The organism is Streptomyces sp. NPDC020681 (assembly GCF_044334895.1).
Classification (GTDB): Bacteria; Actinomycetota; Actinomycetes; order Streptomycetales; family Streptomycetaceae; genus Streptomyces.
In genome coordinates this window covers 57,672-114,607 of sequence record NZ_JBIRTX010000020.1, presented here as the reverse complement: position 1 = coordinate 114,607, position 56,936 = coordinate 57,672, and the positions used below count along the sequence as shown (strand labels likewise).

At 70.3% G+C, this 56,936-nt stretch carries 51 protein-coding genes, 1 tRNA gene and 1 pseudogene (2 of these 53 cut by a window edge); 27 read left to right on the top strand and 26 right to left on the bottom strand.

Annotation, left to right across the window (positions count from 1 at the left end):
• The 5 genes from ACH4YL_RS33525 to ACH4YL_RS33505 form a co-directional block, all read right to left on the bottom strand.
• Positions 1-1,023: the 5' portion of a branched-chain amino acid ABC transporter substrate-binding protein gene (locus ACH4YL_RS33525; RefSeq protein ID WP_398511272.1), read on the bottom strand. The gene continues 207 nt to the left of window position 1, outside the view; only the first 1,023 of its 1,230 coding nucleotides appear in the window; its start codon is at positions 1,021-1,023; the stop codon falls past the left edge of the window.
• A gap of 267 nt (positions 1,024-1,290) precedes the next feature.
• The gene (locus ACH4YL_RS33520) at positions 1,291-1,968 is read right to left on the bottom strand and encodes a hypothetical protein (protein WP_398511271.1); all 678 of its coding nucleotides are present in this window, start codon (positions 1,966-1,968) and stop codon (positions 1,291-1,293) included.
• Positions 1,893-2,324, bottom strand: a complete 432-nt coding sequence (locus ACH4YL_RS33515; protein WP_398511270.1) for a hypothetical protein — start codon at positions 2,322-2,324, stop codon at positions 1,893-1,895. The genes ACH4YL_RS33520 and ACH4YL_RS33515 overlap by 76 nt, the downstream gene beginning before the upstream one ends.
• A 50-nt stretch (positions 2,325-2,374) precedes the next feature.
• On the bottom strand, positions 2,375-2,842 hold the full coding sequence (locus tag ACH4YL_RS33510) for a PaaI family thioesterase (RefSeq protein ID WP_398511269.1): 468 nt from the start codon (positions 2,840-2,842) through the stop codon (positions 2,375-2,377).
• Positions 2,843-2,960: 118 nt separating this feature from the next.
• Positions 2,961-5,234, bottom strand: a complete 2,274-nt coding sequence (locus ACH4YL_RS33505) for an FdhF/YdeP family oxidoreductase (protein ID WP_398511268.1) — start codon at positions 5,232-5,234, stop codon at positions 2,961-2,963.
• Positions 5,235-5,381: 147 nt separating this feature from the next.
• On the opposite strand from ACH4YL_RS33505, the gene polA reads away from it, so the two are divergent.
• Entirely contained in the window at positions 5,382-8,093 is a 2,712-nt protein-coding gene (gene polA, locus ACH4YL_RS33500) for a DNA polymerase I (protein WP_398511267.1), read from the top strand.
• 124 nt (positions 8,094-8,217) lie between these two features.
• On the opposite strand, the gene ACH4YL_RS33495 is transcribed toward polA, so the two are convergent.
• A complete protein-coding gene (locus ACH4YL_RS33495; RefSeq protein ID WP_398511266.1) occupies positions 8,218-9,039 on the bottom strand; it encodes a DUF4184 family protein in 822 nt (273 codons plus the stop codon).
• Between the two features lie 212 nt (positions 9,040-9,251).
• Between ACH4YL_RS33495 and ACH4YL_RS33490 the strand changes: the two genes are divergently transcribed.
• The 3 genes from ACH4YL_RS33490 to ACH4YL_RS33480 all read left to right on the top strand — a co-directional run bounded on the left by ACH4YL_RS33490 (position 9,252) and on the right by ACH4YL_RS33480 (position 12,214).
• The gene (locus ACH4YL_RS33490; RefSeq protein ID WP_398511265.1) at positions 9,252-10,916 is read left to right on the top strand and encodes a lytic murein transglycosylase; all 1,665 of its coding nucleotides are present in this window, start codon (positions 9,252-9,254) and stop codon (positions 10,914-10,916) included.
• A gap of 159 nt (positions 10,917-11,075) precedes the next feature.
• Complete coding sequence (locus ACH4YL_RS33485) at positions 11,076-11,213, top strand: SPW_0924 family protein (RefSeq protein ID WP_398511264.1); 138 nt, start codon at positions 11,076-11,078, stop codon at positions 11,211-11,213.
• An 11-nt stretch (positions 11,214-11,224) separates the two neighbouring features.
• Complete coding sequence (locus tag ACH4YL_RS33480) at positions 11,225-12,214, top strand: DUF3068 domain-containing protein (protein WP_398511263.1); 990 nt, start codon at positions 11,225-11,227, stop codon at positions 12,212-12,214.
• Here the strand turns inward: ACH4YL_RS33480 and hrpB are convergent.
• Positions 12,204-14,663 (bottom strand): ATP-dependent helicase HrpB, encoded by a 2,460-nt coding sequence (gene hrpB / locus ACH4YL_RS33475; RefSeq protein WP_398511289.1) that lies wholly within the window; start codon positions 14,661-14,663, stop codon positions 12,204-12,206. The two genes, ACH4YL_RS33480 and hrpB, sit on opposite strands and share 11 nt — an antisense overlap.
• Before the next feature lie 22 nt (positions 14,664-14,685).
• Positions 14,686-15,504 carry a class I SAM-dependent methyltransferase gene (locus ACH4YL_RS33470; RefSeq protein ID WP_398511288.1) on the bottom strand — a complete coding sequence of 273 codons (819 nt, stop codon included), beginning with the start codon at positions 15,502-15,504 and terminating at the stop codon, positions 14,686-14,688.
• 361 nt (positions 15,505-15,865) lie between these two features.
• Between ACH4YL_RS33470 and rpsA the strand changes: the two genes are divergently transcribed.
• The gene (rpsA, locus tag ACH4YL_RS33465; protein ID WP_398511262.1) at positions 15,866-17,368 is read left to right on the top strand and encodes a 30S ribosomal protein S1; all 1,503 of its coding nucleotides are present in this window, start codon (positions 15,866-15,868) and stop codon (positions 17,366-17,368) included.
• Positions 17,369-17,455: 87 nt separating this feature from the next.
• Here rpsA and ACH4YL_RS33460 read toward each other — a convergent pair whose 3' ends face one another.
• Positions 17,456-18,415 carry a right-handed parallel beta-helix repeat-containing protein gene (locus tag ACH4YL_RS33460; RefSeq protein WP_398511261.1) on the bottom strand — a complete coding sequence of 320 codons (960 nt, stop codon included), beginning with the start codon at positions 18,413-18,415 and terminating at the stop codon, positions 17,456-17,458.
• A gap of 259 nt (positions 18,416-18,674) precedes the next feature.
• Between ACH4YL_RS33460 and ACH4YL_RS33455 the strand changes: the two genes are divergently transcribed.
• The 3 genes from ACH4YL_RS33455 to ACH4YL_RS33445 all read left to right on the top strand — a co-directional run bounded on the left by ACH4YL_RS33455 (position 18,675) and on the right by ACH4YL_RS33445 (position 20,763).
• Positions 18,675-19,613 carry a PAC2 family protein gene (locus tag ACH4YL_RS33455; RefSeq protein WP_398511260.1) on the top strand — a complete coding sequence of 313 codons (939 nt, stop codon included), beginning with the start codon at positions 18,675-18,677 and terminating at the stop codon, positions 19,611-19,613.
• A 31-nt stretch (positions 19,614-19,644) separates the two neighbouring features.
• Positions 19,645-20,253, top strand: a complete 609-nt coding sequence (coaE, locus tag ACH4YL_RS33450) for a dephospho-CoA kinase (RefSeq protein ID WP_398511259.1) — start codon at positions 19,645-19,647, stop codon at positions 20,251-20,253.
• A gap of 141 nt (positions 20,254-20,394) precedes the next feature.
• On the top strand, positions 20,395-20,763 hold the full coding sequence (locus ACH4YL_RS33445; RefSeq protein WP_398511258.1) for a tetratricopeptide repeat protein: 369 nt from the start codon (positions 20,395-20,397) through the stop codon (positions 20,761-20,763).
• Positions 20,764-20,784: 21 nt separating this feature from the next.
• Here ACH4YL_RS33445 and ACH4YL_RS33440 read toward each other — a convergent pair whose 3' ends face one another.
• Complete coding sequence (locus ACH4YL_RS33440; RefSeq protein ID WP_398511257.1) at positions 20,785-21,054, bottom strand: DUF6343 family protein; 270 nt, start codon at positions 21,052-21,054, stop codon at positions 20,785-20,787.
• Positions 21,055-21,112: 58 nt separating this feature from the next.
• On the opposite strand from ACH4YL_RS33440, the gene ACH4YL_RS33435 reads away from it, so the two are divergent.
• From ACH4YL_RS33435 to ACH4YL_RS33405, 7 genes are all read left to right on the top strand, one after another.
• A complete protein-coding gene (locus ACH4YL_RS33435) occupies positions 21,113-22,246 on the top strand; it encodes an ADP-ribosylglycohydrolase family protein (protein ID WP_398511256.1) in 1,134 nt (377 codons plus the stop codon).
• 19 nt (positions 22,247-22,265) lie between these two features.
• The gene (locus ACH4YL_RS33430) at positions 22,266-23,183 is read left to right on the top strand and encodes an acyltransferase domain-containing protein (RefSeq protein ID WP_398511255.1); all 918 of its coding nucleotides are present in this window, start codon (positions 22,266-22,268) and stop codon (positions 23,181-23,183) included.
• A gap of 159 nt (positions 23,184-23,342) precedes the next feature.
• The gene (locus ACH4YL_RS33425; protein ID WP_398511254.1) at positions 23,343-23,792 is read left to right on the top strand and encodes a DoxX family protein; all 450 of its coding nucleotides are present in this window, start codon (positions 23,343-23,345) and stop codon (positions 23,790-23,792) included.
• 126 nt (positions 23,793-23,918) lie between these two features.
• On the top strand, positions 23,919-24,854 hold the full coding sequence (locus tag ACH4YL_RS33420) for a slipin family protein (protein ID WP_398511253.1): 936 nt from the start codon (positions 23,919-23,921) through the stop codon (positions 24,852-24,854).
• 169 nt (positions 24,855-25,023) lie between these two features.
• Positions 25,024-27,918 (top strand): DEAD/DEAH box helicase, encoded by a 2,895-nt coding sequence (locus ACH4YL_RS33415; protein WP_398511252.1) that lies wholly within the window; start codon positions 25,024-25,026, stop codon positions 27,916-27,918.
• A complete protein-coding gene (locus tag ACH4YL_RS33410) occupies positions 27,915-29,180 on the top strand; it encodes an SWIM zinc finger family protein (RefSeq protein WP_398511251.1) in 1,266 nt (421 codons plus the stop codon). The genes ACH4YL_RS33415 and ACH4YL_RS33410 overlap by 4 nt, the downstream gene beginning before the upstream one ends.
• A gap of 46 nt (positions 29,181-29,226) precedes the next feature.
• The gene (locus tag ACH4YL_RS33405) at positions 29,227-29,655 is read left to right on the top strand and encodes a hypothetical protein (RefSeq protein WP_398511250.1); all 429 of its coding nucleotides are present in this window, start codon (positions 29,227-29,229) and stop codon (positions 29,653-29,655) included.
• A gap of 56 nt (positions 29,656-29,711) precedes the next feature.
• Here the strand turns inward: ACH4YL_RS33405 and ACH4YL_RS33400 are convergent, their stop codons facing one another.
• Positions 29,712-30,245 (bottom strand): hypothetical protein, encoded by a 534-nt coding sequence (locus ACH4YL_RS33400; RefSeq protein ID WP_398511249.1) that lies wholly within the window; start codon positions 30,243-30,245, stop codon positions 29,712-29,714.
• A 78-nt stretch (positions 30,246-30,323) separates the two neighbouring features.
• Entirely contained in the window at positions 30,324-30,827 is a 504-nt protein-coding gene (locus ACH4YL_RS33395) for a DUF3574 domain-containing protein (protein ID WP_398511248.1), read from the bottom strand.
• A gap of 202 nt (positions 30,828-31,029) precedes the next feature.
• Here ACH4YL_RS33395 and ACH4YL_RS33390 point away from each other — a divergent pair, with 202 nt between their 5' ends.
• Positions 31,030-32,370, top strand: coding sequence for an amidohydrolase (locus ACH4YL_RS33390; RefSeq protein WP_398511247.1), 1,341 nt, complete (start codon positions 31,030-31,032; stop codon positions 32,368-32,370).
• Positions 32,371-32,560: 190 nt separating this feature from the next.
• Positions 32,561-33,205 (top strand): chaplin, encoded by a 645-nt coding sequence (locus ACH4YL_RS33385; RefSeq protein ID WP_398511246.1) that lies wholly within the window; start codon positions 32,561-32,563, stop codon positions 33,203-33,205.
• Here the strand turns inward: ACH4YL_RS33385 and ACH4YL_RS33380 are convergent.
• Positions 33,175-33,864: a DUF2293 domain-containing protein gene (locus ACH4YL_RS33380; RefSeq protein ID WP_398511245.1), complete on the bottom strand. Its 690-nt coding sequence runs from the start codon at positions 33,862-33,864 to the stop codon at positions 33,175-33,177. The genes ACH4YL_RS33385 and ACH4YL_RS33380 overlap by 31 nt on opposite strands.
• Before the next feature lie 35 nt (positions 33,865-33,899).
• Here ACH4YL_RS33380 and ACH4YL_RS33375 point away from each other — a divergent pair, with 35 nt between their 5' ends.
• Entirely contained in the window at positions 33,900-34,868 is a 969-nt protein-coding gene (locus tag ACH4YL_RS33375; RefSeq protein ID WP_398511244.1) for a D-2-hydroxyacid dehydrogenase family protein, read from the top strand.
• A 64-nt stretch (positions 34,869-34,932) separates the two neighbouring features.
• Here the strand turns inward: ACH4YL_RS33375 and ACH4YL_RS33370 are convergent, their stop codons facing one another.
• Positions 34,933-35,391: a hypothetical protein gene (locus tag ACH4YL_RS33370; protein WP_398511243.1), complete on the bottom strand. Its 459-nt coding sequence runs from the start codon at positions 35,389-35,391 to the stop codon at positions 34,933-34,935.
• Between the two features lie 71 nt (positions 35,392-35,462).
• Here ACH4YL_RS33370 and ACH4YL_RS33365 point away from each other — a divergent pair, with 71 nt between their 5' ends.
• The 4 genes from ACH4YL_RS33365 (at position 35,463) to ACH4YL_RS33350 (ending at position 37,865) form a co-directional block, all read left to right on the top strand.
• A complete protein-coding gene (locus ACH4YL_RS33365) occupies positions 35,463-36,194 on the top strand; it encodes a hypothetical protein (protein WP_398511242.1) in 732 nt (243 codons plus the stop codon).
• 166 nt (positions 36,195-36,360) lie between these two features.
• Positions 36,361-36,503: transfer RNA gene (locus tag ACH4YL_RS33360), tRNA-Thr, on the top strand.
• A gap of 281 nt (positions 36,504-36,784) precedes the next feature.
• Positions 36,785-37,219 (top strand): cupin domain-containing protein, encoded by a 435-nt coding sequence (locus tag ACH4YL_RS33355; RefSeq protein ID WP_398511287.1) that lies wholly within the window; start codon positions 36,785-36,787, stop codon positions 37,217-37,219.
• Between the two features lie 7 nt (positions 37,220-37,226).
• Positions 37,227-37,865 (top strand): uridine kinase, encoded by a 639-nt coding sequence (locus ACH4YL_RS33350; RefSeq protein ID WP_398511241.1) that lies wholly within the window; start codon positions 37,227-37,229, stop codon positions 37,863-37,865.
• On the opposite strand, the gene ACH4YL_RS33345 is transcribed toward ACH4YL_RS33350, so the two are convergent.
• From ACH4YL_RS33345 to ACH4YL_RS33335, 3 genes are read right to left on the bottom strand one after another with little or no spacing between them, the layout of a single operon-like run.
• Entirely contained in the window at positions 37,838-38,749 is a 912-nt protein-coding gene (locus ACH4YL_RS33345) for a carbohydrate kinase family protein (protein WP_398511240.1), read from the bottom strand. The genes ACH4YL_RS33350 and ACH4YL_RS33345 overlap by 28 nt on opposite strands.
• Complete coding sequence (locus tag ACH4YL_RS33340; protein WP_398511239.1) at positions 38,746-39,648, bottom strand: pseudouridine-5'-phosphate glycosidase; 903 nt, start codon at positions 39,646-39,648, stop codon at positions 38,746-38,748. Before ACH4YL_RS33340 ends, ACH4YL_RS33345 begins: the two co-directional genes overlap by 4 nt.
• 55 nt (positions 39,649-39,703) lie before the next feature.
• Entirely contained in the window at positions 39,704-41,155 is a 1,452-nt protein-coding gene (locus ACH4YL_RS33335) for a nucleobase:cation symporter-2 family protein (RefSeq protein ID WP_398511238.1), read from the bottom strand.
• Between the two features lie 458 nt (positions 41,156-41,613).
• On the opposite strand from ACH4YL_RS33335, the gene ACH4YL_RS33330 reads away from it, so the two are divergent.
• Together ACH4YL_RS33330 and ACH4YL_RS33325 are read left to right on the top strand one after the other, a co-directional pair.
• Positions 41,614-42,249: a helix-turn-helix domain-containing protein gene (locus tag ACH4YL_RS33330; RefSeq protein WP_398511237.1), complete on the top strand. Its 636-nt coding sequence runs from the start codon at positions 41,614-41,616 to the stop codon at positions 42,247-42,249.
• 334 nt (positions 42,250-42,583) lie between these two features.
• Complete coding sequence (locus ACH4YL_RS33325; RefSeq protein ID WP_398511236.1) at positions 42,584-44,035, top strand: nucleobase:cation symporter-2 family protein; 1,452 nt, start codon at positions 42,584-42,586, stop codon at positions 44,033-44,035.
• 162 nt (positions 44,036-44,197) lie between these two features.
• Here the strand turns inward: ACH4YL_RS33325 and ACH4YL_RS33320 are convergent, their stop codons facing one another.
• The 6 genes and pseudogenes from ACH4YL_RS33320 to ACH4YL_RS33295 form a co-directional block, all read right to left on the bottom strand.
• Positions 44,198-44,764, bottom strand: coding sequence for a hypothetical protein (locus ACH4YL_RS33320; protein ID WP_398511235.1), 567 nt, complete (start codon positions 44,762-44,764; stop codon positions 44,198-44,200).
• Positions 44,765-44,846: 82 nt separating this feature from the next.
• A pseudogene (locus tag ACH4YL_RS33315) lies at positions 44,847-44,945 on the bottom strand (pseudouridine-5'-phosphate glycosidase); the annotation flags it as partial.
• 48 nt (positions 44,946-44,993) lie between these two features.
• Positions 44,994-45,467: a barstar family protein gene (locus ACH4YL_RS33310; protein ID WP_398511234.1), complete on the bottom strand. Its 474-nt coding sequence runs from the start codon at positions 45,465-45,467 to the stop codon at positions 44,994-44,996.
• A 5-nt stretch (positions 45,468-45,472) separates the two neighbouring features.
• Positions 45,473-50,182 (bottom strand): putative T7SS-secreted protein, encoded by a 4,710-nt coding sequence (locus ACH4YL_RS33305; protein WP_398511233.1) that lies wholly within the window; start codon positions 50,180-50,182, stop codon positions 45,473-45,475.
• 3 nt (positions 50,183-50,185) lie between these two features.
• Positions 50,186-50,848, bottom strand: a complete 663-nt coding sequence (locus ACH4YL_RS33300) for a hypothetical protein (RefSeq protein ID WP_398511232.1) — start codon at positions 50,846-50,848, stop codon at positions 50,186-50,188.
• Positions 50,848-51,273 carry a hypothetical protein gene (locus ACH4YL_RS33295; RefSeq protein ID WP_398511231.1) on the bottom strand — a complete coding sequence of 142 codons (426 nt, stop codon included), beginning with the start codon at positions 51,271-51,273 and terminating at the stop codon, positions 50,848-50,850. The genes ACH4YL_RS33300 and ACH4YL_RS33295 overlap by 1 nt, the downstream gene beginning before the upstream one ends.
• 109 nt (positions 51,274-51,382) lie before the next feature.
• On the opposite strand from ACH4YL_RS33295, the gene ACH4YL_RS33290 reads away from it, so the two are divergent.
• Positions 51,383-52,192 carry a class I SAM-dependent methyltransferase gene (locus ACH4YL_RS33290; protein ID WP_398511230.1) on the top strand — a complete coding sequence of 270 codons (810 nt, stop codon included), beginning with the start codon at positions 51,383-51,385 and terminating at the stop codon, positions 52,190-52,192.
• Between the two features lie 69 nt (positions 52,193-52,261).
• Here the strand turns inward: ACH4YL_RS33290 and ACH4YL_RS33285 are convergent, their stop codons facing one another.
• From ACH4YL_RS33285 to ACH4YL_RS33275, 3 genes are all read right to left on the bottom strand, one after another.
• Positions 52,262-53,485, bottom strand: a complete 1,224-nt coding sequence (locus ACH4YL_RS33285) for an MFS transporter (RefSeq protein WP_398511229.1) — start codon at positions 53,483-53,485, stop codon at positions 52,262-52,264.
• A gap of 268 nt (positions 53,486-53,753) precedes the next feature.
• Positions 53,754-54,284 (bottom strand): methylated-DNA--[protein]-cysteine S-methyltransferase, encoded by a 531-nt coding sequence (locus tag ACH4YL_RS33280; protein WP_398511228.1) that lies wholly within the window; start codon positions 54,282-54,284, stop codon positions 53,754-53,756.
• A gap of 81 nt (positions 54,285-54,365) precedes the next feature.
• Positions 54,366-55,259 carry a glycerophosphodiester phosphodiesterase gene (locus tag ACH4YL_RS33275; protein ID WP_398511227.1) on the bottom strand — a complete coding sequence of 298 codons (894 nt, stop codon included), beginning with the start codon at positions 55,257-55,259 and terminating at the stop codon, positions 54,366-54,368.
• Between the two features lie 255 nt (positions 55,260-55,514).
• Between ACH4YL_RS33275 and ACH4YL_RS33270 the strand changes: the two genes are divergently transcribed.
• Positions 55,515-56,396 (top strand): MHYT domain-containing protein, encoded by an 882-nt coding sequence (locus ACH4YL_RS33270; protein ID WP_398511226.1) that lies wholly within the window; start codon positions 55,515-55,517, stop codon positions 56,394-56,396.
• 112 nt (positions 56,397-56,508) lie between these two features.
• Positions 56,509-56,936 carry the start of an excinuclease ABC subunit UvrB gene (uvrB, locus tag ACH4YL_RS33265; RefSeq protein ID WP_398511225.1) on the top strand. It continues 1,693 nt past the right edge of the window, so the window shows 428 of its 2,121 coding nt (coding positions 1-428); it begins with the start codon at positions 56,509-56,511; the stop codon falls past the right edge of the window.

The window sequence follows — 56,936 nt, the reverse complement described above, 5'->3', positions numbered from 1 at the left end:
GACGGCCTGGATGATCGCCCAGCCGGCGTCGTACGAGTAGCCGCCGTACGCCGCGTAAGCGTCCTTGTAGCCGGCCGCCTTGTAGTCGTCGATGAACTTCTTGGCGGTCGGGAGCTTCTCCACCGGGTAACCGATGGAGGTCGCGAGGTCGCCGTCGTTCGCCTCACCGGAGGCCTTGATGAACGCCGGGTCGTAGATTCCGTCGCCACCCATGGTGGGGATCTTCGCTCCGGCCTTCTTGACCTGGTCGGAGAGGAGACCGCCCTCGGGGTACTGGCCACCGAAGTAGACCGAGTCGGCGCCGGAGGCCTTGACCTTGTCGGCGGTGGAGGAGAAGTCGGTCTCCTTCACGGTGACGTGGTCGGTGCCGGCGATGGTGCCGCCGAGGCGCTTGAACTCCGCGGAGAAGATCGCGGCGAGGCCGGCGCCGTAGGTCTGCTTGTCGTCAACGACGTAGACCTTCTTCTTCTTGGCGTCGTTGTACAGGTACTGGGCGGCGAACTTGCCCTGGATGACGTCCGTGGTGGCGGTACGGAAGTACGTCTTGAACGCACGCTTCTTCTCGCCGGTGCCCCACTTGTCGCCCTGGGTCAGCGCGGGGTTGGTGTTGGCCGGGGAGACCTGGGTGAGGTTCGCCGCGCCGAAGACGCCCTGCATCGACTGGGAGACGCCGGAGTTCAGCGGGCCGACGACGCCGAGAACGTCCTTGTTGCCTACGAGTTTGGTGGCATTGGCCTGGCCAGAGGCAGGAACTGCCTGGTCGTCATAGGATTCGACCTTGAATTCAACGCCCGGGACCTCGTTGTTCTTGTTCGCGGTCTTCGCCGCGAGGTCCACGGAGTTCTTGATCCCCTGCCCCAGCGCGGACAGCGAGCCCGTCAGCGGTGCGTCGACACCGATCACGACGGTGGTCTTGCTCCCGCTGTCAGTGCTCTTGTCTTCGTCGCGCGAGCCGCAGGCGGTCAGAGTGAGTGCTCCCGTTGTGATCACGGTAGTGAGAAGGAGCAAGGAACGGTTGCGCACGATAAGTCCTTTCCCTGGCGCGGCCCCTCCTCTGAGGTGCCGTTTGGTCGCCGGGCCGTACTGGGGGTACACGGCCGTGCTTGTGATGCGCCCGGCGGCGCGGTGACTGGCCGTGACTCTAAGCGCAGCGGACGGGGTCGGGCAGTCGGGACGGCAGGATGTGACGCTCTTGTTATGCCAAGGCCAAGACTTGGTGGGGGAGCGGGGGCGGATTCGGCACAAGTTGCGCCGAGGTTTCTGCTCACATCGTGAGAACGCCCAGTTCCGCTAAGGGGCCCCAGTGGATCTTGTGGCCGGCTGCGGGCAGATCGTGCGAAGGGCCTCGGCGAGATCGTCCGAGTAGGCGCGGCTGAGCACGAAGCCCGTATTCTCGACCGCTCCCCTGCTACGCAGAGTCACATCGAGGAAGGGAAGCTCCATGTCGCGCGGGATCCCCGCGCAGCTTCGCACCGCGACCCGAAGTGTGATGTACCGGGTCGTACCAGGGCGTACGTCGAACGGTGGTTCCGGACGCACGCTGGTCCGCATCATGGCATACGGCTGCCGGATCGACTGCACCGTGACAGGTGATCCACGGACGACGGTGATGCCCACGCCGAGGGTGAAGACGTGGGCCCGGACGTCGGGTTGGCCGGCCATGCCCTGGTAGGCGATGCGGGTGACCAGCCCGGGAGCGGGTTCCGGCGCAGGTGCGGGGCGCTCTGCGAAGAGCTGGGCCGCGGCCAGGGCCAGAGCGGCGGCGACCGCGCCCACCAGCGCCGGCCGGTGCCAACGGGACGCCGGACGGCCGGAGTTGGCATCGCCGATGATTTCGGCCGGTTCAGCGGGCCATCCGCCGCCCGCCGGCTCGACCGGGCCGATGCCGCCGCTCATGTCGACGGACTCGGCGACTTCGGCGGACGCCAGTTCTCCGAGCTGCCGGTTGCGCCGTTTTGTTCCGTGCACTTCTGCCGGGCCCGGACGTCGATCAACGTCAGTGCCGCGGCACGGCCTTGGCGCTTCTCCTCGGCACGGGCCGCGGCGACGATCTCCTCGTGGATCGCGTACTGCTCGTTGGACAGCCCCTTCTGCTCCCAGTCGATTCCGGACCACTTGCTGCCCTTGAGGGCCTCTTTGGCCCAGTAAGAGACCAGACTTGTGCATATATCCGCAGGTGAGGACTTTTGCGGTACGGGGGTTGACGTGGCGGGCCGCGAGGACGGCTGGGCGGACGGGGAGGACTCCGTGCAGCCCGCGACGGCGAGCGTGAGAAGAAGAGCGCAGGTGGCGTACCCGACCGAGGCGTGCGGCTTGGTCCCCATACGGGAACGCTAAGCCGTCACGATCGGTGACACAACAAGCCCGCGGGCAGTCAGCTGCCCGCGCCGCCGGCGTCCCGCAGCAGGCAGGTCAGCCGGGCCGTGCAGACCCTCTTGTCCCGCTCGTCGGTGATCACGATCTCGTACGTCGCCGTGGAGCGGCCCCGGTGCACGGGCGTCGCGACCCCGGTGACCAGGCCGGACCGTACGCCTCGGTGGTGGGTGCAGTTCAGGTCGACGCCCACCGCGATCTTGCTCGATCCGCCGTGCAGCATCGAGCCGATCGAGCCCAGCGTCTCGGCCAGCACGGCCGAGGCGCCGCCGTGCAGCAGTCCGTAGGGCTGGGTGTTGCCCTCGACCGGCATGGTGCCGACGACGCGGTCCGCCGACGCCTCGACGATCTGCACGCCCATGCGATTGCCCAGGTGCCCGGCAGAGAAGAGCGCGGGCAGGTCGACGCCGAGCGCGGCGTATTCGTCGATGACCTCTTGCGGGAACTTCACAGTTGTCTGCTCGCCCATGGGGCCCGGCTCCGATCTCAGCTCAGTACATTGCATGCCGACGTTGCGTGTCGTGTGCACCGTCTTATCAGATGCCTGAGCAACCGCTTAGACCGGTGGTCTCATTCCCCGAGCCCGGTCACCGGCCGTGCTCGAACCGCACGACCACCGACTTGCTCACCGGTGTGTTGCTGGTGTCGGCGGTGGAGTCCAGCGGCACGAGCACATTCGTCTCCGGGTAATAGGCGGCCGCGCAGCCCCGGGCGGTCGGGTAGTGCACCACACGGAAACCGGGCGCCCGCCGCTCCACCCCGTCCTTCCACTCACTGACCAGATCGGTGTACGAGCCGTCCGCCAGGCCCAGCTCCCGGGCGTCGTCGGGGTGCACCAGAACGACCCGGCGGCCGCCCTTGATGCCGCGGTAGCGGTCGTCGAGGCCGTAGATCGTGGTGTTGTACTGATCGTGCGAGCGCAGGGTCTGCAGCAGCAGCCGGCCCTCGGGCACCTTCGGGTACTCGACCGGCGCCGCCGTGAAATTCGCCTTGCCGGTGGCGGTCGGGAAGCGTCGCTCGTCGCGCGGCGCGTGCGGCAGGGTGAAACCGCCGGGACGCGCGATCTTCGCGTTGAAATCCTCGAAGCCGGGCACCACGCGCGCGATGCGGTCGCGGATCGACCCGTAGTCCTTCTCGAACTCCTCCCACGGCGTCGTCGACGCCGGGCCCAGCACCGCCCGCGCCAGCCGGGCGACGATCGCCGGCTCGGACAGCAGATGAGGGCTCGCCGGGGTGAGGTTGCCGCGGGAGGCGTGCACCATGCCCATCGAGTCCTCGACGGTGACCACCTGCCGGCCGCCCGCCTGCACATCCTTGTCGGTGCGACCGAGGGTGGGCAGGATCAGCGCCCGCGTGCCGGTGACGGCGTGCGAGCGGTTCAGCTTGGTCGACACATGGACGGTGAGACGGGCCTTGCGCATGGCCGCCTCGGTGACCTCGGTGTCCGGCGTCGCGGCGACGAAGTTGCCGCCCATCGCGAAGAAGACCTTCGCTTCACCGTCGCGCAGCGCCTGGATGGACCGTACGACGTCGAAGCCGTGGTGGCGCGGCGGAGCGAAGCCGAACTCCTTCTCCAGCGCGTCCAGGAATCCCTGCGCGGGCCGCTCGAAGATGCCCATCGTGCGGTCGCCCTGGACATTGGAGTGCCCGCGCACCGGACAGACGCCGGCACCGGGACGGCCGATGTTGCCGCGCAGCAGAAGGAAGTTGACCACTTCGCGGATGGTCGCCACCGCGTGCTTGTGCTGGGTCAGGCCCATCGCCCAGCACACGATGGTGCGCTCGGACGCCAGCACCATCTTCAGCGTCTGCTCGATCTCCGCCCGGTCGAGGCCGGTCGCGGCGAGCGTCTCGTCCCAGTCGGCGGCCCGCGCGGCGGAGGCGAACTCCTCGTACCCGTGGGTGTGTTCGCCCACGAACTCCTCGTCGACGGCGCCTTCCGTCTCGACGATCAGCTTGTTCAGCAGCCGGAACAGGGCCTGGTCGCCGCCGATGCGGATCTGCAGGAAGAGATCGTTGAGCGCGACGCCCTTGAACATGCCCTGCGGAGTCTGCGGGTTCTTGAACCGCTCAAGTCCCGCTTCCGGCAGCGGATTCACCGAAATGATCTTCGCGCCCGCGGCCTTCGCCTTCTCCAGCGAGCTGAGCATCCGCGGATGGTTGGTGCCCGGATTCTGCCCCGCGACGATGATCAGATCCGCCTGGTGCATGTCCTCCAGCGAGACGCTGCCCTTGCCGATGCCGATCGTCTCGTTCAGCGCCGAGCCGGACGACTCGTGGCACATGTTCGAGCAGTCGGGAAGGTTGTTGGTGCCGAACTCGCGGGCGAAGAGCTGGAGCAGGAACGCCGCTTCGTTGCTGGTACGGCCCGAGGTGTAGAAGAGCGCCTCGTCCGGTGACTCCAGCGCCGTGAGCTCCTCGGCGATGATCGCGAAGGCCCGCTCCCAGGTCACCGCCTCGTACTGGTCCGCGCCCTCCGGCAGATACATCGGCTGTGTGATCCGGCCCTGCTGGCCCAGCCAGTAACCACTGCGCGAGGCGAGGTCGGCCAGCGGGTGCGCCGCGAAGAACTCGGGCGTGACCCGGCGCAGCGTGGCCTCCTCGGCGACCGCCTTCGCCCCGTTCTCACAGAACTCCGCCGTGTGCCGGTGGTCGCCCTCCGGCCAGGCGCAGCCAGGACAGTCGAAGCCGTTCTTCTGGTTGACCTTGAGCAGGGTCTGAGCGGTACGGCGCACGCCCATCTGCTGCTGGGCAATGCGCAGCGTGTGGCCGATCGCGGGAAGCCCGGCAGCCGCGTGCTGAGGTGCCGCGACCTGCGGTGCGTCCTGGACCGGGTCACCTGTGGGCGGCTTGCTGGCCATCGCGCTCTCCCTCGAGCCTGCGGTTCTGCTTCTGCATTCCTGGTACATCTCCGATCCTGTCACGCGCCACCGACAACCGGGCCCGTGAGGTGCGGGGAAGGTGCACGGCGGTCAGGAATGTCAGTGGTCCGTGGCAGGATCGGACCCGTGGCTGAGACAGCATCGAAGAATCCCGCAGACAACCGACCGCGCCTGCTCCTCATGGACGGGCACTCCCTGGCGTACCGGGCGTTCTTCGCGCTGCCCGCGGAGAATTTCACGACCGCGACCGGCCAGCCGACGAACGCGATCTACGGCTTCGCGTCGATGCTGGCGAACACGCTGCGCGACGAGGCGCCCACGCACTTCGCCGTCGCGTTCGACGTGTCCCGCAAGACGTGGCGCTCGCAGGACTTTCCCGAGTACAAGGCGAACCGCTCCAGCACGCCGGACGAGTTCAAGGGCCAGGTCGAGCTGATCGGCGAGCTCCTGGACACCATGAACGCGGTGCGGTTCGCGGTGGACGGCTTCGAGGCGGACGACATCATCGCCACACTCGCCACCCAGGCCGAGGCGGCCGGCTTCGACGTGCTGATCGTCACCGGCGACCGCGACTCCTTCCAGCTGGTCAGCGAGCACACCACGGTGCTCTACCCGACCAAGGGCGTCTCCGAGCTGACCCGCTTCACACCGGAGAAGGTCCAGGAGAAGTACGGACTGACCCCGCAGCAGTACCCGGACTTCGCCGCCCTGCGCGGCGACCCGTCGGACAACCTGCCGGGCATTCCCGGCGTCGGCGAGAAGACCGCCACGAAGTGGATCAGTCAGTTCGGCTCGTTCGCTGAGCTGGTGGAGCGCGCCGACGAGGTCAAGGGCAAGGTGGGCCAGGCCCTGCGGGACCACCTTGAGGCCGTCAAGCTCAACCGCCATCTCACCGAGCTGGTACGGGACGTCGAGCTCCCGAAGGCCGTCGCGGAGCTGGAGCGCGCGCCGTACGACAGGGCCGGGCTGAAGGGGTTCCTGGACGTTCTGGAGATCCGTAACCCGAGCCTGCGCGAGCGGCTGCTCGCCGTCGACCCCGGTGCGGAGGAGGACCAGCCGCCGGCCCCGGCCGCCGGCGTCGAGCTGGACGGCTCGGTCCTCGGCACCGGCGAGCTCGCCCCCTGGCTCCAGGAGCACGGCACGCAGCCGCTCGGCGTCGCGATCGTCGACACCTGGGGTCTGGGCACCGGCAGCGTCACCGAGATCGCGCTCGCCACCGCCGCGGGCCCGGCCGCCTGGTTCGACCCCACCCAGCTGAACGAGGACGACGAGCAGGCCTTCGCAGGCTGGATCGCCGACCCGGACCGGCCGAAGGTCCTGCACAACGCCAAGGGCGTGATGCGGGTCTTCCCCGAGCACGGCTGGAGCGTCGACGGCGTCACCATGGACACCGCGCTCGCCGCCTATCTGGTCAAGCCCGGCCGCCGCTCCTTCGCGCTGGACGCGCTCGCCATCGAGTACCTCGGCCGCGAGCTCGCCCCGGCCGTGAGCGCCGACGGCCAGCTCGCCTTCGGCACGGACGAACAGGCCGAGGCCGAGGCCCTGATGACGCAGGCCCGCGCGGTCCTCGACCTCGGCGAGGCGTTCACGGCCCGGCTGATCGAGGTCGGCGCCGCCGATCTGCTGCACGATGTGGAGCTGCCGGTCTCCGAGCTGCTGGCCCGCATGGAGCGCCACGGCATCGCCGCCGACCGGGCCCATCTGGAGGCCATGGAGGTCCAGTTCGCGGGCGCCGTGCAGCAGGCGGTGAAGGAGGCGCACGCCGCCGTCGGGCACGAGTTCAACCTCGGCTCGCCCAAGCAGCTCCAGGAAGTCTTCTTCGGCGAGCTGAACCTTCCGAAGACCAAGAAGACCAAGACCGGCTACACCACGGACGCGGACGCCCTGGCCTGGCTGGCGGCCCAGACCGAGCACGAGCTGCCGGTCATCATGCTGCGCCACCGTGAGCAGGCCCGGCTGCGCTCCACGGTCGAGGGCCTGATCAAGACGATCGCCTCGGACGACCGGATCCACACGACCTTCAGCCAGACGGTCGCGGCGACCGGCCGCCTCTCCTCCACCGACCCGAACCTGCAGAACGTGCCGGTGCGCACCGACGAGGGCCGCGCCATCCGCCGCGGCTTCGTCGTCGGCGAGGGCTTCGAGTCGCTGATGACCGCCGACTACAGCCAGATCGAGCTCCGGGTGATGGCGCATCTCTCCGAGGACGAGGGCCTGATCGAGGCCTTCACCTCCGGCGAGGACCTGCACACCACCGTCGCGTCCCAGGTGTTCTCGGTGGAGCGGTCCGCCGTCGACGCCGAGATGCGCCGCAAGATCAAGGCCATGTCGTACGGACTGGCGTACGGCCTCTCGGCGTTCGGCCTCTCGCAGCAGCTGAACATCGATGCGGGCGAGGCCCGTGGCCTGATGGACACCTACTTCGAGCGGTTCGGCGGGGTCCGCGACTATCTGCGCCGCGTTGTGGACGAGGCCCGCGCCACCGGCTACACGGCGACGATGCTGGGCCGCCGCCGCTATCTGCCGGACCTGAACAGCGACAACAGGCAGCGTCGTGAGGCGGCCGAGCGGATGGCGCTGAACGCCCCGATCCAGGGCACCGCGGCGGACATCGTCAAGGTCGCCATGCTCAATGTGGACAAGGCGCTGCGGGAGGCGAAGCTCTCCTCACGGCTGCTGCTCCAGGTCCACGACGAAATCGTGCTGGAGATCTCGCCGGGCGAGCGCGAGCAGGCGGAGCAGCTGGTGCGCCGGGAGATGTCCGCGGCGGTGTCGCTGCGGGCGCCGCTGGATGTGTCGGTGGGCGTCGGCACGGACTGGCAGTCCGCGGCGCACTGAGCCGGCTGAGCCCTGGGCTCGCCCTGACCGGACCGTACGGCAGGCGAGCCCAGGGCTCAGGAATCTGGGCCCAGGATCTGGGCTCAGGGTCGGTTCTCGCCTGCGCTCTCAACTCCGCGACGGCTCAGACCCGTTCCACCGCGCGCCCACGCAGCCGCATTCCGGCTCCGTACACCATCAGACCCACCGCGAGTCCCGCGCCCGCCCCGAAGCAGGCCGTCGGGATGATGTCGAGCGGCGAGTCCGCCTGGCCGTAGTACGCGTACCAGCGCGCACACCGCTGTACGACGCCGAGGAGTACGCACCCTCCCAGCAGCCACACTGCGAGCAGCCGCCCTCGCCGGTCGAGCACCGGGACCGCCGCGGGTGGCGCGGTCGGCGCGGTCCGAGTTCGGCGGCGCAGCCCGGAGGCGGTGAACCAGCCGAGCGCCACCAGGGCGAGCGCCGAACTGCCGTACTGCGCGTACTGATAGAGCCGTAGCCCCGCCATCGACTCGTTGAGCACGGGCAACAGCCGTGTACCCCAACGGTCGTGGTGGGTGAAGGCGTCCCAGACGACATGCGTGAGCGCGCCCAGCACCGCCGAGACATAGAAACGCAGCACGAGCGCGGGCCTTGCGTCCGTGGGCCGGCCGCCGCCGCGCAGCCAGGCGTGCACCCGGCCCTGCCATGCGACGGGCAGCAGCGCCACCAGCGGCTCGCGCACCATCAGCCACAGGGCCAGCAGCGCCGCCGTGATGGCCACATCCACGGTCAGCACGCCGACCGGGGCATGAGTGAACTTTCCGAACTCCATGGCTCCCGGCACCGCGGTGGCCGCAAAGTACGTCATGTCCGGCGCGAACGACCCCATGACAAGCGCCGAGGCGAGCAACGGGCCGCGCGCTGTTCCGTCTCTGCGGATGCCCGGCAGGACCGCGGCGGCGTGGCTCAGCGTGAACGGCATACGTCGTGCCCCTAGGTCGTGTCCCACAGTGTTGCTGTTGATCAACAGCGCCCAGTATGCGGGACAGCGCCATTCCGGAATCTGGGCGTCCTGGAGGTGGCGAACTAGTGAAAACCGGTCAGGAGCTGGTGTCCTGGGGCTCGTAGTTGTCGTAGGGTCGCCTGAGTCATCGCGCTGGGGAGCGCGGGTCGCTCCGGGGAGGGAACAGACGTATGGCAGCGCAATTCGGCCGCCGGCTTCGCAGGGGAGCCATCACGACCGCCGCGGCAGCGGCCGCCGTGGCCGCCCTCTCCGCCTCCCAGGCCCCCGGCGCCCCGCCGGCGCCCGCCCCCTCGGGCGGCAGCCAGGAGGCTTCGGACGCGGCTCCGCCGCCCGGCACCGCGGTCACCGGCAACTCCCCGTACTACACGGACCTTCCACCGCTGAACACTCCGGACAAGCCGGCCACTTCCATCAATCTGCCGTCAGGTGCTGCGGAAGCGGGCATACCGGCCACCGTCCTCGCCGCGTACAAGCGGGCCGAGTCCACCATCGCGGCCTCGAACCCCGGCTGCCATGTGCCGTGGCAACTGCTCGCCGCGATCGGCAAGGTGGAGTCCGGCCAGGCGCGCGGCGGAAAGGTCGACGACAACGGCACCACGTTCTCGCCGATCCTCGGCCCGGTACTCAACGGCGTCGGCTTCGCGAACATCTCGGACACCGACGGCGGCCTGTACGACGGCGACACGGCGCACGACCGCGCGGTCGGCCCGATGCAGTTCATCCCGTCCACCTGGGCCCGCTGGGGCCAGGACGGCAACGGCGACGGACGCAAGGACCCGAACAACATCTACGACGCCGCGCTCGCCGCCGGACGCTATCTTTGCGCCGACGGCCGCGACCTGTCGGTCAAGGCCGACCTGGACCGCGCCATCCTCGGCTACAACCACTCGCGGGAGTACCTGCGTACGGTCCTGTCGTGGTTCGAGTACTACAAGCGCGGCACCCACGAGGTCCCGGACGGCTCCGGCGTACTGCCGGTCTCGAACGTGCCGGACAGTTCCGGCTCCACCGGGTCCAGCTCGCCCACGCCCTCCCCGGACAACTCCGGCAGCCCCAGCCCCAAGCCGACTCCCAGCCCGCCCAACCCCGGTGGCTCGCCCACGCCGACTCCGACGCCGTCCCCCACACCGACGCCGACTCCGACGCTGCCCGCCACCCGGATCGAGGACGCCGGCACCGGCGAACTGACCGCTATGGCGGGACGCGACTTCACCGGCCGCGTCAGCGTGCGGGTGAAGAACGCCCTCGGGCAGTCCGTCGCCAAGCAGGACGTGCGCTTCGAGATCGTCGGCGACACCCAGGCCCGCTTCACCGGCGGCAAGGTGAGCGTGGTCCTCCCCTCCGGCGCCAATGGAACGGTCACCGCGCCCGCGCTGCAGGCGGGCGAGAAGACCGGCGCGTTCACGGTGCGGGCCACGGTCGTGGGGCGCTCGGTGCCGGCCGTCGACTTCACCGCGACCGTCACGCCCCGTGTGGCCGACGCGATCGCCAGGACCGACGAGAAGGCCCTGACGTGCGTTCCTAACGCGGAGTTCGCCGACATCGTCGAGGTCAAGGCCACTTACCAGGGCGCCATCGCCTCGGGTGTCGCGGTCACGGCCACGATGATCACCGCCGCGGACAACCCGGCCGCCAACGACAAGGGCCCGTACTTCAAGGACGCCGAGGGCAAGACGGTCCGCACGCTCACGGACCTCAAGACCGACGCCGACGGCCTGCTGAAGCTCCCGAAGATCTTCGCGGACGACCAGACGGGCACGTTCATCCTGCGTCTCACCGCAGAAGGCGGCAAGAGCGTGGACATTCAGCTCACGGTGGCCGCGCCGGCCGCCTGACCCTCAGTACTCCCGCACCGCCCCTGTGCCGCCGGCCGGCACAGGGGCGCTGTCGTGTGTGGTGAAACGTGTTCTCATCTCGCGGCCGGATTGCTACGGTGCCCCCGCCCTGACGCCGTATCAGATCCCAACGGATCCGAGCTCCCCGGGAGGCCGAGCATGCGTGCTCTCGTCGCCGCCGCCATCGGGCTGGCCGCCGCCCTCGCTCTCGTGCTCACGATCTCGGCCGTCGGCGCGCCGCCCGGCGAGACCTCTCCCGAGCCGCTGCTGACCACCGTCCCCGGCCCCAAGAAGTAGGAGGCCAGCCCATGCGCCGCCGTGCGAGCCTCGTACTCCTCGCCCTCGCCGTCTTCTTCGCCGCGCTCTCACCGCTGCTGCGCTGGTACGCCTTCCCGCGGCTGGCGAAGATCCCGCCCGGCCAGTACCAGGAGATGGTGCTCGAGGCCAAGCCCGCGACCCTTCTCGACTACGGCACCCTTCAGGCGAAGGAGGTCGAGAAGGTCACCATCGTGCAGACGCTCAAGGGCAATGTGGAGGAGTCCGAGAAGATCGAGCGCAGCGCCGGCCGCGATGTCGTCGTCTGGGACGGGCTCTCCTACGTCCAGGGCCCTGACGGCAAGATGGTCTCCCAGATCCCGGAGCGCTACATCTTCGACGCCCACAGCCAGGCGCCGGTGCACGCCACCGGCGAAATGGTCGACGGCGACGCCGTCCGGCGCGAGGGCATCGAGTTCAAATGGCCCTTCCTCACGGAGAAGCGGGACTACGACTACTTCGACGCGCAGGCCCGTACGTCCGCCCCCATCCACTACAAGGGCACACAGAAGTTCCGCGGCCTCGACGTCTACTACTTCGAGCAGACGATCCCGTGGACGAAGGTGCCGTACCCGAAGAAGATGCCCATCCCCGGCGTCGACGCGACCACGCTGGAGAAGCAGACCGGCACCACCCGCTGGTACACGACGAAGCGCATGTTCTGGGTCGACCCGGTCACCGGAGCGCCGGTCAACGGCGAGGAAGTCCACAAGGAGGAGCTGCGCGGCGGCACTTTGCTCGGCGGCCGGGACAAGGTCACCGCGTTCGCCGGCCATGTGAAGATGCGCCCCGACTACATCGACTACACCGTCGACCTCGTCAAGTCCCAGCGGCAGCTGGTGCTGCTGATGACCTCGTACCTGCCCTGGAGCTTCCTGCTCCTGGGCGGCGGCTTCCTGGCGCTCGCCCTGGTCCTGGAGGCGCGCGGCCGACGACCGCAGGAGCCGGCGGCGGACCGCGAGCCGGAACCGGTCAGCGCTTGACCCCGCGTGTCGGCTCGGCCGTCGTCGGGTCCTCGGGCCAGGGGTGCTTGGGATAGCGGCCGCGCAGCTCCGCACGTACGGAGCGGTAGCCGGCCTTCCAGAAGGACGCCAGGTCCGCGGTGACGGCCGCGGGCCGGCCCGCCGGGGAGAGCAGATGGACCAGCACCGGCACGCCCGCGACCGTGGGCGTCTCGCGCAGGCCGAACAGCTCCTGGAGCTTCACCGCAAGTACGGGCTGCGCGCCGCCGTAGTCGACGCGGATACGGGAGCCGCTCGGCACCTCGATGCGTTCAGGTGCCAGTTGGTCGAGGCGGGCCGCGTCGCCGCCGGCCCACGGCAGCAGCCGCTGAAGGGCCTGGCCCGCCTGGACGCGGCCGAGATCGGACCGCTTGCGCGCCCGCGACAGCTCGGGCTCCAGCCACTCGTCCGGGTGCTCGAGCAGCGCCGCGTCCGACACGTCCGGCCACGGCGCGCCCAACTCCCGGTGCAGAAACGCCAGCCGCTCGCGCAGCCCCTCCGCGTCGCGGGTCCAGTGCAGCAGGCCGAGACCGTCGCGCCGCAGCCCGTCCAGCAGCGCGGCGCGGACGAGGGCGGGGTCCGGCGTTCTGAGAGGGCGTACGGAAAGCTCCACCGCACCCAGCCGCCGGACCTTCCGGGCGACGGCATCGCCGTCCTCCCAGTGCACCTCCTCGGCGTCGAGGAGCAGGTGGGCGGCGGCTGCGCGGGCCGTGTCCTCGTCGATGACGGCGGCGAGGCGGACCCGCGCGGATGCGGCGGTGGCGGGTCGGTCGGCGACGGCGACGGCAAGCCAGGGGGCGCTGCGCAGCCCTGAGCCGTCCGCAAGTTCGGCGCCTGTGCCGGAAGCCATGAGGAAGGCTCCTTCGCCGCGGGTGCGGGCCACCCGCTCGGGAAACGCGAGAGCGGTGACGAGTCCGGCGGCGTGGTCGTCGGAGGTGTTCGTCCGCGGCTGCTCCTCGGGCCCCGTACGGGCTCTGTCCAGCCGGGCCGCCTCCGCGCGCCAGCGAGCCGCATACGCGTCGCCGCCACGTCGGGCCGAGCGCCACGCCGCGGCCAAGTCGTCGCCGTAGTCCCGCGGTGGCTCCTCGCTCAGCAGTGCCACCACCTCCGCCGCCCGCCGTGCGCCCACCGCCGGTGCGCCGTCGACGAGTGCGCGAGCGAGGCGCGGGTGTACGCCCAACCGGGCCATCCGTGCGCCCCGTTCGGTCGCCCGGCCCTCCGCGTCGACCGCGCCGATCGCGAAGAGCACCGAGCGCGCCGCCGCAAGCGCGCCGGAAGGAGGCGCATCGAGCAGGGCGAGGTCCGTGGCCGACGGGTCGCCCCAGCACGCGGCCTGGAGCGCGAAGGCCGTCAGGTCCGCGACCTTGATCTCCGGTGCGGGGAACCGGACGAGGCGGCCGTCCTCCGCCTCGGACCAGCAGCGGTAGACCGTGCCCGGGGCCTCACGGCCGGCCCGGCCCGCGCGCTGGCGGGCCGCCGCCTGCGAGACCCGGACGGTGGTCAGCGCGCTCAGCCCTCGCGCGTGGTCCATCCGCGGCTCGCGCGCCAGGCCCGCGTCCACCACGATCCGTACGCCCGGCACGGTAAGCGACGACTCGGCCACCGACGTCGCCAGCACCACCCTCCGTACGCCCGTGGAGCCCGCGAGCACCGCGTCCTGCACCGCGGCCGGAGCGCGCCCGTGGACCTGGAGCACCTCGGCGCCGACGCCGCCCAACTGGCCCGCCACCCGGCCGATTTCACCCACTCCGGGCAGAAAACACAGCACATCGCCGGTACGCTCCGCGAGCGCCCGCCGGATCACCGAGGCCACATGGGTCAGCAGCGCAGGATCGACCCGCATGCCGTGCGGCGGCCGCACCGGCCTGGCCGGCGGCGCCCACACGGCCTCCACCGGGTGCGCGACGCCCTGCGCCTCGACCACCGGCGCATCGCCCAGCAGCCGCGCCCAGCCCGCGGCGTCAGTGGTCGCCGACGCCGCCACCAGCTTCAGCTCCGGCCGCAGTGCGGCACGTACATCCAGCAGAAACGCGGCCACGGTGTCCGCGTCGAGATGCCGCTCGTGGCACTCGTCGAGAATCACCACATCCACGCCGGCGAGCTCCTGGTCGCGCTGGAGCCGCTGCAACAGCACACCGGTGGTGACCACCTCGACGACCGTCTCGGCCGACACGGCACGCTCGCCGCGCACCGTGAAGCCGACGCGCCTGCCGACCTTCTCGCCGAGCAGCCACGCCATCCGCCGCGCGGCCGCCCGCGCCGCGATCCGGCGCGGCTCGGCGACCACGACCCGAGCGCCGCGCTCAGCCAGCACCAGCGGCACGAGGGTCGTCTTGCCGGTACCGGGCGGCGCGCACAGCACCGCGGCCCCGTGCTCGTCCAGCGCCCGCTCCAGCGCGGGCAGGGCGGTGCGTACGGGCAGCCGGTCCATGGCGTCTTCGCAGATCACTGCTTCAGTCTCGTACGCAGACGAAGATCGCCGTGCCCGGGATCAGATTCCCGCGCAGCGGAGACCAGCCGCCCCACTCCTGGTTGTTCCAGGCCGGCCACTCGGGCTCGACCAGATCCACCAGCCGAAAGCCTCCGGCCACCACGTCCCGCACCCGGTCGCCGATCGTCCGGTGGTGCTCCACATATACGGCGCGACCCCGCTCGTCCTGTTCGACATACGGAGTGCGGTCGAAGTACGAGGCGGCTACGCTCAGGCCCTCCGGGCCCGGCTCGTCCGGGAAGGCCCAGCGGATCGGGTGCGTGACGGAGAAGACCCAGCGCCCGCCCGGCCGCAGCACCCGCCGCACCTCGGAGAACACCTGCACCGGGTCCGCGACGAACGGCACCGCGCCGTACGCCGAGCACGCGATGTCGAAGGCGCCGTCCCGGAACGGCAGCGCACCGGCGTCCGCCTCCACCAGGGGGACCGCGACGCTTTCGGGGGCGTCGCCGATCCGCAGCGCGTGCTGGAGCTGGCGGTGCGAGAGGTCCAGGGCCACCGGACGTGCGCCCTGGGCGGCCAGCCAGCGTGAGCACTGGGCCGCGCCGGCGCCGATCTCCAGGATGTCCAGCCCCTTCAGCGACCCGGCGGGACCCAGCAGCCCGGCCTCTGCCTCGTCCAGCCCTTCGGGTCCCCATACAAAGCGGTCGTCGCCGAGAAACGGGCCGTGCTCGCTCTGGTACTCGTCCGCGTTCCGGTCCCACCAGCCCCGGCTGGCCCGGCTGCTCTCCGCGTCCCCGGCACTACGGCGAGTGGCTTCGGGCTCGAACTCTTGGATCATCTTCACCGTCGTTGTAGTTTGCGTGGAGCGCGACCAATGGCGGCCGTCGTGGCCTCCGCAAACATTAGTTGTGCCGGGAATGGGGTGATGCGCCCCGGGTGTGCGCCTTCGCGCATTGACCCTGTCCGGCTGCCCCCGTATGCTACAAGTTGCGCTGCGAGCCTGCGCGCCTCAGACGGAGCAGGCCGCGCTCGCGTCTGTATGTATGTCCCCTCGGTTCACGAGGCGCCCTCAGGCATGGTTCGTTCAGAAGCATGAGTGAGTCGGCGCTTCCTAGGCTGTCCGGCTTCTGCAGCTGCGATAAGGGCTCTCGGCGTAGCAGTACCTACGACTCACTGTCCGTACCGGAGCCCTTTCCCACATGACGAGCAGCACCGAGACCACCGCCACCACCCCGCAGGTAGCGGTCAACGACATCGGTAACGAGGAAGCCTTCCTCGCCGCGATCGACGAGACGATCAAGTACTTCAACGACGGCGACATCGTCGACGGCGTCATCGTGAAGGTCGACCGGGACGAGGTCCTGCTCGACATCGGTTACAAGACCGAAGGTGTCATCCCGAGCCGCGAGCTCTCGATCAAGCACGACGTCGACCCGAACGAGGTCGTCAAGGTCGGCGACGAGATCGAGGCCCTTGTTCTCCAGAAGGAGGACAAGGAAGGCCGCCTGATCCTCTCGAAGAAGCGCGCCCAGTACGAGCGTGCCTGGGGCACCATCGAGAAGATCAAGGAAGAGGACGGCATCGTCACCGGTACCGTCATCGAGGTCGTCAAGGGTGGTCTCATCCTCGACATCGGCCTCCGTGGCTTCCTGCCGGCATCTCTCGTCGAGATGCGACGTGTCCGCGACCTCCAGCCCTACGTGGGCAAGGAGCTCGAGGCGAAGATCATCGAGCTGGACAAGAACCGCAACAACGTGGTCCTGTCCCGCCGTGCCTGGCTTGAGCAGACCCAGTCCGAGGTCCGCCAGACGTTCCTCACGACCCTGCAGAAGGGTCAGGTCCGTTCCGGCGTCGTCTCCTCGATCGTCAACTTCGGTGCCTTCGTGGACCTGGGCGGCGTCGACGGTCTGGTTCACGTCTCCGAGCTCTCCTGGAAGCACATCGACCACCCCTCCGAGGTTGTCGAGGTCGGCCAGGAGGTCACCGTCGAGGTTCTCGACGTGGACATGGACCGCGAGCGTGTCTCCCTGTCGCTCAAGGCGACGCAGGAAGACCCGTGGCAGCAGTTCGCCCGGACCCACCAGATCGGCCAGGTTGTTCCCGGCAAGGTCACCAAGCTCGTTCCGTTCGGTGCGTTCGTGCGCGTCGACGAGGGCATCGAGGGCCTGGTCCACATCTCCGAGCTGGCCGAGCGCCACGTGGAGATCCCGGAGCAGGTCGTCCAGGTCAACGACGAGATCTTCGTCAAGGTCATCGACATCGACCTCGAGCGTCGCCGGATCTCGCTGTCGCTGAAGCAGGCCAACGAGTCCTTCGGTGCCGACCCGGCCTCGGTCGAGTTCGACCCGACGCTGTACGGCATGGCCGCGTCGTACGACGACCAGGGGAACTACATCTACCCCGAGGGCTTCGACCCGGAGACCAACGACTGGCTGTCTGGCTTCGAGACGCAGCGCGAGGCGTGGGAGACCCAGTACGCCGAGGCGCAGCAGCGCTTCGAGCAGCACCAGGCTCAGGTCATCAAGTCCCGCGAGGCCGACGAGGCCGCTGCTGCCGAGGGTGGCACCGCCGCTCCGGCCGGCGCCCCGGCGGGTGCCACCGGCGGTTCGTACTCCTCGGAGTCGGACGACAACTCCGGCGCCCTGGCGTCGGACGAGGCGCTGGCCGCCCTGCGCGAGATGCTGGCCGGCGGCCAGAGCTGACGCTCTGCCCCAGCTGGTGACTAGCTGAAAGTAAGGCCCGCTCCCTTTGGGGAGCGGGCCTTACCGCGTTCTGAGGTACGGGCACAGTCAGGGCGTGACGGGGATGTTCGTCAGGCCCTTGCCGCCGGTGACGGTGTTGCTCGCATAGACCGTCGTCGGGCAGCTGCCGCTGAAGTTGGTGACATTGACGGCCAGCCGCTTGTCGCCGCTCGCGCCGTTCAGATCGGACTTGTTGCCGCGGAACACGGTTCCGCAGCCCCAGCCGCTCTGCTGGGTGTGGGTCTCGTAGCCGTTGTTCGTGGTGTTCTTGCCGGTGTTGTTCTCGACGAGGACGTTGTTGCCTTTCACGTCGACCCAGGAGTCGTCGTAGTTGGCTCCGGTCAGGCCGCGGCCGTCGAAGGTATTGCCGATGATCTTCGCGCCAGTGGTGCCTTCCTTGATGTCGATCGCCTCGCCGCCGACGTCCGGGCCGATGATGTTGTTCAGGATCTGCGCGTTGTCGCTCTTGTCGGAGGTGCCGCCGGCGGAGCCGACGTACACGCCCTCGCCCATGCCCCTGCCGTTGTTGCCGGTGTCGTAGATCCGCGAGTTCTTGATGACGCCGTTGCGGCTGGACTTGCGGAAGTGGACGCCCTCCATGTCGAGGCCGTGCACGGTCACGGAGTCGATGACGACGCCATCGGCCGTGTCCGTCATGATCCCCTTCTGGCCGCCGGTCACGGTGATGCCCTTGACGGTCCAGTACGAGGCGCCGTTGAGGTGCAGTCCATAGCCGCCGCCCGCCGTGAGCACGGCCTTCGACGAACCGGTCAGCGTGATCCGGTTGGAGGAGGTGCCGGCCGCGGTGGTCTTGAAGTTCCCGGTGTACGTGCCGTCCGCGAGCTGGATCGTGTCGCCGGGCCTGGCGGCGGTGAGAGCGGCCTTCAGCTCCGCGGCCGTGGTCACATCGATGACCGCGGCTGCTTTCGCGGGCGTGGCGAGCAGCGCCAGGCCTCCTGTCGCGATGACGCCGGACAGCAGGGCGGGGAGCAGCTTTCGAGTACGCATGTGGGGGTCGCCTTCCCGGTGAGGGGATTTCTCATATGTGAACGATGGGCGAGGTTCTGAACGCACGAGCTGCCCCGTGACGGTAGGGACGGCCTCCGGACCTGTCAAGGTCCGGACCAAAAGGCGTCGCTGCAAGGGGACTTGGCCTGCGTCCGGATCGCGAACTGGGCCTCTGCTTCCCGGTGTTCGTTCCGTACGAGGGGAATGCCGGTGCGTCACCACGCGTTCTTGTCTAGGAACACGAGGAGGAGCGGTAATCGTGCTTGATCCGCAGGATTTGTACGAATGGGAGCCCAAGGGCCTCGCGGTCGTCGACATGGCTCTCGCGCAGGAAACAGCCGGCCTGGTGATGCTGTACCACTTCGACGGCTACATGGACGCGGGTGAGACCGGCGACCAGATCGTCGACAACCTGTTGGACACGCTGCCGCACCAAGTGGTGGCCCGCTTCGACCACGACCGGCTGGTGGACTACCGCGCCCGCCGCCCGCTGCTGACGTTCCGGCGTGACCGCTGGACCGCGTACGAGACACCGGGCATCGATGTCCGGCTGGTCCAGGACGCCACCGGCGCGCCCTTCCTGCTGCTGTCCGGACCCGAGCCGGACGTCGAGTGGGAGCGCTTCGCGGCCGCCGTCGGGCAGATCGTCGAGCGCCTCGGAGTGCGGCTCTCGGTGAACTTCCACGGCATCCCGATGGGCGTCCCGCACACCCGCCCAGTGGGCCTGACTCCGCACGGCAACCGCACGGACCTCATGCCGGGCCACCTCAGCCCCTTCGACGAGGCACAGGTGCCGGGCAGCGCGGAGTCGCTGGTCGAGTTCCGCCTGATGCAGTCGGGCCATGACGTCCTGGGCGTTGCGGCGCATGTGCCGCACTATGTCGCCCGCTCCTCCTACCCGGACGCCGCGCTGACCGCCCTGGAGGCGATCACCGCCGCGACGGGCCTGGTCCTGCCGGCCGTCGCGCACTCCCTGCGCACCGAGGCGCACCGCACGCAGAACGAGATCGAGCGCCAGATCGGCGAGGGCGACGAGGAGCTGGTCGCCCTGGTGCAGGGCCTTGAGCACCAGTACGACGCGGTGGCGGGCGCGGAGACCAGGGGCAGCCTGGTCGCGGAGCCGGTGGATCTGCCGTCCGCGGACGAGATCGGCCTCGAGTTCGAGCGCTTCCTCGCGGAGCGCGAGGGCGACGCGTAACCGAACGGGAGCAGGGCCTAGGCTGCCGGTCATGCTGAAGGTGGGCCTGACCGGCGGAATCGGTGCCGGCAAGAGCGAAGTCTCCCGGCTGCTCGAGTCGTACGGAGCCGTACTGATCGACGCCGACAAGATCGCCCGCGAGGTCGTCGAGCCCGGAACTGCCGGGCTCGCGGCCGTCGTCGAAGCCTTCGGCCCGGACATCCTGACCGCCGAAGGCAACCTGGACCGGCCGAAGCTCGGCTCGATCGTCTTCGCCGACGCGGACCGCCTGGCCACGCTCAACGCGATCGTGCACCCGCTGGTGGGCGCGCGCTCCCAGGAGCTGGAGAAGGCCGCGGGCCAGGACGCCGTGGTGATCCACGACGTACCGCTGCTCACCGAGAACAACCTGGCCGCCTTCTACGACCTGGTGATCGTCGTGGACGCATCGCCCGAGACCCAGCTGGACCGGCTGGTACGGCTGCGCGGAATGACGGAGCAGGAGGCCGGGGCGCGGATGGCGGCCCAGGCGACCCGCGAGCAGCGGCGGGCCATCGCGGACCTGGTCATCGACAACGACGGGCCGCTGGAGAATCTGGAACCCCAGGTCCACAAGGTCTGGGCGGAACTGACGAAGCGGGCGGCGGAGAGCTCCCGTTAGGGCCCGGGGGCACTGTCGGCCGCCCGTCAGGTTTCCGAGTACGACCCGGAAGACCCGCGGGACGTGCTGGTCGACGGCCTTTCGGAATACCGCTGCCCGGAGCTGTGTTGGAACCCTGCAGCGAGGGGAAGGATGCTGACCGTGCCCAAGAGCAATCCGGAGACACACGTCATCGACTACCGCGCGGCGGAGCAGTTGCTCGCCGCGCGTGATCCGCGTGGAGCCGTGAAGCTGCTGGACTCGGTCATCGCCGCCCACCCGGAGAACACAGCCGCCCGTCTGCTGCGGGCCCGCGCCTTCTTCGCCGCGGCCCAACTGCGCCCGGCCGAGCTCGAGTTCGAGATGGTCCTGGAGCGCGAGCCGGACAACGCCTTCGCGCACTTCGCGCTGGCCCGTACCTACGAACGCGCGGGCCGGCCCGAACAGGCCCAGCGCCACTTCCGGCTGGCGGCGGCGCTCGACCCGAAGCCGGAGTATCTGAAGGCCGCCCGCTTCGACACGGGAGCCTGAGGACTCGGGCGGGAGCCGGCGCTAGCGCCGAGGGCCGCCGTGGTCCGGTTCGTACGGCGGTATGTCACGGCCCGGCTGATAGTGCGGCCCCTGCCGGATATGGCGCAGGACCAGAGACAGATCGACGGTGACGATCAGCAGCAGCACACCGCAGGCCGCCGCCCAGCCGGGGCGCGCCGCCAGCGCGAAGGCGGCCGTTCCCGCTGCGGCCCAGATCAGGCCCCATACACTCAGCCAGAACCGCATCCGCAGGGGACTGCGTGCAGTTGTCGGTTCACTCCCAGTGCGCATGGCAATCGCATCTCCCACTCAAGGATGCACCCGGACCCGACGTCGAGGAGCCGAGCAAGTGGACAAGCAGTCATGGGAGAGCACGGCCGTCCGCCGGGCCAGGATCCGGGGGTGTCTGGTCGCCGGGGCGGTCGGCGACGCCCTGGGCAATCCCGTGGAGTTCCTCTCTCTGGACGCGATCCGCAGGACCTACGGCGAGCACGGCGTGACGGGACTCGTGCCGGACGCCGAGGGCGTGACCGGGCGGATCACGGACGACACCCAGATGACGCTGTTCACGGTCGAGGGCCTCGTCCGCGCGCGGGCCAGAGCGGCAAGCAAGGGCACCGGCGGCGCCGAGACCGCCTGTGTGCGCAATGCGTACCAGCGATGGCTGGACACACAGACCAATCCGGCGCCGCCGCCGCGGGCGGAGAACGACGTCGTCAGGACGGGATGGCTGCGGGAGCAGCCGTTTCTGTATGCGCGCCGCGCGCCCGGCAATGCGTGTCTGAGCGGGCTCGCGCAGCAGTATGTGCCCGACCCGAGGCGCGAGTTGGGCGATCCGGGGCCGGTGAACACCGCGTCGAAGGGATGCGGCGCCGTGATGCGGTCCGCGCCGTTCGGGCTCGTCGGCGCGCCGCCGCGGGTGGCCTTCGAGCTCGCAGCACACTGCGCGCAGATCACACACGGCCATCCGACCGGGTACTACGCGGCGGGCGCGTTCGCCGCGATCATCGCTCATCTGCTGGAGGGCGACTCCGCCGAAGGGGCCGTACTGCGCGCCATGGAGCTGCTGCGCGGCTACCGCAACCACGAGGAGACGCACACGGCCCTGCGGGCCGCCGTCGGCCTGGCCGCGGCGGGCGGCGGGCCGACCGCCGAGAAGGTGGAGACGCTCGGTGCGGGCTGGGTCGCGGAGGAGGCCCTCGCCATGGCCGTCTACTGTGCGCTCGCCGGTACGAAGGACGTGGCCGAGGCTCTGCTGCTCTCCGTCAACCACTCGGGCGACAGCGACTCGACGGGTGCGATCTGCGGCAATCTCCTCGGCGCGCAGTACGGCGGGGTGCAACTGCCAGCATCCTGGGTGGTGTTGACCGAGGGGCGGGGCGTCGTCGCCGAGCTCGCGGAGGACCTCTCCCTGCAGATCGAGCAGGCCGCCGCGGGACACGGCGAACCGGTGCACCCGTACGACAGATATCCGCACAACTGACCCGGAGGGGGAGTCGCACGTGACAAGCGCGTGGGCGGAGCTGCCCGAAGCGGACGATCTGGCGGAGTCGCTGTTGGATCTGGCGGTGCCGCACGAGGACATCAACGAACTCCTCGCGCTGCGCGGCCGGATGACGGCCGATCCCTTGCTGCGGCGGACCCTGGAGGCGAGCGTCCGGGAGCTCGTGCGGGACATGGGGAAGATCGACGGCCGCTGGGAGGCGCCGAGAAGCGACGATCACCCGGGCCCGACCGGTCGCTATCTGCCGGTGTTCGTACTGCTCGCCGCGCTCCCGCAGATCCGGGCGTACCACCGTGAGCGGTCCGTTCCGGCCGATGTCTCCCGCCGCACACTCGCCGACCTCGGCCGCCAGATGGCCGTGCACCGCAGGCGGCGCGGCACGGGCGGGCTGCTGATACCGGGCTGGCTCGGCCTGCACTTCCGCGGCGAGATCTACCAACTGGGGCGGTTGCAGTTCGAGCGCTCCCGGCTCAGCAGCCGTACCGGCGCGGCCGTACGGGCGGCCGGACTGCCGCTCGGGCCCGGGGACTTCGTACTGGACATGCACATTCCGGACTTCCTGGGGCCGATCACACCCGAGGCCTGCAACCGGTCGCTGGACCGGGCCCGGGAGTTCTTCGCGCGGCACTTCCCGGCGGAGCGCTATCGCGTGGCCACCTGCCACTCCTGGCTGCTCGATCCGCAGCTCGCCGAGTATCTGCCGAAGGACTCCAACATTCGCCGTTTCCAGGACCGGTTCCGGCCCGCGTACGAGGAGAAGGAGGCCGACGACGAGAGCCCGGTGGCCTTTGTCTTCGGCGATCCCGAGGTGCCGCCGGTCGCGCTGCCGCGGCGCACCAGCCTGGAGCGGGCCATCGGTGACCATCTTCGGGCGGGCCGTCACTGGTACGGCGGGCACGGCTGGTTCGAGCTCTGAGCGATTTGCCGGCGTGAGCTCTGAGCGGTTCGAGCTCTGGGGTTCGAGAACGGGACCTGAAAGAGCCGAAATTCGTGTGCGGGCGAGCGATGAGTCCGCCGCGCCCTCCCGGTCTACCTCCTCGAAAGCGCTACGGACCGCAAACCGGAGGAGACCACCATGTCCGCCACGAACACCGCCGCCACCGCGAGCACCGCCCCCGCCGCCGTTACCGGAACGCATCTGAGCCGCCGCGCGGACATTGCCACGCGCGCGCTCCAGATAGTGCTCGCACTCTTCATGGGCGTCGCGAGCGCGGCCCCCAAGCTGGTCGGCCACTCCTCCGCGGCGGAGTCCTTCGACAAGATCGGCTACGGCGACTGGTTCATGTATCTGATGGGCGGTCTGGAGCTGGCCGGCGCGGTCGCGCTGCTCATCCCGATCCTCTCCGGAGTCTCGGCGATCGCCTTCATGGGCCTGATGATCGGCGCGTTCACCTATCAGGTGACCGTTTTCGACGGCCAGTACGCGATCACTCCTGTGATCCTCTTCTTCGTCTTCGCGGGGATCGCCTGGGCGCGGCGCAATCACACGGCTGACCTGGTCGCGCTCGTCCGCAAGCGCGTCTAGCCGAGGGGCGTCCGGCCCACTGCCGCGCCTCAGGAAAAGCCGCATCCGCCCAGGGTGCGGCCTTCCTGCATTCGCCCGGAATGGTGTGATAATGGAAATCCGGCTCGGACGGTAGGGGGTGCCCTGATGGTCGAGGAGCTGGTGGTCGCGGTGGTGTCCGCCGCGTCCGCGGCGCTGGTGTACACAATGGCGGCGGCGAAGGTGGTCAAGCAGTACGAGCGTGGCGTGGTGTTCCGCCTCGGCCGGCTGCACGGAGGCGTGCGCGATCCGGGATTCACCATGATCGTTCCGGCCGTCGACCGGCTGCGCAAGGTGAACATGCAGATCGTGACCATGCCCGTGCCCGCCCAGGAAGGCATCACCCGGGACAACGTGACGGTCCGCGTGGACGCGGTCGTCTACTTCCGGGTGGTCGACGCCCCGAACGCGATCATCAACGTCGAGGACTACCGTTTCGCGGTCTCGCAGATGGCGCAGACGTCGCTGCGGTCGATCATCGGCAAGAGCGATCTGGACGATCTGCTGTCCAACCGGGAGAAGCTGAATCAGGGGCTGGAGTTGATGATCGACAGTCCGGCGATCGGCTGGGGTGTGCAGATCGACCGGGTGGAGATCAAGGACGTCTCGCTGCCCGAGGCGATGAAGCGGTCGATGGCGCGGCAGGCGGAGGCGGACCGGGAGCGGCGGGCCCGTGTGATCAACGCGGACGCGGAGCTCCAGGCGTCGAAGAAGCTGGCCGAGGCGGCCGGCGTGATGTCCAAGGAGCCGGCGGCACTTCAACTGCGGCTGCTCCAGACGGTGGTGGCCGTCGCGGCGGAGAAGAACTCCACGCTGGTGCTGCCCTTCCCGGTGGAGCTGCTCCGCTTCCTGGAGCGTGCTCAGATGCCCGTACCCCCGGAACAGGGCAGGGCGCAGGCGCCCGCGCCGGTGGTCGAGGCGGAGAAGCCGGACAAGTTCGAGACGTCGGCGCTGGAGTCGGAGTCGGAGTCGGAACTGGAGCTGGAGCTGGGCCCTCCGGCCGTTGACACGGAGCCGACCCATCCGCTGCCGCCCGCGGCGTGAGCCCGGGTCGGGCGCCGGGTGCTGGGCACCGGGCGCCGGGCGTTGGGTGCCGAGTGTCCGAGACCGGCGCTGACCAGCTGTGGAGCCCCGTTGTCAGACCCCGCCCGTAAGGTCGTAGATCGAGTACTCGAGTACTTCGTTACACGACCGGTGGGAGGGAGGTGACCCGGTGACGTCCGCGACGCCGTATTCGCCGCTGCACAGGTGTGCCGCCGTCTTCGTCCCGGCGGCGCTGCCGCGTGAGGGCCGGATCGCCTTCTGGGACCCCGCCGGCGAGCTGCTCCAGGACGCCACCGCCGAGATCACCGTCGTCCATGCGGCAGCCACCGTCGTCCACCAAGCGGATACCGCGGTCACCGCCGTCGACACGGCGGATCCCGTGGACACCGGCGTCCGCATCACGCCCGTGCCCGCCGTGCTGCTGCCCGTCGCCGAGGCCGTGCCGCTGCTGGCCCGCGCACGCCAGGACGCCGCCGCTCACCCCGCAGCGGCCTGCTGGGGAGCCGCCGCCCTGCACGCACTGCATCTGGTGGCCCGCGGCAGGCTGCTGCCCGGCCTGACCCCGACCGACCACGACGCCTGGCGCGCGGGCCCGCTGGACGCGGACGACATCGCTCAGCTGCGGGCCATCGCCGCCGCCATGCCGTACGAGGCGTATGCCACCCCGGTCGAGGGGCTGGGCCCGCCGCGGCTGCCCGACCCCGAAGCGCTGGTGCGGTCCTTCTTCGACGCGGTGGCCGACACGCTGCCGCGTACGCCCGCGGCGGCCCACGCGGCCGGAGCGCCGTTCGCGGCCGTCGCCGCGCAGTATCTGCCCGGAGCGCGGGAGTGGGCTGCTGAGGCGGCTGCGGGCATGGACGCGGGCGTGCGGGTCTCGCTGCGGCTCGACCTGTCGGCGTTCGAGCTCTTCGACACCGCGGACGGCAAGGCGGAGGAGGGTGCCGAGCGCAGTGCCGGAGCGGCCCTCGTCCAGGTGCACAGCCTCGCCGATCCGACTCTGGTCATCGACGCCGCCAGACTGTGGGCGGGCGACGGCGAGGAGCAGTTCGGCCCGCGCGCCAGGATCGACGCGGTACTGGCGCTGCGCCGCGCGGCCAGGGTCTGGCCGCCGCTCGCCCGGCTCCTCGAGCGGGCTGTGCCGGATGTGCTGTCGCTCACCGAGGACGAGTTGTACGAGCTGCTGGGACCGGGCGCGGCACGGCTGGCCGCCGCCGGAGTGGCCGTGCACTGGCCGAAGGAGCTGGCGCGCACGCTCTCCGCCGCCGCGGTCGTACGGCCCGCGCCAGGTTCGGCGACGGACGGCACCCCGTTCTTCGACAGCGAGGAACTGCTCAAGTTCAACTGGCAGTTGGCGCTCGACGGCGAGCCGCTGACCGAGCGCGAGATGGACGTGCTGGCCGAGTCGCACCGGCCGGTCGTGCGGCTGAGGGACCAGTGGGTGGTGGTCGACCCGGATCTCGTACGCAAGGCGCGCAAGCGGGAGTTGGGCCTGCTTCAGCCGGTCGACGCGCTGGCCGTGGCGCTGGCCGGGACGGCTGAGGTGGACGGCGAGACGGTGGAGGCCGTGCCGACGGGCACACTGGCGGCGCTGCGCGACCGGCTCACCGCCGGCGCCAAACCCCTGCCGCCGCCGGCCGGCCTCACCGCCACGCTGCGCGACTACCAGCTCCGCGGCCTGGCCTGGCTGGACCTGATGACCTCGCTCGGCCTCGGCGGCTGCCTCGCCGACGACATGGGCCTCGGCAAGACGGTGACGGTGATCGCCCTCCACCTCCACCGCGACCGTCCCGCGCCGACGCTGGTGGTCTGCCCGGCCTCGCTCCTCGGCAACTGGCAGCGGGAGATCGTCCGGTTCGCGCCCGGCGTGCCGGTCCGCCGCTTCCACGGCGCCGACCGCACCCTGGCCGACGCCGACGGCGGCTTCGTCCTCACCACGTACGGCACGATGCGTTCGAGCGCGGAGCGGCTGGCCGGACACACCTGGGGGATGGTCGTCGCCGACGAGGCGCAGCACGTGAAGAACCCGTTCTCGGCGACGGCCAGGGCACTGCGCACCATCCCGTCCCCCGCCCGTGTCGCGCTGACCGGCACCCCCGTGGAGAACAACCTCTCCGAGCTGTGGGCGCTCCTGGACTGGACGACCCCCGGCCTCCTCGGCCCGCTGAAGGCCTTCCGCTCGCGCCATGCCCGCCTGGTGGAGAACGGCGAGGACGAACACGCGGTGGAGCGGCTGTCCCGGCTGGTCCGGCCGTTCCTGCTGCGGCGCAAGAAGTCCGACCCGGGCATCGTGCCCGAACTGCCGCCCAAGACCGAGTCGGACCATCCCGTCGCGCTCACCCGCGAGCAGGCGTCGCTGTACGAGGCGGTGGTACGGGAGACGATGGCGGCGATCGCGGGCGCGGAGGGCATCGCGCGCCGCGGGCTGGTGATGAAGCTGCTCACGGACCTCAAGCAGATCTGCAATCACCCCGCGCAGTTCCTGAAGGAACACAGGACTGGGAACGCCGGGCCGGCGGTGGGGGTACGACTCGCCGGCCGCTCCGGGAAGCTCGCCCTGCTCGACGAGTTGCTGGAGACGATCCTGTCCGAGGAGGGCTCGGTCCTGATCTTCACCCAGTACGTTTCCATGGCCCGCCTGATCTCGGCGCACCTGACGTCCCAGGCGATCGGATCCCAACTCCTGCATGGGGGAACGCCGGTGGCGGAGCGCGAACGCATGGTGGACCGCTTCCAGTCCGGCGAGATTCCGGTCTTCGTGCTCTCGCTCAAGGCGGCCGGCACCGGTCTGAATCTGACCCGGGCAGGCCATGTCGTCCACTTCGACCGCTGGTGGAACCCGGCGGTTGAGGAGCAGGCCACCGACCGGGCCTACCGCATCGGCCAGACCCAGCCGGTGCAGGTCCACCGGCTGATCGCCGAGGGCACGGTGGAGGACCGGATCGCGGACATGCTCGCCTCGAAGCGGGCGTTGGCCGACGCGGTCCTCGGCTCCGGAGAGGCCGCGCTGACCGAGCTGACCGACCGCGAGCTGGCCGATCTCGTCTCCCTGCGGAGGCCGTCATGACACCGCGCGACCGCCGCGGCGGCTTCCCGCAGTCCGGGCACGACGACCGCAGGCGCACCTTCCCGGCGCTGGAGCCGCTCACGGGCGAGGAGTTCGCGTCCAGCTGGTGGGGGAACGCGTGGGTGGAGGCGCTGGAGGACACGGCGCTGGACGCCGCCAGGCTGGCCAGGGGCCGGGCGTATGCGGGCCGCGGCCATGTCGACGCGATCACGGTCACACCGGGACGCGTCATGGCGTACGTCCACGGCAGCCGACCGCGCCCGTACCGCACGGAGATCCGGCTGCGGACCCTCACCGACGACGACTGGGACGACTTCCTAGCCGCGGCCGCCGCCCGCCCCGACCACATCGCGGCGCTGCTCGACAAGGACGTGCCGCACGGGCTCGCGGCCGCGGTGGATCTGCTGCCCGCGCCGGGCGATCTGATCCCCGACTGCTCGTGCCCGGACGACGGTTACCCGTGCAAGCACGCGGCGGCGCTCTGCTACCAGACGGCGCGGCTGCTGGACGAGGACCCGTTCGTGCTGTTCCTGATGCGCGGGATGGGAGAGCGCGAGATCCTCGCCGCGCTCTCCCGGCGCAACGCCACCCGGTCGGCGGCCGAGCGCACCGCCGCCGCCACCGCGACGCCCATGCCGACGGTCCCCGCCCACGAGGCGCTCGCCGCACGTTCGCTCCTGCTCCTCCCGCCGCCCTTCCCCGTCCCCGCCCACCCGGGCCGCCCGCCGGCCTACCCGCACTCGCCCGGCGCGCCCGACCCGCTCGCGCTGGACCTGCTCGCCACCGAGGCCGCGGCCCGCGCCCATACGCTCCTCGCCACCGGCACCGATCCCACCGCGGAACTCAGCCCCTGGCAGGACGCGGTCCGGCTGGCCGCGGCCCATCCCGGCTCGGGGCTGACCGCGTCGACCCGCGCGCTCTACCGTGATCTCGCCGCCGCCACCGATCACAGCCCCACCGACCTCGCCCGCGCGGTGGCCGCTTGGCGGCAGGGCGGCCGGGCCGCCCTGGACGTACTGGAAGAGCCCTGGGATCCGCCGGCCGGCCCTTTCGACCGCGCCCGACCCGCCCTCATAGCGGCCGACTTCCCGCACTTCCGCCCTTGGCGCAACCACCTGTCGACGCGCTCGCTCCAGCTCCGCTTCGGCAGAGACGGACTCTGGTACGGCTACGAGTCGGACCCGGACCGCGAGGACTGGTGGCCCCGCGGCACCCCGGACGCCGACCCGGTGGGCGCGCTCACCGCACTCCTCGACAGGTGAGCGGCTAGGCTTCTACGGGGACCTGCCAACGGCCGAAGGAGGCCTCGTGGAAGCCGAGTTGGTGTCGCTGGCGGCGGCGGGAGCGACCGCGCTCGTCCAGGGGATGGTCACGGACGGCTGGGGTTCGGTGCGGGACCGCGTCGTGCGGTTCTTCGCACGGGAATCGGCCGACTCCGAGATCGTCGGCGCCTACCTGGACGAGTCCCGTGCCGAACTGGCTGAAGCACAGCAGGCCCAGGACGAGGAAGCGGCAGCCGACATCCAGGCCGAATGGCGCTCCCGCATGCGCCGCACGCTCCGGGCCGACCCGCAGGCGGCGGCGGAACTACGCGCCCTGCTGGACGAGTTGGCACCCGGCGATTCTCATACGCCCACGGTCAACGTCCACAACACGATCAGCGGCGGCACGCAGCACGGCCCGGTCATCCAGACGGGCACGATCGGGAACATCCACATCGGCGGCCAGGGCGGCTGACCCGCGCGTCACGGACAGACCGCAACAGCAGGGCGCCCGCGCCCGTATCGACAGGCTCACAGCCCCTGCGCCCACTCCCGCAGTGTCGTGAAGTCCGCAGCCCGCAGCCCTCGCCTCGGATGAATCCGCAGCAGCAGCGCCGGTGCGTCGTGATGAGCCGCGACATGCGCCGTGTCCAGGTCCGTGATCATGTCGTCGACCCAGGCGAACGGACGGCCCGCCGCCCACTCCAGCAGCGGCCTGGTCTTCCAGTAGAGGCCGTCGGGATCCTTGGCGAAGAGTTCCGGCCATTCGATCACCGGAAGGTCGGCGGGCAGGCCGACGCCCGGCGCGATCATGGTGTTGGCCTCGTGCATCCAGGTGGTCGCCCAGGCCAGTTCGAAGGGCAGTCCGGTCAACCGTGCCCCGTGGGACGGATGGAGATACACCCGCAGCCCCCGGCGGTGGCTGCGGGAGCCGGGGGTCTGGCGGGAGAGCCAGTTCGCCGGGTGGAGGCGGTGGGTGGCGTAGCCGCGCAGTCGCGGCAGGCGTGCCGCGTAAGGATTGAGCGGGCCGTCGACGTCGAGGAGCAGGAGCGGGCGATCCGTCATGGGAGAGAACTGCCCTGCCCGAGGCGGATCCATAGCACTCAACGACCCGGCGAACGAGCTGACGACCGACCCGGGCGGTCAGAAGTCCGCGAGCGTCGCCTCGTCCAGCCGGAGCACCGACTCCTGCCCGTACTCCTTCATGTACGCCTCGCGGATCCGCTCGATCAGCGGGCCGCGCGCGCGTGCCTCCTTGGCCGGGTAGAGAAGGATCAGTTCGTACGAACACTCCCGCTCGATCGTGCCGTTGGCGTCCCGCCACTGCCCGCGGCCGTCCTGGATGGTCAGCCCGTCCGGAAAGCCCGGGGTGACCTGGCGGTCGACGAAGGCCATGAACTGCGCGTCGGTCACATCGGGGCCGCCGTCGGGCCGTTCCGTACCGAAGAAGAGCCGCGTCTCGACATACGCACTGGCACGGGCGGCTGCCGACTGAGCCGTGGCCGACCGAGCCGTGGCCGTCTGGACCGTGGCCGCCTTCGGCCGAGCGCCGTCGAGCGCGGCAGTGGCGGACGGCGCGGCCACCGTCAGAACGGCGACGGCGGCACCGGCGACGGCGACCAGAGAGCGCTGCTTGAGCTTGGGCACGTGCGGGATCCCTTCACTGGCCGGCTGAGTGGCGTACAGACCGGCGGACTGACGGCGGGCTCGCTGTGGCAAGCGTTCCGCCGCGCAGCCTGGCCATATGCCAAGTTCGGCCGGATACCACCCACATGAGCGGCGGAACGCGCGGCCCTGTCGCGGACGAACCGACACACTTGAACGTGGACCGCATCAGGAGGAGGCACAGATGGTCGATCTCGTCATTGAGGGCTGCACAGTCCTCGTGCACGGCGAGGACGGCGAGATCCGGTTCGTCGAGGACGCCGCCGTCGTCGTACGCGACGGGCTGGTCGACGCCGTGACGTCCGCCCGCGAGGCGGCCGACCTGCCCGCGGCCGAGCGGCTCGACGCACGCGGACAGCTCGCCATGCCCGGGCTGATCAACTGCCATGTCCACACGCCGATGGTCGCGCTGCGCGGCATCGCGGAGGACCTGCCCGTCGAGGAGTGGTTCAACGACTGGATCTGGCCGATCGAGTCCAACCTCACGGACCGGGTCGTCGAGCTCGGCGCTCAACTGGCCTGCGCCGAGATGATCCAGGGCGGCGTCACCACCTTCGCCGATCACTACTTCTCGATGGACCGGGTGGCCGCCGCCGTCGTCGAGAGCGGACTGCGCGCCAACCTCGGCTGGGCCTACTTCTCCAGCCAGGGGCCCGAAGGCAGGGAGCAGTCGCTCGACTTCGCGCTGCGGATGCGGGGCGCGGCCGACGGCCGGATCACCACCTCGCTCGCCCCGCACGCCCCGTACACCGTCGAGGACGCCGACCTCGAGGCCACCGCCGAGCTGGCGCGCGAGCACGGGCTGCTGGTGCACATCCACGCGGCCGAGAACCGGGCGCAGACCGACAACAGCCTTGAGCGGTACGGGCGTACACCCATCGAGGTGCTGCGGCGCGCCGGGCTGCTCGATGTGGATCTGCTCATCGCGCACGGCACCGGGATCACCGAGAAGGATCTGCCGCTGCTCCAGCACGGCACCGGGCGTATCGCGGTCGCCAGCGCGCCCCGGGGATATCTCAAGTTCGCCTGGGACAGCACGACGCCGATCCGCGGGCTCGCGGCCGCCGGGATCCCCGTCGGTCTTGCCACCGACGGCGCCGCGTCCAACAGCACGCTCGACGTGTGGGAGAGCATGGCGCTCACCGCGCTCGTGCAGAAATCCACGGAGCACGACCCGACCTGGCTGACCGCGCGGCAGGCGCTCGACCACGCCACCACGCAGAGCGCCCGGGCCGTCGGCCTCGGCGAGCAGATCGGCGCGCTCGCGCCCGGCCGGCGGGCCGATCTGATCCTGGTGGATCTGACCGGGCCGCATGTCCAGCCGCTGCACGACACCGCGGCGGCGCTGGTGCACAGCGCGCGTTCCTCGGACGTACGCACGACGGTGGTCGACGGCCGGATCCTCATGAAGGACCGGCGGCTGCTGACTCTCAACGTACCGACGATCGTCGCCGAACTCACGGCGGAGCTGCCCGCGTTGACCGAGCGTCGCCACGGTCGCCGTATTCAGGAATACGAGGGCTAGGTCGTGTCCGCTAGAGACTCTGACACCGCCTTGGCCGTGGGCCGACGAGATCACCCGACCCAGACCCTTGTTCGGTACGGCACACACTCGATGGGGTGAAAGGCCCGCCAGCCGTAACCCGAATGGCCCCACGGCGTCGTTACCCGGATGCGGGCGAGGGCCCGTGAACGTCTCCTGAAGGCAGGAACCCATGAGGCAGGTTCACCGCAAGGGTCTGGCCACCGTGATGCTCACGGGTGGCGCGCTCGCCATGGCGGGTCATGCGCAGGCCGACTCGAACGCGGACGGCAGTGCGGTTGGTTCGCCCGGACTGCTGGCCGGGAACACGGTGCAGCTTCCGGTGAACGTCCCGGTCAACGTCTGCGGCAACACGGTCAATGTCGTCGGACTGCTCAACCCGGCCATCGGCAACAGCTGCGAGAACACCTCGCGCGGCGGCTCCCGCCACGGCCACGGCCACGGAAACGAGGGAGGCGCCACGGCCGAAGGGAGCAGAAAGGATTCCCCCGGCGTCCTCTCCGGCAACGGCGTACAGCTCCCGGTCGACGTCCCGGTCAATGTCACCGGCAACTCCGTGAACGTCGTCGGCATCGGCAACCCCGCCACGGGCAACTCCTCGTCCAACAACCCAGGATCGAAGCCCCCGGCCCGCACGAAGCCCGTCTCACCGCCGAAGACCGTCACCCCGCATCCGCCGTCGCCCCAGGCGCAGGAGCGGACCGCCGGCCTCGCCCAGACCGGCGCCGGACAGCTCGGGTTCGCCGTACCGACGAGCGCCGCGCTGCTGCTCGGCGGCGCGATGCTCTACCGCCGCTGCCGGCCCGCCGGGAAGTGAGCCGGTCCTGTCCCGTCACGCCAGTACGCCAGTACCGCGTCGATCGCCGCCGCCACCCTGGTACGCGCCTCGTGACGGGCCACCCCGGCCATCAGCAGGGCGTCGTACTCGGTGTCGAGATGCCGTACGGAAGCCCGCACCGCGGCCGTGACCGCTCCTTCCTCGAGTGAGCGGCCCGCCGCGGTGCGGCCCACACGGCCGCTGCCGCGCTCCGAGGTGTGTTCGGCGACGTCCCGGGCGCGGTCGAGCGGACAGCCCGGGAACAGCCGCAGGATCTCGGCGGTCAGCTCGGCCGTGAACCGCACGTCCTGCGCGGCCCGGCGGGCCGCGTCCCGGTCCCGGCGACGGGCCCGTACATCCGCGTCCGCCAGGCACGCGGCCTCGGCGCGGGCCAGCGCCGCCTCCTCGACCAGCAGGCCCTGCCGTTCGTACCGCCTGCGGGTGCGGTGGAAGCGCACCACGACCGCGTACAGCGAACTCGCCTCGCGGGCCCGCCGGGTGAGCGCGGCCGAACCTCTGGGCAGATACACCAGATGGGCGAGGTCCGCGCAGTCCAGACAGACCGGCGCGTTGAACTCCAGCAGATGCATCGGCAGCGGCCCCTGACGGCACTCGGCGCAGTGCCGTCCCTTCAGTGGTTCGATCACCACCAGGTCCATGCCCGTACCGTACCCACCAGGTACGCTCCGCTCCCATGACGCTGCACTGTGCCGTGCTCGACGACTATCAGGACGTCGCGCTCACCATGGCGGACTGGTCCACGATCGCCGGTGAGGTCGAAGTCCGGTCGCTGCAGGACCACTTCGGGTCCGAGGACGAGCTGGTGGCGGCCGTCGGCGACTGCGAGATCCTTGTCGCGATGCGCGAGCGGACTCCGTTCCACGAGTCGCTGTTCGCCCGGCTGCCGCGGCTCGAGCTGCTGATCACCACCGGTCTGCGCAATGCCTCCATCGACCTCGAAGCCGCCGCCCGGCACGGCGTCACCGTCTGCGGCACCCCCAGCAACTCCGAGCCGCCCGCCGAGCTGACCTGGGCGCTCATCCTCGGTCTGGCCCGCCATGTGGTGCCGGAGGGCTCGGCGCTGCGGGAGAACGGCGCCTGGCAGTCCACGATCGGCGCCGACCTGCACGGCCGCCGGCTCGCACTCCTCGGCCTCGGCAAGATCGGCGCGAAGGTCGCCCGCGTCGGCCACGCCTTCGGCATGGACGTCATGGCCTGGAGCCAGAACCTCACCGACGAGCGGGCCGCGGAGCACCAGGTAGTCCGCGCGGCCTCGCTCGAAGAGCTCCTGGAAGCCGGGGACTTCGTCTCCGTACATCTGCAGCTCAGCGACCGCACCCGCCATCTGATCGGTGCGAACGAGCTGAAGCGGATGCGGCGTACGGCCTTTCTCGTCAACACCTCGCGGGCGGCGATCGTCGATCAGGCCGCGCTGGTACGGGCGTTGCAGGACGGGTGGATCGCCGGAGCGGGCTCCGACGTTTTCGAGGCCGAGCCACTGCCCGCCGACGATCCGCTGCGCACCGCGCCGAACTTCCTCGGTCTGCCGCACCTCGGCTATGTCACGCGGCGCAACTACGAGGCGTACTTCCACGGGGCCGTCGAGGACATCGCCGCATATCTCGCCGGACGGCCGGTGCGGGTGCTCGGCGTCAAAGCCTGACGAACTCCCCCTGACGAACGCCCCTGGCGAGCTCCACCTAGCGAACGCCCCAGACGCACGCCCCTTAGCGAACGCCCGGTGCAGCCGCCCCGATGAACTCGGACAGCGTCTCGCGGGCCTGTTCCGAACGGCGCGACCGGTCCGCCTCGTCCGGTGCCTCGTGCATACAGTTCGTCACTTCGAAGGCGGACGCGGCCAGCGCCAGCGCCTGCGGGTCGTCACAGACCAACTCGACGCGGATCAGCGCCTGATGAGCGCCCGAGCGCAGCCGGTAGGAATCGATACGGGCCTCCTCGGCCGCCGTGCTGCCGGCCGACTCCTGCGCCCGGTACCACCGGTCGTTCTGGCCGCGCCGGTAGTCGACGAGAGCCCCGGCGAAGGAGCTGTAGGCGGAGATCCGCTCCTGGCGCAGCTGTTCGCTACGGGCCAGGGCAGCGGTGCGGTCGGCCGTCTGACGCTGGAAGAAGTGGGTGATCACCGAACCGAGCAGGGTGCCGATGACCGCGATGACGGCTGTCTCCATGGTGGGAACTCCCCAGAGGGCTCTGAATATTGGTTCGAACGGGCCTGTTCGGTTTTGATAACTTGATCGACGTGGCGAAACTCAATCAGATCATCGCAGTGGAGAAGGGCGTCAAGTCCAAGGCGCACCAGGACCTGACGGCGGCCCATCACGGGCTGCAGAAGCCCGCTCTGCTCGCCGGCATCTCGCGGACCTACCAGCCCAAGGACGAGGAGGGCGAGCAGCTGCCGCCCGAGTCCACCCGGGTCCAGGTGAAGGCCGAGGACGTGCTGCGGGACACCGCGAAAACGCTGACCCGGCTGTTCGACGTGACCGCCACCAAGGACTGGGCGAACTGTGCCGCGCGCGCCGATGTCACCGTGGACGGACGGGTGCTGGTGAGCGATGTGCCGGTGGCGTACCTCCTGTTCCTCGAGAAGCAGCTGACGGACATCAACACCTTTGTGCGCAAGCTGCCGGTGCTGGACGCCTCGGAGTCGTGGACGCAGGATCCGTCGACCGACGCGTGGAAGACGGAGTCGGTGCGCACACTCCGTACGAAGAAGGTGCCGCGCAACCACGTGAAGGCGGAGGCGACGGAGAAGCACCCGGCGCAGGTCGAGGTGTACTACGAGGACATACCGGTCGGTTACTGGACCACGGTGAAGTTCTCCGGTGCGCTGCCGGCCCGGCGGGTGAACGAATTGCTGGAGCGGGTGGAGAAGCTGCAGCAGGCCGTGAAGTTCGCCCGCGAGGAGGCGAACGGCGCGGAGGTCACCGACCAGCGGGTGGGTGACGCGGTGTTCGGTTACCTGTTCGGGTAGCCTCAATGACTCCCCGTCCGCCTGTGTGCGGGCGGGGTGCGCGAGGAGCGCAAGCTGAAGCTGAAGCTTGTCGTGACCGTGCGGTTCCAGTGGAGGTTCAAATCCTCCCCGCGGCATTTCCCGCCGCGCGACGCGTCATGTGACGCTCGCGCGCTGCGGGACACGGGCCGCGGTAGCCCAAGTCCGGCAGAGGCAGACCGCATTCAATCTCAGACTATTGCTCCAGACTCAGCATTCGCCGCCGATCGCCGGATCGAACGGGCCCGAGCCCTGGTACGTCGAAATGCCGGTTCAAGTCCGGCCCGCGCAGCTCGATGTGCGGTGGTCCAAAGGCAGGACGCGACGACATAACGACTGACTCGGGTTCTCAAGCGTGCCGGCGTGTCACATGGGCGGCATCACAGGGCTCGGGAGCCGGCTACGCTCCCGGGCCCGCTCCCATTTCCGGCCATTTTCGCCCGGTCCCGCGCCTTTTCCGATACGTTGAGGCCGTTTTGGCAGAGGCGGTGCGGGAGTTGGAGGATTCCATGGGACTCAAGGAAATGCTCACAGGCGCGGCTGCGGGACGGAAGCGGCGGGCGCGCGGCGCGATGGTCGCCGTCGCCTGTCTGGCGGCGATCGCGACGGTGCCGTCCGCGGCGAACGCCACGCCCGGCAGCGGCGTCACCGGCACGGTGCTCGCGCAGGGTCTCTCCGAGGAGACGCTGAAGCTCAAGGCCAAGGGCCCGACCGACGTGACCTTCCGCGAGATCACCATCGCCCCGGGCGGCTACACCGGCTGGCACTACCACCCCGGCCAGCTCCTCGCCGTGGTCAAGTCCGGCACGCTGACCCGGACCCTGCAGGACTGCTCCGTCGAGGTCACCCCGGCAGGCACCGCCTTCATCGAGCCGTCCGGCGCGCGCCACCGGCACATCGGACGCAACCTCGGCAGCGTGCCGGTCGTGCTGTATGTGACGTATCTGCTGCCGAAGGGCAGCCCGCTGTCGGTCGACGCGGACGCCCCGCCGTGCGCTGGACGATGATGGACGGGTGCGAGTCCAAGCGATCACCTGGGAGCGGATGACTGAGGCCGTCGTCGACCGGGTCATGGAGACCAAGGCCGAGGACGGCAGCCCCTGGCTGCGGATCGGCGTGGACGGTGCGCCGGCTGCACCCGGCGGTGAGTTCGCGGCACGGGTCGGGGATGCGCTGCGCACGCGCGGGCGTGGCGTCCTCACCGTCGGGACCGGCGGATTTCTGCGGCCCGCTTCACTGCGGTACGAGTACGGGCGCGAGGACCCCGACACGTACTTCAGCGGCTGGTTCGACACCGGCGCGCTGTGGCGTGAGGTCTTCGGGCCGCTGGAGGCCGGCGGGAGCGGGCTGGTGCTGCCGGATCTGTGGGATCCGGTGACGGACAGGGCGACCCGCAGTCCGCGGGTCGCGCTGCCGCAGGGCGGTGTGCTGTTGCTGCACGGGCCGTTTCTGCTCGGGCACTGGTTCCCGTTCGATCTGACCGTGCATCTGCGGCTGTCGGCCGCGGCGCTCCGGCGGCGTACGCAGGAGAGCGAGCACTGGACGCTGCCCGCGTTCCAGCGGTACGAGGACGAGGTGGGGCCGGCGGAGGCCGCCGATGTGCTGGTACGGGTCGACGATCCGCGTCATCCGGCGTGGGGCGGCATCGGCTGAGCCGGCCGGCCGCCAATCAGCGCCACCGCTTCCGCGCCCGCCCGGCAGCCCTCGGCCGCGGCCGTCGCCGCGTCCGACCCGGCCAGTCGCGCGGCCAGGAACGCGCCCGTGAACGCGTCGCCCGCGCCCGTCGAATCCACCGCCACGGCCGGGACTGCCGGGACACGCGCCGTGACCTCGCCCGACTCCGCGACCAGCGCGCCGTCCGCGCCGAGCGTGACCACGGTCAGCGGAACGCGGCGGCTCAGCGCGGCCGCGGCCTCGGACGGATCCGGCAGACCGGTCAGCAGCCGGGCCTCGTCGGCGTTCGGGAACAGCACGTCCACGCCGTCGAGCGCCTCCAGCGTCCGCTCCACGCCCAGCTCACCGATGAAGCCGGCGGACGCCGGATCCACGCTCACCGGAATGCCGCGCGACCGCGCCGACTTCAGGGCGAGCAGGGCGAGTTGGCGGCTGGGGTCGGCGAACAGCAGATAGCCGGAGAGATGGAGCTGACCGATACCGTCGAGCAGGGACGGTGACCAGTCGGCGGGCGAGATGCGCAGCACCGCGCCGCTGTCGGTCAGGAACGTACGCTCGGCGGTCGCGTCGACAAGCGCGATGACGGTGGCCGTCGGAACCTCGTCGTCGAGGACGAGGACCGGACGTACGCCGGCGGTCCGGAGCCGCTCCTCGTGCCAGGCAGCCTCGTCGCGCCCGACCCGCCCCAGCAGCCGTACGTCCGGGCTGCCCCAACGCGCGGCCCAGCAGGCCGCATTGGCTCCTGCTCCGCCGGGCAGGATACGGATCCGGGCCGCTGTGTCCGTCCCGTGGGTGAGCGGCGCGGAGTGCCGGGCCACGACATCGGTGACCACATCGCCGATGACCAGCAGGCCGCCGCTCACAGGGCCGCCGCGATGCGCGCCGCCAGCCGCACATTGCCGCGCACCGCCGCCACATTGGCCTCCAGCGAGGCACCATCGGTCCGCCGCATCAGAAAGTCCAGCAGGAACGGAGTCACGGCCTGGCCCACGATGCCCCGCTCCGTGCACTCGTCCAGCGCCTCGCCGAGCACCCGGTCGTGCAGCGTCGGATCCAGTTGCTCGGATTCCGGTACCGGATTCGCCACGATCAGCGCCGACTCCGCCCCGCCGAGCGCGTCCTGGGCCCGGATGATCTCCGCGACCTGCTCGGGGGAGTGGGCGGTCCAGTCGACAGGCTCGCCGGAGGACGTCAGATAGAAGCCGGGGAAACGATCCGTCCCGTATCCGAGAACCCCGACGCCCAGCGTCTCCAGCCGCTGCAACGTCGCGGGCACGTCCAGGACGGACTTGACGCCCGCGCACACCACGGCGATCCGGGTCTGCGCCAGCACCCGCAGATCGGCGGACTCGTCCTGCGAGTGCGCCCATTCGCGATGCACACCGCCGAGCCCACCGGTCGCAAAGACCCGGATCCCGGCCCGCGCCGCCAAGAACGCCGTCGCCGACACGGTCGTGGCCCCGCTCGCCCCGGCCGCCAGCGCGGGCGCAAGATCCCGCTGCCCGAGCTTGCGCACGCCGTTGTCCCCGGCGACCCGCTCCAACTGCCGCTTGTCCAGGCCGACATGGACCTTTCCGTCCAGCACGGCGATCGTCGCCGGGGTGGCCCCACCAGACCGTACGTGCCCTTCCAGCTCCTCGGCGACGGCGAGATTGCGGGGCCGCGGGAGGCCGTGCGCGATGATCGTCGACTCAAGGGCGACGACGGGCCGGTGCGCGGCCAGCGCTTCCTGTACTTCCTCGGTTACCTCGGTGAGCAGCATGTCCCATCCCTGGCACGTTGATCGGCTGCCCAAACCCTGAGGCCGCGTTTGAGATTCATCGGCGTTGTCGGACTGAATGCGGGGGGAGGTGTGCCTGACCGTCGATGCCGTCGAAGGCGTTGACCTGTGCGGTGGGGATGTGGCTCTCGTCGGCCTCGCTGCCCCGTCCGAAGTGGTTCAGGAGCAGGTTGAGGAGGACGGCGACGAGGCATCCCGCCGTGATGCCCGATCCCAGCACCATGGTGACGGGCGCGGGGAGACGGTCGTAGAAGTCGGCCGATGCGACGGGGAAGAGGCCGAAGGCGAGGGCGACGGACACGATGATGCCGTTGTGCCCGGTGGCCAGGGACGCCTTGGCGAGGGTCCGGATTCCGGCGACGGTGATCGAGCCGAAGAAGACGACTCCCGCCCCGCCGAGTACGGGAAGCGGCACGAGCGCGAGCAGCGAGCCCAGGACCGGCACGAGGCCCATGAGGACCAGGATGGCTCCGCACAGGGTGACCGCGTACCGGCTGCGGATGCGACTGATCGCGACCAGGCCGACGTTTTGCCCGTATGCGCAGCTCACGAAGGCTCCCAGGGCGCCGCCGAGTGCGGTGCCCAGTCCCTGGGCGCGCATGCTGCCTGCGATGACGCGGTCGTCGACCGGCCTGTCGACGACCGTTCCCACCGCGATCAGGGACGCGGTGGACTCCGTCATGGAGACGAGCATGACGACGAGCATGGTGGCGATGACCGGCGCCTCGAACTGCGGGGCGCCGAAGGCGAACGGTTCCGGGAGCGCGAACAGCGGTGCCTGGGAGAGGTGGTGAAAGTCGACCTTGCCCATCGGCACCGCGGCGGCCGTGCCGGCGATGAGGCCGAGCAGGATCGCCACCCGTTGCAGGAAACGTCCGCTGAGGAGTCGGTGGAGGAGAAGTGTGAAAGCGAGGGTTCCGGCGGCGAGCGCGAGGTTGGACGGTGAGCCGTAGCCGGAGGACTCGGGGTCGCCGCCCTGGGCCCACTCCCCGGCCACCGGCAGCAGCGAGAGGCCGACCAGCGTGATGACGGAACCGCTGACGACGGGCGGGAAGTAGCGGACGAGCCGGCAGAAGGCCGGCGCCAGGAGGAAGCAGACGGCGCCGGCGACGAGGGTGGCGCCGAACACCAGGGGCAGGGTGTCCTGCTCCCGTGACGCGGAGGCGGCCAGGACCGGGGAAACCACGGCGAACGAGACGCCGTTGGTGACGGGCAGCCCGGCCCCGACACCCCAGAAGCGCAGCGTCTGGGCGACGGTGGCCAGGCCCGCGACGACCAGGCTCGCGGCCAGCAGAACGGTGAGCTGTGCCGCGGTCAGGCCGATCGCGCTGCCGATGATCAGCGGAGGCGCCGCGAGGCCCGCGTACATGCTGGCCACGTGCTGCAGGGCGGCGGGGATCATCCGCCGCATGGGCAGCACTTCGTCCGCGGGATGGGCGGGGAGGGACGGGGCGGAGCGGTCGTGCGTGAAGGGCGTAGGGGAGCGCATGGGGACAGTCCCTCCGAGAGACCGCCCTACCGGCGCACGGCTGGGACGGTCGAGAGCGAAGCACGCCGGACGAGCCGGACAAGTGGACGGACCTGCCCGGAGGGAAACGGAAATCGAGCCGGATTCCCGGGGTACGGAGAACGACACGATTCCTTAATGCGGAATTTACTTTCCGTTGTGGACGACTGCGACCCTACGAACGGGCCCCCTGGTCGTCAACTCCTCCAGGCAGATCGATTGATTCCTGTGAGTCTTTGGAGGTATGCACAATCGCCGTCGGTCAGGAATGTCAACGCGCGTCAACCGGCGTCCTGAGCACCTGTGGAATCCGCAGGTCTTGGCTGGGCAGGCCCCCGGCCCTACGGTGTCCGGCTATGCCATCCCAAGACGCTCTCCACAGCCCGTCCGAGGGTGAAAACTCCGCTTATCCTCCGCTCGAGCCCCGCCGTGCCGCCCGCGTGCGCGAGCAGCTCGGACTCACGCGCGGCCAGGTCGCCCGGGCCGTCTCGGCCTTCCAGGGGCACCCCTTCCACCCCGACACGCTCCTGGCCTGGGAGCGGGGCACGGAGGTGCCGACGGACCGTCAAATCAACGCGCTGGCTGCCGCGTTGTGGTGTTCGCCGGGTGATCTGGTCGGCGAGCCGGCCACGCTCCTGCAGTGCCGGACGCTCCTCGGGCTGACGGTGGAGCAGGTGGCCGCGGGGGTCGGCATGACCCGCGACCGCTACGCCGAGGTGGAACGGCGTAACCGCTGGCGCGGGTCCGGACGGCAGACGCAGGCACTGTTCGAGGTGCTTCGGCCGCCGCCCGCCTGCTTCGTCGGCGCATGCGGCAGAACGGGGCAGCTGCGCGTGCTGCTGCGCGAGGCGGTCACCGGGTGGTGGCCGAACTACGTACCGCCCGTCGCGAAGATCGTCCCTGTGGCGCCGGCGGAGATCCGCCGTGCGCTGGAGCAGCTCCATCTGGCGTATCAGCGGATCGACAACCACGGCCGGACCGGAGCTGCTGCCGAAGCGGTCGAGCGCGAAGCCTTGGCCTTCCTCGACCGGGTCGACGAACAGCTGTGGCGGCGACTGCGCACCCAGGGAGCCTGACCCCAGCAGCCTCCCGGAGCGAGGTCTTGACACGCTCGCCTTCACGTGAGGCACTAGAGCCACCCAGTCATATGGAAGCTGCTTTCCGCATCGTGGACGATCCGTTCATGCAGTCTTCGGCAGGGCCTGTCGGGGCTCGCTCACCCCGCGACACCCCGGCTCGGGCAACTCCCACGTTCCCCGTTCCTCCGGGCATCGCTATGCCCTCGGGCCCTCCTGCCGCCCGCTCGACTGCGTCAACGAACCAGTCCACACGGCCCTCCGAGGCATCGGCCGCTCCCCAGCGCCCCTCCTCGGCGACCGCCGTGCCACAGCAGCCCAGGAGGTACCTTCCGTGTCGCCCACAGCCACCCCCGGCCCCGCCCCGACCCCCGCGCCGGACCCTGCCACGGCCCCCGCCGCGAAGCATCCCGTCGACCAGACCCTGCCGTTCGGAAAGCTCCTCGGCGCCGGTCTCCAGCACGTGGCGGCCATGTACGCCGGTGTCGTCGCCCCACCTCTGGTCGTCGGCATCGGCGTGGGACTGAGCACGGCAGAGATCGCGTTCCTGATGAGCGCCAGTCTCTTCGCCGCCGGTATCGCCACCCTGCTGCAGACCATCGGCTTCTGGAACGTCGGCGCGCGTCTCCCCTTCGTCAACGGCGTCTCCTTCGCCGGCGTGGCCCCGATGCTGGCCATCGCCAAGGCCGAAGGCCCCGATGACGCGCTGCCCGTGATCTACGGCGCCGTGATCGTGGCCGGAGTGTTCGGCTTCCTGCTCGCCCCATGGTTCTGCAAACTCATCCGGTTCTTCCCGCCCGTCGTCACGGGCACCGTCATCACGCTCATCGGCCTGTCCCTGCTGCCCGTCGCCTTCAACTGGGCCCAGGGCGGCAACCCGCAGGCCGCGGACTACGGAGACATCAAGTACATCGGCCTCGCCGCCGTGACACTCCTGATCACCGTGGTGCTCCGCAGAGTTCTGCGCGGCTTCCTCAAGCAGATCTCCATCCTGCTCGGACTCGTCGCCGGCACCCTGATCGCCCTGCCCCTCGGCCTCGCGGACTTCAGCGCCGTCGCCGATGCCGACGTCATCGGCTTCCCCACGCCCTTCCACTTCGGCGCTCCGCAGTTCGCCGTCGCCGCGATCATCTCCATGATCATCGTGATGATCGTCTCCATGACCGAGAGCACTGCCGACGTGATCGCCCTCGGCCAGATCGTCGACAAGCCCGCGGACGAGAAGACCCTCGCCGCAGCGCTGCGCGCGGACGGCCTGGGAACCGCGCTGAGCCCGCTCTTCAACGGCTTCGCCGCCAGCGCCTTCGCGCAGAACGTCGGCCTGGTCGCCATCACCAAGGTCCGCAGCCGGTACGTCGTGGCCGCGAGCGGCGGCATCCTCATCCTGCTGGGCCTGTGCCCGTTCCTCGCCTCAGTCGTCTCCCTGGTGCCGCAGCCCGTCCTCGGCGGCGTCGGCCTCGCCCTGTTCGGCACCGTGGCCGCCAGCGGAATCCAGACCCTCGCCCAGGCCGGCCTCGAACGCGGTGACAACATCCTCATCGTGGCCATCAGCCTCGGCGTCGGCGTGATCCCCATGGCCAGCCCGAACTTCTACCACGCCTTCCCAGAGAGCATGCGCATCGTCCTCGACTCCGGCATCAGCACCGGCTGCGTCGTCGCGGTACTGCTCAACCTCGCGTTCAACCACATCGGCCGCGGCAGTCAGAGCGACACCGCGGACACGGCCACCACGGTGCACGGCACCAACCCGGAAGTGGAGCCCGCGTCGGCCACGTACGTGCACTGACCGCGGGCAGTAAGTGGGGTGTGCGCTCCCGGGGGCGCACACCACCCGCGCGTCCGGGGGAGCGCGGCCGGGGCGGGCGGCCTCGCAGGGTTGGGTGGCGGCTCCACCGAAGGACGTTCTGGCCTGCTGGTTCCAGTGGACCGTGCCACGACCACCCACGGCTCACGAAGCGTCGAAAGCCCCTTCCGCGGCTTCCGTGACCCAAGCCTCGGACCGCCGGACGGTAGGCCCCTCAACGCGCAGGGCGCCGGCGGTGTATGCCGCCCACCGCAGTTCCTGACAGCCGAAGAAGGATTCCCCCCAGCTGTCCACCCAGACATGCACGCGGGACGGTCCGGCCGCTGTGATGTCCCACCACTCCCAGCCCCTGGAGTCCTCGTCGGGGTCGAATCGGTAGAGCCAGTTCTGCAGTTCCCAGGGCTGGTCCACGCGGTCCCTATACGCGTTGCGTCCGTTCTTTGCGAAGTCGGGGGCCCGCCCCTCGTCCCCGGAGCTGATGGCGACGAACCAGTCCGGCACGTCATCGACGGGAAGACTCTCTTCCTCGAAATCGGCAGTGGCTCCCAGGGTCACGGCAGCTGAAAGCACGGACCGTAGGCGATTCACATAGTGCGTGGGATCGCCGGAGACATCCACCGCGAATTCGCAGAGGACGGGCGGGGCGGAGTCGGCGCCGGGGCGGCGCTGAAGACGCTCGAGCTCCGCTTCCAGGCTTTCACTGCTGTGCATCATTAAAGGAGACTTACCCTTCTTGGACTATCCTGCCCGATCCGGGAACCCCTGGGAACGTCGAACGAGACAATCTGGGCGTCGTCGCCGGGGTGGCGCCACGGGCCCGTACGAGCCCTTCTGGCTCCTCGGCGACGGCGAGATTGCGGAGCCGCGGCAGCCCGTGCGCGATGATCGTCGACGGCTACCTTAAACCCCGGATCCGGTGAACTCCGCCCGTGGCGGCCAGTCAGCAGTCCTGTACGCCCGGAATGCCGGCGAGCTCCTTGCTGAATTCCTCGCAGGTTTCGGAGGGGCAGAGAAAAACCACGCTCAGAATGCTTTTGGCCTTGCCGGGGAACTGAGGCTTTGCGGACCAGGTCGTGGCGGCTTCCGAGAGAATCCGAAAGAAGGTCTCGCGTTCACCTGGGCTCCCAGAGAGGATTGATTCGGCGTCGTCCACGATCAACAGATAGCGGTCGGCCTTGATCCAGTTCAGCTCCAGCAGGCAATCGCGCAGCGCATTCCAGTTCCAGCCGAAGTAGTCCGGAAGGCGGAGGGCATTGTAGAACTCGGTGAAAACTCCATCGGCGTCGGTCATCGCCCGGCCTTGCATCCTGGCCACGTGGATCAGTCCGCTCGGCGGCAGGGCGCGTGCGGCAGTTACCGCAGATTCGTCCGGGACGACATGCAGCCAGGGCGCCTGATTCGTCCACCAGGTCATTCCACTCATCGTCCGGGCTCCATCACGATGTAGGTTTGATAGTGGGTGGGAGTATAGTAGGCCGACCCGTCGGAGCCGGTGACGATTCGCTCCCCGCCCCATTTTGGATTCTGGGCGGACTGCACCGTTCCCCACTCGGTATAGCGAACGGGGTTGCCGGAGCTGTCGAATTCGGGCAGTTGATATCCGCCGTTCTTTCCGCTGTTCTCGAAGGGGCGGGGCACCGAGGGGCCCATCAGTTGGGGACCCGCGCCTTGAGCCTCAACTCCGAATTCGCGGATGTCCTGCAGAACGGCCCTTGATTCCGCGGGCACCTCCGTCGGGATCCATCCCTGCAGTTGGGATGTATCGCCGAGTGTCTCCCCGGCCCGGTACGGCGCAAGACCGAGCGGGTCGGCCCACGTGTGCGGGTTGTGGACATACGTCGTCGGGTTCGGGGCCGGCGTCAGGCCCAGCGGATCCGGGGCTGTGTAGCGGGCCGTCTGGGGGTCGTAGTAGCGGTGGTGGTTGTAGTGGAGGCCCGTTTCCGGGTCGTAGTACTGGCCCGGGAAGCGCAGAGGTGTGTACGCCGTGGCGTCGGCGTTCCAGGTGGTCGTGCCCCAGAGCGTCGTGCGGGTGTGCCACGCGATGTCGCCCGACTCCGTGAGGAGTTCGGTAGGTGTGCCGATCAGGTCGGTGGCGATGGCGAAGAAGCGGGAGTCGATCTCGCGCTGGGTGTCCTCGTCGGTGAGGCGTTCCGTCTGGGCCAGGGGTGTCGTGCCCTGGTGGTCCCAGGTGAGGGTCACCGGGTGGGGGAGCTCCGCGGGGTTGGTCGTGGTCTGTTCCGCGAGGACCGTGCCGTCCCAGGTGAAGGTGGTCTCTTCGGTCACCGTCGTGCCGTCCGCGGCCATGCGCTGCTTGCAGGTGCGGCGGCCGAGAGGGTCGTAGCGGTAGCGCCAGAGCGTTCCGTCGGGCGTCGTGACCGCGGCGAGTTCGTTGTCGGCGTTGTACGAGTAGCGCCACGTCGCGGGCTTCTTAGACAGGCGGGTCTTGGTGCGCTGCACCAACCGGCCCGCGCCGTCGTGTTCGTAGCGGTTCGCTCCGGCGCGCAGCACACGCGTGCCCGAGTAGCTGCGCTCGCCGAGCGCGTCGGCACCGGAGTGGCCTTCGGCCCAGGACGCCGAGGTCTGGTTGCCGGCCGCGTCGTAGGCGTACGTCTCTGTCCAGCCGGCGGCCGTCACCTTGGTGACGCGGCCGCCAGCGTCGAGGTCGAAGCGGTGGGAGCCGCGTAGGGCGTCGTCGAGGGCATTGAGGTAGCCGTCCGCGCGGTAGGTGTAGCTGCGGCGGTTCAGGGTGCGGGTGCCTGCGGTGAGGTGCTGGGTGCTCAGGCGGCCGGCTGCGTCCCAGGTCGAGGCGAGGGTGAGGGTGTCGCCGAAAGCCCGCTCGAGTTCGCGGCCGGCCCGGTCGTGGGTGAAGGAGACGCGGTGGCCGCCGGTGGTCAGATGCGTGGGGCGGCCGGCGGCGTCGTAGCCGTAGGTGGTGAGCCGGCCGGTGGGGGTGACCCGGCGGGTGCGGCGGCCGGCGGCGTCGTAGGCGTAGGTGGTGGCCCGGCCGTCGGCCAGTTCCGTCTTGACGCGGCCGCAGCGGTCGTACGTGTGGACCAACTCCCCGCCCGGTCCCGCGGCCTGGACCAGGCGCCCGGCCGGGTCGTACGCGTAGGTCGTCACATCGCCCGCGACGTCCCGGCGGATTACCTGGCCGAGCCGGTCGCGTTCGTAACTGATGGTCTCGCCGAGCGGGGTGGTACGGGCCGTGAGCTGCCCGCCCGCGTTAAGGGCATAGCTGACGGTGCGCTCGTCGAAGTCCGTTTCGGAAGTCAGCCGGCCGGCCGGGTCGTAGCTGTAGGACCAGGTCAGGCCCTGGGGGTTGGTGACCTGGGTCAGGCGCAGCTCGGCGTCATGGGCGTATTCGTGGCGTGCGCCGTCCGGGTCGGTGCGGGCGGCCAGGACGTCGAAGTGGGTGTATTCGAAGCGGGTGGTCCGGTCGGCGGCGTCGGTGTGTTCGGTGCAGTTGCCTTCGCCGTCGTATGTCCAGGAATCGGTCGCGCCGTCCGGGGCCGTACGGCCGCAGAGGTCGCCGTCGGCGGTCCACCGCAGCAGGGTGGCCGCGCCCAGCGGGTCGGTGATGCGTGTGGGGCGGCCGAAGGCGTCCCGCTCGTAGCGGGTGATGCCGCCGAGCGGGTCGGTGACCGCCAGAGGCAGCCCGGCTGCGTCGCAGCGCACCGTGGTGACGGCGCCCAGCGTGTCGGTGACGGAGGCGAGATGGCCGCGCTCGTCATAGCCGTACCTGGTGGTGTGGCCTGCCGGATCGGTGACCGCGATCCGGTTGCCGCGCTCGTCGAACTCCTGCTGCCAGCGGGCTCCGTCGGGGCCGGTGAACTCCGTGACCATGCCCAGCTGGTTGCGTGACGCCTGCAGTTCGCCGCCGTCCGGGCGGGTGACGGCACGAAGCCGACCGTCCTCGTCATAGGTGTAGCCGGTGGTATGGCCCAGCGCGTCGGTGCGGGTCTGCTGTCGGCCGCGGTCGTCATACGTGAAGCGGGTGGTGTGGCCCAGCGGGTCGGTGGTGGCCAGAACCCGGCAGCCGTCGCCGATCAGATGGCGGGTCGTGTGCCCCTCCGCCGTGGTCAGCGCCGTGATCCGGTGTCCGGTGTCCGGGTCCTGGGCGCCGTAGGCGATGGTGACCTGGAAGTGGCCGCCTTCGCCGCCCTCGCCGATGACCCGGTCCCGATCGTCGTACACGTAGTCGTAGCGACGCTCATTGGAGTCGATCCAGGCCGTCACCCGGCGGAGGTCGTCGTACTCGAAAGTGAGGGTTCCGCCGGACGCCTTGGTGACGGTGGTGAGGTTGCCGTCCTGGTAGCCGTAGGTGAGCAGGGGCTGGGCCGATCCGCATTCGCCCGTCCCGGCCAGCGCCAGCGCCGTGACGTGTCCCTCGTGCACGGTCAACGCGAGGTGGTACCCGCCGTCATGCACCACTGCCAGCGGGGTTCCGTCGTTCGCCCGGTCGACGGTGATCGTGTGGCCGTTTCGGTCGCTGACCTGGACCAGCCAGGCATCCCCGTCCTCGCCCGGCTCAGCTCCCGGCGGCGCGCTGAAGTGGCGCACCAGGCCGGTGTCCGGATCGGTGAGGCGATAGTCCCCGGACTCGTCCCGTACCAGCGAGCGGCGCGCCGTACCGGACTCCGGCAGGGTGGGCAGCTCGGGCACCGGATGCGGATAGGTCAGCAACAGCCCGTCGGCGGTGACGTGGATGACGCCGTTCGCATCGATCTCGAGGCGCTCGTCGACAGTGGAGGACCAGGAAGGGCCGAAGAATCGCCCGGCGGTGTAGCCGGACTCGACGCGGCGGGTGAATTCCAGCGGCAGCGCCCCGGGCAAGGTCACATCGGTCTGCGGCAGGAACATCCGCCCCGAGGCCAGGTCAACCGGGTCCGTGCCTCCGGTGGTGCGCTCGCCGTTGGTGCGGTTGTGGGTGCCGTCCGGGGCGTCGTCAGTCAGTTTCCGGGTCCGGTTGGCCGCGTCGGCGAGTTCGTCGGTGAGGCGCAAGGCCTTTACGCCGGCGCCCGCACCGCCGGTCGCGGCGGTCAGCGCCAAGTCGGGCACGAGCCGCCCGAGGCCCTCAGCCGGGTCCTTCATGAAGTCGGTGACCATCTGCTTGCCCGCGCCCCACGGGTCGTTGGCCACCTGCACCAGTCCGGCCGCGGTGCTGTTCAGCGAGGTCAGATATTCGGCCGGGTGCGTGATGTTGTACGGATCGGTGGGGTTGACGCTGCGTACGAAATTGACCAGACCGGCCGTGCCCTTGACGATGCCGGCGCCGAAGTGGGTCTGCATGACCTGCACTTCTTCGAGGCCGTCCATGGCCTGTTCGGCGTACGAGGGCTTGGGCGGGGCCGCGTCCCGGGCCGCCTGCACCGCGGTACGCGCCGTCTGCGCCGCCGAGTTCCGCTGTTTGCGGGCCTCGGCAAGGATGTCCTGCGCCTCCTGCATCTGCGCCTTGCCCGGATCGCTGAACGTGCCAGGCTTCGCCGGCAGTGACTTCGGGTCCCGCTTGTCCTCCGGCTGCGCGTTGTACCGGTCGACCGCCTGGTTGTAGCCGTCGACCTTCGAGTTGTGCGCGTCCAGCGCGTCCGAGGACGCCTTGGTCCCGGCCTTCCACTTGTCGATGGCCGTCTGCGCCTGGCCCTGCGCCCACTCCACCGTCCCGGCGAAGGACTCCAGCGCTCCGGCGGCCTTCTCGAACGCCATCGCGCCCTTGAACCACTTCGGCGGCTCGATCGCCACCGTCTCCCGGAACGCGTCCGCCGCCTCACCCTTCAGCGCGGACGAGTCCAGGCCCTTCAGCCCTTGACCGACACTGTTGAACGACTTCTGGAAATCCCGCAGATGGGACGCGGTTTCCCGGAGCTTGGACGGGCTGCCATAGATCAGCTTGGTCTTGTCCTCGGTCTGCCCGAGGTCCATCTCGTCGACCTCGGCGCCCATCCGGTTCGCCAGCGAACGGGACTGCTCGCGCACCCAGTCCGCACCGGACTCCCAGCCCACGTCCTCCAGCCGGTCGGCGGTCCAGTTACCGGCGTCCTCGACGCGGTTGCCGGCCCACTCGACGCCGTCCTCGACCGCGTCCTCGACCACGTCCGGCGTGATGTCACTGACGAAATCCCCAATACCCACCGGTCAGTTCCCCCCGGAATCCGGCTGCTGCGGCTGCTGTTGCTGGGCGGCGGCCGCCCGTTCCTCGGGCGACGGGCCGAAGGTGTCGTCCACTGCCCGGTCGAAATCTCCCTGGTCGATGCCGAGCATGTCGTTCAGAATCCGCGACTGGCGGCCGCCGTTGCCCTCGGTCAGCACTGCCCGTCCGGTGTCCTTCCAGGTCTGCCCCATCTCGTCCTTCGCCCGTTCGAACGACTCGGCGCTGTAGTCGGGGGACAGCGCGTCCGGTGTCAGGACGTCACCCCAGTTCTGCTTGACGATGTCGTCCTCGCTCGCGTGCGGATTGCCGACCGCGGCATTCGCGACGATCTTGAAGGTGCCCTCGATGTACTGGTCCTCCTCCCACGTCATACCGGCCGCAAGCCCCAGTTCCCGCGCGATGGTGTTGGCATCCTGGATCAGCGCCCGTACGCCCCACTCCCAGCGCTCGCTGTACTCCTCGAAGTCGACCGACAGACCGTGGTGCCCGGCCTCCATGCCCGTCATCGCCAGCTCCGAGAAACCCTTGCCGAGCACCGAGCCGGAGCCGGTGCCGATGTCCCGCAGCTCGGCAATCGCACCCCGTAGACCCGAGGTGATCCGCCCGACGGTCTCGGCGTCGAGCTTCAGGTCCTCCGCGCCGCCCATCAGACCGCCCTCCCCTGGCGCACGTCCGCGTCGACGGCCACCGCGTCGGGCACGATGCCGACCGACGGCGGAAACAGCATCGACCCTTCGGGATCGGCGACGTTGATGGCCACCCCGGCCGGTACGCCGATCGCCGGGACGATCTCGTCCAGCAGCCGCGCGCCGCGCAGCTCGGCGAACTCCCACTCCTGGGCCGTGGTCCGCCCGTCGCCGCCGTCCCGTGCCTGCGCGAACCGGGCCAGCGCGGCCTCGTCCGTGAACCCGCAGATCCAGCGCACCCCGCCGAACTCCGCGGTCCACAGCCCGCCGTCGGCTACCGGCACCAGGACCAGCGCCCGCCGCAGCTCACCCACCAGCGCGCGGGGATCCCCCACGCCGGCGCGCCGGTCCGCAATCCGTTCCGCAAGCGCGTTCCCCGTTTCCACCCCGGAACCTCCCCCGCATCGCTGCTCTTTGGCCCGTCGAAAGCACCGTAGGACACCACGCGGCGACCGGGCCATACGGTTCCGCTGGTTCGCGGAATAGCCTGTGGGCGTGGATCACTCTGCGACCCGTCGCTTCTACGACGAACTCGCCGCCGGTTACGACCTGCTGTACGCGGACTGGTCCGCCGGGATCGCCGCTCAGGGAGCCGCGCTCGACCGGCTGATCACTGGTGTGTCGGGTTCGGGGGCCTACGACGTGCTCGACTGCGCCTGCGGCATCGGCACCCAGGCGATCGGCCTCGCTTCCCGCGGCCACCGGGTCACCGGCACGGACCTCAGTCCCGTCGCCGCGGCGCGGGCCGCGCGGGAGGCGGCGGCGCGCGGGTTGCGGCTGGCGACGGAGGCCGCGGACATGCGGGCGCTGCCGTTCCGGGACGCCTCGTTCGACGTGGTCGTCTGCGCCGACAACTCCCTTCCGCACCTGCTCACTCCGGCCGATGTGCTCGCTGCGCTGGGAGAGATGCGCAGGGTTCTGCGCCCCGGCGGCCTGCTGCTGCTCAGCACCCGCCCGTACGACCGGCTCCGCCGGGAACGGCCGCGGGCCACGCCTCCTCAAGTCCATGCGGGGCCCGAAGGCCGAGTGATCACGTTCCAGCTCTGGCACTGGCATGCGGACGGGGAACGCTACGACCTGGAGCTGTTCCAGCTACGGCCGGAGGGGATGAAGGGGACAAAGGGGGCGGACGAGGACGGCTGGACGACGCAGGTGCACAGGGCGACGTACTGGGCGCTCACACAGGACGAGACGGCGGGCTTCGCGACGAGAGCGGGCTTTGCCGATGTGACGTGGCACGACCCGGACGACACAGGCTTCTTCCAGCCGCTGCTGACGGCAAGGGCGGCTCGGTCGGGAGCCTGAGCGGTTGGGCGCGAAGGGGCGGCCGCCGGGTCCGGCGCCGGTGGCGCGCGTCGGCCGATCCGCCCTCCGTCAGCGCAGCGCTCGGCGAATCGCCAGCGCCGCCATCGGCAGCAGGAGACAGACACCGACGAGGTTCAGCCAGGCGTAGCTCGCCTGCGCGACGATCAGTCCGGCGACCGCGCCGCCGATGCCCGCCGTCGTGCTCATCGCCAGGTCGGACAGGCCCTGGACGGCGGCGCGTGCGGGCTGTGGCACCGAGTCGGTGAGCAGGGCGGAGCCGGACACGACGCCCGCCGACCAGCCGAGGCCGAGCAGAAAGAGCCCCGCGGCGGTCTGCCCGTGGCTCGCTCCCGCCGTGCCCGCGAGCAGCGCGGCGAGGGAAAGCAGCCCGACCGCGAGTCCGATCACCGAGAGCCGGCCGATACGGTCCGCCAGCCAGCCCATCAGCGGCGAGAACGCGTACATGCCCGCGATATGGCCGCTGATCACCAGGCCGATCAGCTGGATGCCCGCGCCGTGGTGGCTGAGCGCGACCGGAGTCATCGACATGATCGACACCATGGCGGTGTGCGACACGGCGACGGTGACCAGCGCGAGCCGGGCCATCGGGGACTCGCGGACGGCGCGTACCCCGGCCCGCAGCGAACGGCCTTCCGCGGAGCGGTCGGCCGGCGACAGCGCACGCGCGGTCAGCAGCGGGTCGGGACGCAGCAGCACCAGGACCATGACGGCCGACACCAGAAACACCCCGGCCGCCCAGACGAACGGCCCGGCAGCCGGGGGTATGCCGAGTCCGGAGACGCTGCGGCCCGCGGGCGCGGCGATGTTGGGGCCGAGCACCGCTCCGATCGTGGTCGCCCACACCACATTGGAGATGGCGCGGCCCCGCCGCTCGGGCTCGGCCAGATCGGCGGCCGCGAAGCGCGCCTGCAGATTCGCGGACGACCCCGCGCCGAACCCGGCCATTCCGAGGAGCAGCAGCGGGAAGCTCTCCGCCACGGCGCCCAGCACGACCACGCCCGCGCCCAATGCCCCGATCACATAGGCGAGCACAAGACCCGGCCGCCGCCCGCGTGCGGTCATCAGCGCGGCCAGCGGCATGGACATCAGCGCGGTCCCGGCCACGGTCGCGGTCGGAGCGAGCCCGGACAGCGCCTCGGTCCCGCTCACCTGCTGAGCCAGCACGGCGGCAAGTGCGATCCCGGTCGCCACGCCGAGGCCGCCGAGGATCTGGCTGACGACGAGCACGGCGGTGATGCGCCGCCGCAGCGCGGGCAGCTCGTCCTCGGACACGGGTGTGGCAGAAGTGGGTGCCTTGTCGAGCGAGGTCACCGCACGTACGCCGGTATGTCGGTCGTGTCAGGTGCGTAGGGGCTGGTGGTCACTGGCGCAGTGTGCCAGCTCGCACGACCGTACGAAACCGCGCCTGTTCGGCCCACAGAGCTCGTCCCGGAGAGTTGGGCCGGCAGAACCCGGCCCTCCGCGCTCGGCCCGCAGACTCAGCCCGCGGAGCTCGTCCCGCAGAACCCGGCCCTCCGCGCTCGGCCCGTACACCTCGGCCTCAGAACAGCGGCTCCGGCAGCACTCCCTCCAGTGCCAGCAGCTTCCGCTTCGTCTCCAGGCCGCCCCCGAACCCGCCCAGACCGCCGTCCGACTCCACCACGCGATGGCACGCCACCACCACCGGCAGCGGGTTGGATCCCATCGCCGCGCCCACAGCCTGCGCCGCACCGGGCTGGCCCACCCTGGCCGCCAGATCGCCGTATCCCACGACCGTGCCGTACGGCACGCCGGCCGCGAGCTCCCGCAGCACCTCCCGGTTGAAGCCCGCCGACAGCGACCAGTCCAGAGGCAGCTCGAACTCCCGCAGCTTGCCCGCGAAGTACGCCTCCAGCTGACGTATCGGCTCGGCCAGCAGACCCGTCGCGTCCTCCACCGGCTCTGCGCCCAGCCGTCCCGCCAGCTGCTCCAGCGCCTTGTCCCGTACGCCCGCGTGGGCGTGGAACACCACACAGACCAGGCCCTGCTCGGTCGCGGCGAGCAGCAGCGGCCCGATGTCCGTGCCCACGACGGTCCACTCGAAGCTCTTCATGCCGACCACCGTACGACCGGGCACTGACAACGCTGCCAGGCAAGGACTGAACCCCAGGTCAACGCCTGGTCAGCGGCGGTTTCAGTCCTCCACCGCGTCCCGCACCACGTCCGGATTGTTGGTGATGATGCCGTCCACTCCGTACCCCGCCACCCGAGCCGCGTCCGCGGCGGTGTTCACGGTCCAGGTGCTGACCTGGAGCGGCTTGCCGTGGACTCCCTTGAGCCGGTGCACGGCGGCGACGTAGCCGGCGGTGAGCGTGCCGTATGTCGGGTTGATCTGGTCGGTGTACGCGGCGTACGACGGCAGGTCAGCGACCGCGGGCGAGCCGAGGAATCCGGTCGTGATGTCCGGGCGCTGCTGGTGCACCGCCTTCACACTGGCGGCGCCGAAGCTCTGGATGACCAGCCGGCACGAGACGTGCCCGGCGTCGAGCCAGCCTTCCTCGCCCAGCACGCGCAGCGTGTCCTTCTCGATGCCCGGGTAGAGCTCGGGCTTCTTGATCTCCAGGAGCAGCTTCTGGCCGTTTTCGTCGACCCGGTTGAGGTACTCCTCGAGCGTCGGCACCCGCGCGCCCGCCCATTTCGCGCCGAACCAGCTGCCCGCGTCCAGTGTGGCGATCTCGGCGGCCGTGAAGTCCTTGACCTTCCACGGCGCACGGCCGGGGAAGCGCTGCTCGACGTCGGTGGTGCGGGTCAGCGAGTCGTCGTGGATGACGACGAGCTCGCCGTCCTTGGTGCGCTGGACGTCGTTCTCGACCCAGGCGAAGCCCATGTCCGCGGCGAGGTCGACAGCCGCGAGGGTGTTTTCGGGGGCGTAGGCGGACGCGCCGCGGTGGGCGATCACCAAGGGCGTTCCCTGCGGTCCTGGCGACACGGCGGCGCTCTGTTCGGCCCGGGCCACAGGGCCGGGCGCCAGCAGCGCGCCGACTCCCAGAACGGCGGCGGCGGTTGCGGCAAGGGGACGTACGGACACCTTGACTCCTTACGGCGTCGGGTCACGGACGGGCCGAGAGTGACAGCCCTCGGTCAACGAGTAACAGGCTATGTATGGCCAGAACGTGAACGGATCCGCCCAGAACGCATCACGTGTCAGTTCCCATGTCGACAAATCCCCGTTCAAATGTTTGCTTACCGGAGCAGGGGCCATACTCTCGCCCCCGAACCAGACGTTCCGTCAGGGGTCCCGGAATCAAGTAGCGGGGGCACGAGCAGCGAAGGGCGTACGGGCATGCAGGGAACTGTGGACGGCTTCAGCTACGGCCTTGTCACGCCCGTCGTGGCCTATCTGATGGGGTGTCTGGGCGGTGCCCTGGGGCTGCGCTGCACCACCAGGTCCGTCCGCAACCGGCGTTCCTTCAAGGCCGGCTGGCTGGCCCTCGGCGCGACCGCGATCGGCTCCGGCATCTGGACCATGCACTTCATCGCGATGATGGGCTTCACCGTCGCCGAGGCGCCGATCACCTACGACAGGCCGATCACCTTCGCCAGCCTCGGCGTCGCCATCGTCATGACCGGCGTCGGCATCTTCATCGTGGGCTACCGCGGCGCTACGCCCATGGCCCTGGTGACCGGCGGCACGATCACCGGTCTCGGCGTGGCCTCGATGCACTATCTCGGCATGGCCGGGATGCGGCTCCAGGGCCGGCTCGAGTACGACACCCTGACCGTCGCGCTCTCCGTGGTGATCGCCGTCGTCGCCGCCACCTCCGCGCTGTGGGCGGCCGTGTCGGTCCATGGATTTTTGGCCAGCCTCGGCGCCAGCCTGGTGATGGGCGTCGCGGTGAGCGGAATGCACTACACCGGGATGGCCGCGGTCAGCGTCCATCTGCACGGTGCGGCGGGCTCCGCGGGCAGCGGCGACTCGCCCGCCACTCTGCTGGCGCCCATGTTGGTGGGCCCGGTGGTCTTCCTGCTGCTCGCCGGAGTGGTGGTGATGTTCGACCCGCTGCTGGTGCTGGGTGAGCCCGAGTGGCAGCGGCCCGCCAAGGGTGCGGCGCGGCGGCCCGGCGTGCCCGCGCAGCGCACCCGGACATCGCTCGGACGGCAGCCCGCGGGCTGGGCGGCCGACCGCTCCGAGCGGCCCCGGCCGCCGCGAACCGACGACTGGTGACGCCTCGGGGGACCCCGGTCCTGACCCCTCAGTTCTGAGCCCGGGCCGCCGAACTCCCTGATCAACAGCCGATCGGCCCCGGTTGTCAGTGGTGGGTCGTACGGTGGAACCCATGCGGCCAGTTTCCAAGATCGAACGCACGGTGGCGCCCTTCGAGGTCGTCAGTTCCTACCAGCCCAGCGGCGACCAGCCGACGGCCATCGCCGACCTGGAGCGCCGTATCCGCGCAGGTGAGAAGGATGTCGTCCTGCTCGGCGCCACCGGCACCGGCAAGTCGGCGACCACCGCCTGGATGATCGAGAAGCTTCAGCGCCCCACGCTGGTGATGGCACCGAACAAGACCCTGGCCGCCCAGCTGGCGAACGAGTTCCGCGAGCTGCTGCCGAACAACGCCGTCGAGTACTTCGTCTCGTACTACGACTACTTCCAGCCCGAGGCGTACATCCCGCAGTCGGACACCTATATCGAGAAGGACTCCTCGATCAACGAGGAGGTCGAGCGGCTGCGCCACTCCGCGACGAACTCGCTGCTCACCCGGCG

Bases quoted from the DNA above. Each gene is read 5' to 3' on its own strand.
- ACH4YL_RS33335 (WP_398511238.1), bottom strand. From the start codon at position 41,155: ATGCGCTCCCCTACGCCCTTCACGCACGACCGCTCCGCCCCGTCCCTC.
- ACH4YL_RS33425 (WP_398511254.1), top strand. From the start codon at position 23,343: ATGTCCGCCACGAACACCGCCGCCACCGCGAGCACCGCCCCCGCCGCC.
- ACH4YL_RS33300 (WP_398511232.1), bottom strand. From the start codon at position 50,848: ATGGGCGGCGCGGAGGACCTGAAGCTCGACGCCGAGACCGTCGGGCGG.
- ACH4YL_RS33510 (WP_398511269.1), bottom strand. From the start codon at position 2,842: ATGGGCGAGCAGACAACTGTGAAGTTCCCGCAAGAGGTCATCGACGAA.
- ACH4YL_RS33340 (WP_398511239.1), bottom strand. From the start codon at position 39,648: ATGCTGCTCACCGAGGTAACCGAGGAAGTACAGGAAGCGCTGGCCGCG.
- ACH4YL_RS33270 (WP_398511226.1), top strand. From the start codon at position 55,515: ATGCAGGGAACTGTGGACGGCTTCAGCTACGGCCTTGTCACGCCCGTC.
- ACH4YL_RS33355 (WP_398511287.1), top strand. From the start codon at position 36,785: ATGGTCGCCGTCGCCTGTCTGGCGGCGATCGCGACGGTGCCGTCCGCG.
- hrpB (WP_398511289.1), bottom strand. From the start codon at position 14,663: ATGGACCGGCTGCCCGTACGCACCGCCCTGCCCGCGCTGGAGCGGGCG.
- ACH4YL_RS33460 (WP_398511261.1), bottom strand. From the start codon at position 18,415: ATGCGTACTCGAAAGCTGCTCCCCGCCCTGCTGTCCGGCGTCATCGCG.
- ACH4YL_RS33420 (WP_398511253.1), top strand. From the start codon at position 23,919: ATGGTCGAGGAGCTGGTGGTCGCGGTGGTGTCCGCCGCGTCCGCGGCG.
- ACH4YL_RS33390 (WP_398511247.1), top strand. From the start codon at position 31,030: ATGGTCGATCTCGTCATTGAGGGCTGCACAGTCCTCGTGCACGGCGAG.
- ACH4YL_RS33490 (WP_398511265.1), top strand. From the start codon at position 9,252: ATGGCAGCGCAATTCGGCCGCCGGCTTCGCAGGGGAGCCATCACGACC.
- ACH4YL_RS33400 (WP_398511249.1), bottom strand. From the start codon at position 30,245: ATGACGGATCGCCCGCTCCTGCTCCTCGACGTCGACGGCCCGCTCAAT.
- ACH4YL_RS33280 (WP_398511228.1), bottom strand. From the start codon at position 54,284: ATGAAGAGCTTCGAGTGGACCGTCGTGGGCACGGACATCGGGCCGCTG.
- ACH4YL_RS33440 (WP_398511257.1), bottom strand. From the start codon at position 21,054: ATGCGCACTGGGAGTGAACCGACAACTGCACGCAGTCCCCTGCGGATG.
- ACH4YL_RS33310 (WP_398511234.1), bottom strand. From the start codon at position 45,467: ATGACCTGGTGGACGAATCAGGCGCCCTGGCTGCATGTCGTCCCGGAC.
- ACH4YL_RS33410 (WP_398511251.1), top strand. From the start codon at position 27,915: ATGACACCGCGCGACCGCCGCGGCGGCTTCCCGCAGTCCGGGCACGAC.
- coaE (WP_398511259.1), top strand. From the start codon at position 19,645: ATGCTGAAGGTGGGCCTGACCGGCGGAATCGGTGCCGGCAAGAGCGAA.
- ACH4YL_RS33380 (WP_398511245.1), bottom strand. From the start codon at position 33,864: ATGGACCTGGTGGTGATCGAACCACTGAAGGGACGGCACTGCGCCGAG.
- ACH4YL_RS33495 (WP_398511266.1), bottom strand. From the start codon at position 9,039: ATGCCGTTCACGCTGAGCCACGCCGCCGCGGTCCTGCCGGGCATCCGC.
- ACH4YL_RS33375 (WP_398511244.1), top strand. From the start codon at position 33,900: ATGACGCTGCACTGTGCCGTGCTCGACGACTATCAGGACGTCGCGCTC.
- ACH4YL_RS33485 (WP_398511264.1), top strand. From the start codon at position 11,076: ATGCGTGCTCTCGTCGCCGCCGCCATCGGGCTGGCCGCCGCCCTCGCT.
- ACH4YL_RS33505 (WP_398511268.1), bottom strand. From the start codon at position 5,234: ATGGCCAGCAAGCCGCCCACAGGTGACCCGGTCCAGGACGCACCGCAG.
- ACH4YL_RS33480 (WP_398511263.1), top strand. From the start codon at position 11,225: ATGCGCCGCCGTGCGAGCCTCGTACTCCTCGCCCTCGCCGTCTTCTTC.
- ACH4YL_RS33385 (WP_398511246.1), top strand. From the start codon at position 32,561: ATGAGGCAGGTTCACCGCAAGGGTCTGGCCACCGTGATGCTCACGGGT.
- ACH4YL_RS33515 (WP_398511270.1), bottom strand. From the start codon at position 2,324: ATGGGGACCAAGCCGCACGCCTCGGTCGGGTACGCCACCTGCGCTCTT.
- ACH4YL_RS33470 (WP_398511288.1), bottom strand. From the start codon at position 15,504: ATGATCCAAGAGTTCGAGCCCGAAGCCACTCGCCGTAGTGCCGGGGAC.
- ACH4YL_RS33320 (WP_398511235.1), bottom strand. From the start codon at position 44,764: ATGCACAGCAGTGAAAGCCTGGAAGCGGAGCTCGAGCGTCTTCAGCGC.
- rpsA (WP_398511262.1), top strand. From the start codon at position 15,866: ATGACGAGCAGCACCGAGACCACCGCCACCACCCCGCAGGTAGCGGTC.
- ACH4YL_RS33370 (WP_398511243.1), bottom strand. From the start codon at position 35,391: ATGGAGACAGCCGTCATCGCGGTCATCGGCACCCTGCTCGGTTCGGTG.